The organism is Curtobacterium sp. VKM Ac-2852 (assembly GCF_013205045.1).
Lineage (GTDB): Bacteria > Actinomycetota > Actinomycetes > Actinomycetales > Microbacteriaceae > Curtobacterium > Curtobacterium flaccumfaciens.
In genome coordinates, this window is sequence record NZ_JABMLI010000004.1 from 1 (window position 1) to 55,771 (window position 55,771).

A 55,771-nucleotide genomic window follows, 5' to 3' on the forward strand; every position below is an offset into this window, starting at 1 on the left:
GCCGGCCTGCTGAACAAGACCTTCGGCACCGACGCCGTCAAGCGCGGCCTGCTCGTCGGCACCGCCACCATCACCGCACAGATCAAGTAACACCCCGCACCACCCCAGTCGGCCCGGACCACGCAGCAGCGCGGTCCGGGCCGACTTGCGTTGCGCGCCGAGCGTCGTGCGCCTGGTGGAACCGGGCGTACCTGGCAGAACCGGGCGTACCTGGCAGAACCGGGCGTACCTGGTGAGTTCTTTCGACCAGGTACGCCCGTTCTTGCGAACCAACGCGCTTGCGATGGGAAAGAACGGGCGCACAAACGGACGGGAGGCCCGGTGCCAGCTGGCACCGGGCCTCCCGTCCGTCTCGTCGCGCGCCGGGCCGGCGGCCGCCGTCGTCACGGGCTGGGCGACACCCCACGCGCTCACGTTCGCGAGAACTGTCGCTCACCGCGAAACACAGCCCAGCCCGCAGGCGGGGGCACGGGCCGCTGCCGAGACTCGGTCCCGCGGACACGTTGCGGGTACAGGGAGCCGCCGTCTGTCCGGCAGGGCGAGACTCGGTCGGCCGCGGCCACTCGCGCAACGAGCAACGCCCCGACCGGACCGGTCGGGGCGTTGCTCGTGGTGTGGTGCCGATCAGCGGATGATCGAGATGTTGTCCGCCTGCGGGCCCTTCTTGCCGGGTCCGATCTCGTACTGCACGTGGTCGTCCTGGGCGAGCGGCGGGGAGCCGGTCGCCGCGACGATGCTGGAGAAGTGCGCGAACAGGTCCTGGGACCCGTCGTCGGGGTGGATGAAGCCGAACCCCTTGCTGTGGTCGAACCACTTGACGGTGCCCGTCGGCATGGCGGTCAGCACGGCGTCAGTGGATGCGCAGCTGCGCGACCATGGGGCACGCGAAGGGGTCGCGGGCGGCGAGGCCGACGCGGTTGAGGTACCGGACGACGATGCCGTACGAACGCAGCAGCGTCGTCTCGGTGTACGGCACGTCGAGGGTGTCGCAGTGGTCCCGCACCAGCAGGCGGGCCTGCTTCAGCGCCGGACGCGGCATCGACGGGAACAGGTGGTGCTCGACCTGGTAGTTCAGCCCGCCCATCAGGAACGACACCCACCAGCCGCCACGGATGTTGCGCGAGGTGCGCACCTGGCGGGAGAAGAAGTCGACCTTCGCGTCGTGCGCGATGGTCGGCATGCCCTTGTGGTTCGGGGCGAACGAGGCGCCCATCATCACGCCGAACACGGCCAGCTGCACCCCGAGGAACGCACACGCCATCCCGAACGGCAGGAACCAGAACACGACCGTCAGGTAGATCGCGAACCGCGCCACGAGCAGGGCGCCCTCGATGAGGCGGTGCTTCTTGTCGGCCTTGGTGCCGTTGCCGGTGACGATCGACATCACGGCGTAGCGGTGCAGGTTCAGGCCCTCGAGTGTGAGGAGGGGGAAGAAGAGCCACCCCTGGAAGCGCATGAAGGTCTTCATCGCGCCGCCCTTGACGGCGGCGGCGTCCTCGGGCAGGAACCGGATGCCGTCGGGGGCGATGTCCGGGTCCTTGCCGACGGTGTTGGGGTTGCCGTGGTGACGGGTGTGCTTGTTCATCCACCACGAGTAGCTGAGGCCCACGAGGAACGTGCCGAGCCAGCGGCCCGCGCGGTCGTTCCACTTCTGGGACTCGAACACCTGACGGTGCGCAGCCTCGTGCGACAGGAACGCGAACTGTGTGAACAGCACACCCAGCGCACCGGCCACGATGAGCTGGAACCACGAGTCGCCGAGGAACGCGAACGCGACCCAGGTGAGGGCGAGGCTGCCGACGAGTGCGCCGAACAGTGCCCAGTAGAAACCGGTACGACGGCGCAGGAGGCCGTTCTCCTTCACCTGCGCCAGGAGCGCGGAGTAGGTCGAGGTGCCCTTGCGGGCACCCGTAGCGGGACGAGTGCGGGTGTAACCCGGAGCGAGCGGAGTGGTGGTCATGTGGACCGCCTTCCGGTACGGATCGGTCCTTCAACCGGTTCGAGGGAGTTCACGCGATTGCGCTTGCGGCGACCCTAGGGGCCGAACTTGCGTGTTCACCGTGGTGTCCGGAACACGTTGCGCAGTGCACGAACTCAGCCCGCGTGACGCTCCGGACCGTCTGCGCACCGGCCGGACGATGCACGCAACGTCTGCCCCGGGTACTCCCCGAACCGGCGGAAGTACGTGCCCGAGAACCGCCCCAGGTGCCGGAAGCCCCAGGCCATCGCGGCTTCGCTCACGCTCGTCTCGTGACGGCCGCTGGATTCGAGGGCCGCGTGCACCCGGTCGAGCCGCATCTGCAGCAGGAACGTCATCGGCGAGACACCGTGCTCCCGCATGAACGCCGTCTGCAGGGTCCGCGGACTCACACCCACGGCGTCGCAGATGTCGGCCAGGCACAACGTCCGCTCGCAGTGTCCTTCGAGGTAGGCCTCGGCGAGCTCGACCGTCGACGGCGTCACCGCACGGCGGAGGACCGCGGGCGTCCGCACCCCGAAGGCTCCGAGCACGGCTTCGACCAGCGCGACCTGCGCGGCGTTCCGGGTGCCCGAGGTGAACCCGTCGCGCGTCGCCGTGACCGCCACCTGCTCGACGCACCGGCGCAGGTGTTCGAGGGCCGCGACGGCGGGCTCGGCACCCCGCGTCGGCAGTTCGGACGCTGCTCCCAGCGACGAGCGCACCTGGTCGAGGAGCGACCGGTCGATGCTCACGAGCTGCAGCGTGCCCTTCGGGGCGCGCACCGAGAACTCCCCGGACGTCGGCATCAGGACGGGCGTGCCCGGGCGGGTCTCGAGGACGACGCCGCCCTCGACGGCGATGCGGACACCGCCGGTGCTCGACCACCCGACGACGATGCGGTCGATGGGCTCGAAGACCCCGGAGAAGCCGGAGGTCGCCGATGCCGTGACGAGGCTCACGCAACCGTCGCGGCGGGTCCGGTAGCGGAACCGGAACGGCAGCCGGAAGGCGTCGTCCTCGACGTCGAAGCGCACGTCACGACCGTGCCCGGCCTGGGCGAGCACGCGTGCGGCGAAGGCACGGTCGGTACCGGATCGTTCGGTGCGGCGTCGCTGCGCGTCGATCCTCGCGGTGACGGTCCGGGCGCCGTCGGTCCCGTGGACCGCGGTCAGCACGGTGCCTCGTCGACGTGCTGTCCGCAGCGGCGCTCGAACCAGGCGCGGGCGTCCTGCAGGCTCGCACGCCGGTCGTGCTCGTGCAGCGCCGCCATGAGCGTGCAGTCGAAACCCTCCACCGTGCGCTCGATGAAGCCGAGGAGCATGTCCGGGTCCCCCCAGGCGGCCGCGGCGTCGACGACCCGCCAGCAGCCGGAGTCGACCGGCTGGACGCGGATGTCCGTCGGGTCCGTCGCGGCGAGCGCACGGATCCGGTCTGTGTGGACGACCTGCTGCCAGACGGCCGAGTCGGTCACCGTGGTCGAGGTTCCCTGTGCGTGTCCCATCGCGCCTCCCTGTCGGTTCGATGTGGCGCATCGCTTCGACCGCGATGCACGAGACACTTTCAGTATCGACAGGACGATTCCGGTCATGTCAGGGGTTGACTTCGTACCGCGCAAGGTGGATCATCCGCGGCCTCGATCGGAGCCCTGGGAGCGCGCCATCGGCGGGTCCCGTACGGTCGGCACATGAGCGACGGGAGCAGCGCGACCCAGGACGGCCCGCCCCGACTCTCGCGTGCGGTCCGGGATGCGATGCGGTTCGTCCACGAGCAGGCGGCGACCCACATCACCGTCGCCGACGTCGCCGCGGCCGTGCAGCTGTCGCCGCGGAGCCTGCAGAAGCGGTTCCAGGCCGAGATCGGGCAGTCCCCGGGAACCTTCCTGCGCGCCGTGCGCCTCGAGGGGGTCCGTCGCGACCTGCAGGCAGCGTCCGGTGCGCCGGACCGCCGGACCATCGCGGAGATCGCCGAGCGCTGGCAGTTCAGCAACGCGGGCCGGATGGCTGCGGCGTTCCGCGCGGCGTACGGCATCGCACCGTCGTCGGCGCTGCGCTCCTTCGTGCCCGAGGACGACGAGGACGGCGCACCGAGCCTGTCGGACCGGAGCCAGCGACGCTTCCGCCTGGTGCTCGACTGCGAGGTCGACGTCGACGACGCGAAGGCGGTGCTCGCCGGTGCCCTGCAACGCGCAGGGGCCGGTCCGTGGCGTGACTACCGACCGGACGGGGGCAGCGAGGACCTGATGGCGTTCCTGCTCGGCAACGCGGTGCGGACGGTGGTGCGTGAGACCCCGGGTGTGAGCCTCGTCGCCCTCGATGCGATGCTCCGGGTGCAGGACGAGCAGGGGTCGTACCCGCCCGCAGAGCTGCCGGCCTGGCGCGCCGGCCCACCGCCGAATGTGCCTGCGCCGTCCGGATCGTCCGACACCGACCAGCGCGTAAGATCGAGAGACGGCAGGGAAGGCGCCCATGGATGACGCATTCGAGCGTGCACTCCGTGCGCTCCGGTCGGCGGAGATCGCCGACGACGAACTCAGTCGGCCGTTCGCGCTCGCGCTGCCGATGGGCGGTGTCTCGATCTCGACGTTCGGTGAACTGTGCCCGAGCGAGACCGTGTCCGCGACCGACGAGGTCGCCACGCGGATCGACGAGATCCAGCTCGACCTGTCCGAGGGACCGTGCTGGACCGCGCTCGCGACCGATGCCCCGGTGCTGGAGACGGATCTCGTGCAGCGCCCGAACGCCGCGTGGCCCGCCTTCAACGATGCCGTTCGGAGCGAACCCGTCGGCGCGGTCTTCGCGTTCCCGGTCGCCTTCGGGCCGTTCCCGCTCGGCGCGATCGACGTGTACGTGCCGGAGCCCGCGACGATCGAGGACGACACCGTACGGCAGGCCATGACCCTCGCCTCGGCCGTCAGCCGCCGGGTCCTGCGCCGGGCGCTCCGCTCCATCGCGGACGAGGACGACGCCCTGCTCGATCGGAGCCCGTCGTCGCGGCGCGTGGTGCACCAGGCCACCGGCGTCGTGCTCGCGCAGCTCGACATCAGCCCCGAGGACGCCTACCTGCTGCTGCAGGGCCATGCCTTCGCCCGTCGGACGACGATGCGGCGGGTGGCGGAGGAGATCCTCGACGGCACGGTCCGGTTCGAGAAGCGCGGCGACCTGATCGAGGAGGTCCAGTGACGACGGCAGGCCGAGAAGCCCGGATCCTCGAGACGTTCACGTCGCTCACCGACACCCTGGTGGACGCCTACGACGTCGTGGAACTGCTGCAGACCCTGGTCGAGACCTGCGCCGACGTGCTCGGCATCGACGCCGCGGGCATCCTGCTGGCGAACGATGACCAGGAGCTCGAGGTCGTGGCCTCCACCTCCGAGGCGACCCGTCTCGTCGAGGTACTGCAACTCGATGCCGAGGCCGGCCCCTGCATGACCTCGTTCGCGACCGGACGGGTCGTGACGTGCCCGGACATCGAGATGGCTCCGGCGGAGTGGGCGATGTTCCGCACGGGAGCACTCGAACTCGGGTTCCGGTCGGTGCACGCCGTCCCGCTCCGGCTGGGGAGCAACGTCATCGGCACGCTCAACCTGTTCGGTGCAAGCGTCGGTGTGCTCGCGGAGTCGGACCTGCGCGTCGCCCGGGCCCTGGCGGACGTGGCGACGATCGGTATCCTGCACGAACGCTCCCTGCGCGAGCACGAGATCGTCCGCGCGCAGCTGCAGCGGACCATCGGGTCGCGCGAGGTGATCGAGCAGGCCAAGGGCGTCGTGTCGTACCTGCGCGGCGTCTCGATCGACGACGCCTTCGCGGTGATCCGCGGGTACGCGCTCGAGCACCACGAGCCGCTCTCCGAGGTCGCCCGCGCGATCGTGCAGCGCCGACTCGTCCCCTGACGACCACGAGCGAGCACGGCCCGGCCGGTCCGACGCGTCCGGCGAGTCCCGCCCGCTACGGTGAGCGGATGGGCAAGGTCACACTGCAGGACGTCGCCGCACACGCCGGCGTCTCGATGAAGACCGTGTCCAACGTCGTCCGCGGCTACCAGCACGTCAGCGACCCGATGCGCAGCCGGGTGCAGGCCGCGATCGACGAGTTGGGCTACCGCCCCAACGTCTCGGGCCGGTCCCTGGCGACCGGACGCTCGAACATGCTCGCCTTCGCGTTCCCCGACCTGCGGCGTCCGTACTTCGCCGAACTCGCCCACGTGTTCTCGCGGGTGTGCGCCGACCGCGGCTACCAGCTCCTGCTCGAGGAGACCGGCGGCGACCCCGACGGTGAACGCTCAGCGGTGCTGGGACGCGAGGCCGGTGTGGTCGACGGGGTCGTGATCCACCCGCAGGTACTCACGCCCGAGGCCATCGACCGGATCCGCGGGGACACCGCCGTGGTGTTCCTCGGCGAGGACGTCCGGCCCCCGCACGCCGACCAGGTCGTGATCGACAACGCCGGGGCCGCCACCGAGGCCGTCGCGCACCTCGTTGCGCTCGGCTGCCGCCGCATCGGGTTCTTCGGGCACGAGACCGGCCCGTCGTCGCGCACGTCCGGACTGCGTCTGGACGGCTACCGCGCCGGACTCGTCGCCGCGGGCCTGCCGCTCGACGACGCGTTGCTGGTCCCCCGCGAGGTCGGTGACGCCGCCGGTGCCGAGGTCGCCTTCGGCGCCGCGCTCGACGCCGGACTCCGCGTGGACGGTCTGCTCTGCCGCGACGACCTGGCCGCGCTCGGGGCGCTCCGGGCGATGCACCTGCGCGGCCTGGACGCCCCCGGCGACGTCGCCGTCGTCGGGTGGGACGCGGTCGGACTCGGGTCGAGCCTGGTGCCGAGCCTGACCTCTGTCGCACCCGACACGGTCGCCCTCGCCGACACCGCGCTCGACCTGCTGGTCGAGCGGATGGACGGCTCCGACGTGCCCGGCCGGCTGGTCACGGTCGGCCACCGCCTGCTCGTCGGCGAGAGCGCGCCGTACGCGGACGGCACGTCCGACCGGGCGGCGCACCAGCGCGCGTGAACGGCGGACGGGAGGCCCGTGGCGGCGCCGCCACGGGCCTCCCGTCCGCCTTTTCCCCCGTCGATTGCCGTCAGCGGCCTGCGGGAGCCGACTCCCCCGGGTGCACGCTGCCGAGCAGCTCGACGACGACGTCCCGCAGGGCGTCGGGCAGGCCGACGGTGCCGAGCTCGACGATGCGGTCCGCACGCGGCAGGTCCTTCGCCACGACCTCCCACGCCTCGAGCTTCTCCGGGTTGCCGGCCTGCGCGCCCTCGAGGACCCGCCGCACGGCCTCCCGCGCGTCGACACCGACGACCGGAGCGCCGACCAGCGTGACCGACCCGCCCGACGCCGAGTCGACGGACAGGTCGACCGAGAACCGGTCGGCCGAGCGTGCCGACGTCGGTTGCCCGTCGGCCGGCGCGGCGAGGAACGTGACCCGCCAGTCGCGGTGGGCGGGGACGACGTCCAGGGCCCCGGTGGCGGCGTGCACCCGGAACTCGGCGTGTGCTGGGTCCCAGGTCAGGCGGGTCCGGGCGGTGCGGCTGCCCTCGCCCTCGTGGTCCTCGACCATGGTGAAGTCACCCGGTGCGCCTGGGGCGACGAGCACCTCGAAGGCCGTCGGGTTGACGGTGGCGTCGAGCTGGTCGGCCGCCGCGAGCGGCAGGATCCCACCGGCGCGCAGCAGGACCGGCACCGTGTCGAGCGTGCGGTGCAGGTCGACGAACCGGTCGCCCGCGTACACCGTGCCGGTGAAGACGTCGGTCCAGGTGCCCGGCGGCAGCCAGGCCCGGGCGACCCCGTGTCGGCTGACCGGGTCGCGCGGCGCCACGATCGGGGCGACGAGCAGCTCCGAGCCGAACGCGTAGGTGTTCGGCACCCGGTACGCCTCGTCGCGGCGCGGCTCCAGGTGGTAGAGCGGCCGGACCAGTGCGGTGCCCTCGGCGGTGCCGTGGTTCATCGTGTGCAGGTACGGCACCAGGCGGTGGCGGAAGCGCAGTGCCTCGCCCATCGCGGCGCGGGCCTCGGCGGGGAACACCCACGGCTCCTTGCGGATGAACGGGTTGTTCGCGGAGTGCAGGCGCATGATCGGTGAGAACACCCCGAACTGCACCCAGCGGGTGGCGAGCTCGTCGTCGCGGACGCCGCGGGTGTGGCCGCCGATGTCGTGGCTCCACCAGGGGTAGCCGATGTTCGCGGCGGTGGCGGTGAACTCGGGCTGGAACGCCAGGGATGCCCACGACACGACGGCATCACCGGAGAACCCGACGGCGTACCGGTGGCTGCCGGGGCCGGCGTAGCGCGAGAAGGTCATGCCGTCGACGGGGACTGCTGTTGCGTCGTCGTCGGTGGCCGTGTCCGCGCCGCTGTCAGGCCTTGCGTCGGCGTCACCCGATGCCGCGTGCCGCGCCGAGTCGAGCAGGTGGAAGTGGTTGAGCAGCCACAGCGGGTCGACCCCGGGCAGTCCGGTCTCACGACCCTGCTGCCAGTCGATCCACCAGAAGTCGACCCCCTGCTCCTCGAGCGGGCGGTGCAGCTGTTCGAAGTAGGCCTGCAGGAACCGCCGGTCCGTCGGGTCGAACGCGATCGGCCGCTCGGTCTCCGGGTCGACGCCCATCGCCCGGGCCACCGCGGGGTAGGCGTCCTCGAACGCCCGGACGCCGTCGGCCGGGTGCAGGTTCAGCGTCGTGCGCATCCCCCGGCGGTGGAGCTCTGCGAGGAAGGCCCGCGGGTCCGGGAACAACGACGGCTCCCACGAGTACCCCGTCCAGCCGTTGCCGAAGCGCGGCGGGACGGAGTCCACCCGGTGCCAGTCCATGTCGATGACGGCGACCGAGAACGGCAGGTGTTCGTCGGCGAAGCGGTCCAGCAGCTCGAGGTACGAGGTGTCGCTGTACGGGTGGTACCGGCTCCACCAGTTGCCGAGTGCCCACCGCGGCATCCGCGACGGCGGCCCGGAGACGGCATGGTAGGTGCGGAGCGCAGCGTCGTAGTCGCGGCCGTACGCGAAGACCGTGACGTCACGGCGCCCGGGGACCCGCGTGCCGATCCAGCCGTCGTCGGCGAACAGGAACGACTCGCTGTCGTCGAGCGCGGTGATGCCGTCGCGGGCCAGGATCCCCGGTTCGAGCGGCATCCGGCCGTCGACGTCGTCGAGGGTGCGGCCGGTGCCGCCGAGGTCCCGCGGCTCCTGCCCCCAGCGCCAGCGGTTGGCGTCCGGGCCGGTGGTCTCGACGACCAGGCCGCTCGGGCTGAAGGGGCGGCCGTCGTAGCGCAGGCGGGCGCGATCGGTGGTGACGACGACGCCGGCGGCGGTGCCGGTGCCGGTGCCGTCGGCCGCGGCCGTCCGCTCCACGGTGAACGTCGGCACGGGCAGGCGGCGGCGCATCGCGAAGGTCGATGCCCGGTCCTCGAACCCGCCGTCGTCGCTCCACTCGATGCGGAACGCCCCGGCGTCCAGCACCGTGATGCGCCAGTGGTCGCCGGTGACGACGGCTGCGGGGTCGGCGACCGGGTCCGAACCCGGGAACGGACGGATGGTGGGGAGGACGGTGCCGGTGGTGCCGGTCGTGCTGGTGCCGGTGGTGCTGCTGCTCACGTGGTGCCTCTCAGCTCTTGACCGCGCCCTGCGTCACGCCGCTGATGACCCAGCGCTGCGCGAACAGGTAGACGATGATCGTGGGCGCCATCGCCATCAGGTACGAGGCGAAGGCGACGTTGTAGTTGGTGCCGAACTGACTCTGGAAGATGTTCTGCACCACGGGCAGGGTCTGCAACCCCGGATCCGCCGTGATGAGCGACGGCATCATGAAGTCGTTCCACGATGCCAGGAACGCGAAGATGCCGACCGTCGCGTTCATCGGACCGAGGAGCGGCAGGATGATCCGCCAGAAGATCTGCCACGTGGACGCCCCGTCGATGCGGGCGCTCTCCTCGAGTTCGACCGGGATCGACCGCAGGTACGCCGAGTAGAGCAGCACGCTGAACGACAGTTGGAACATGGCGTGCAGGATCCCGACGCCGATCGGGTTGTCGAGGCCGATCTCGGCGGTCAGCTTGATCTGCGGCAGCGCCACCACCGGGAACGGCAGGAACATCGCCGCGAGCAGGTAGACGAACGAGTACCGGAAGAACCGCTTGTGCCAGTTCCGGACGATCGCGTACGAGGCGAACGAGCTGAGCAGCAGCGTCGCGACGACGGTGAGCGCCGCGACGCCCAGGGACACCGAGAAGGACACCGGGAACCGGGTCAGCTGCCAGGCCTCGGCGAAGGAGCCCGGGTTGAACGGGAACGGCAGCGAGAGCGCGTTACCGTCGACGGACTGCTCGGTCGTCTTGAACGCCATCGAGAGCGTCACGTACAGCGGGATGAGCACGGTCAGCGACGCGAGGCCGAGGACCACGGTCAGCGTCCAGTTCGTGCCGCCCAGTCGTCGGCGGTGGCCGCGGCCGGAACGTCCGCCGCCGGCGGTGGTCACGGCGCGGGTGTCGGTCGGGGGTCGTGTGTCGATGGCGGTCATGCGAGTCGCAGGTTCCTTCCGCGGGTCGCCGCGAGCTGCAGCACGGAGATGAGGACGGTGATGATGAAGAACACGGTCGCGTTCGCCATCTGGTAGGCGTAGTCGCCGCCGGTGAAGCCGCCGAAGATGGTCATCGCGACACTGCTCGTCGCGCTGCCGGGGCCACCGTTGGTCAGACCGACGATCACGTCGTAGGCGCCGAGGTAGCCCTTCACGCCGAGGACGGTGTTGATGACGATGAAGCCGCCGAGCAGCGGGAGCGTGATCGAGCGGAGCTGCTTCCAGCCGGTCGCGCCGTCGAGCGCACTGGCCTCGTACAGCTCCTCGGGGATCGACGTCAGGCCCGCCGTGTAGATGAGGAGCGCGCCGGGCACGGTCTGCCAGGCGGACACGATCACGATCGCGAGCCAGGCGAGGTTGGGGTCGCCGAGGATGCTCTGCTCGAGCGGGCCGAAACCGACGCTCGTGGCCAGGGCTGGCACGGTGTTCGAGAACAGGAAGTTGAACACGTAGGCGACGATGATCCCCGAGATCACCATCGGGATGACGAACACCGACCGCAACCCGGCGGCGAACCGGATCTTCTTCGCCAGCGCGATCGCCAGGGACAGCGCGACGACCTGCGTGACGACGACGGTGACGGCCGCGAAGCCGAGCGTGAACCCGTACGACGCCAGGATCGCCGGGTCGGAGACGAGCGCCCTGTAGTTCTCGACGCCGATGAAGTCCCACTGCCCGAACCCCAGGTAGTCGGTGAAGCTGTAGAAGACGCCGACGCAGGCGGGGGCGACGACGAACGCCGTGAAGAGCACGAGGGCCGGCACGAGGAACAGGTAGTACATGCCCTCCGTCCGGTGGAGGGAACCCACACGACGGTGCGTACGGGACGCCGCGGTCGCCGGTCCGGACGTTGCCGGGTCGGTGTCGCGGGAGAGCGGGGTCTGCATGGTCATGGTGGCTCCTGTGTCCTGATCCGGCTCAGACCGTCGCGGAACGGCCGGCGAGCCGCCGCCAGTCCGAGTCGAGCCGCTGCAGCATCGAGGTGAAGTCGCCGCTCCGGATCGCCGACTGCAGGTAGTTGCCGAGCGGGATCGACGTGGGGATGAAGGTGCCGGCGCCCTGGTAGAACGCGGCATCGTCGACGTACTGCTGCAGGCCGGCGAGGCGCTCGTCCTGCTGCGGCGGTGCGTCGATGCGGGGCGAGTACGCCAGGTTGTCGCGGTTGTAGGCGTCGATGACCTCGGGCTGCATGAGGAACTCGACGAGCTCCTTCGCCTGCTCCGGGTGCTCGGACGCCGTGGGGATCCAGAGCCCGAGGTCGATGTTGACCCGGGCCTTGCGGTCGGCCGGGTCGTTCGACACCGGCAGGGCGAAGGTGCCGACGGGCAGCTCCTCGTCGATCAGCGCGATCTGCCCGAGCGCCCACGGGCCCTGCAGGTACATCGCGGCCTCGCCCTTGCCGAACGCCAGGTTGCCGTCGGCGTAGGCCCGGGTGGCGTGGTCGCGGTTGAAGAACGACGAGATGGTCTTCGCGCGCTCCATCGGCACCGCGAAGTCCTTCTCGAACGACACCTCGGAGTCGGGGCCGACGTCGGCGCCGAGAGCCTTCATCTTGCGGAAGAACGAGCCGGTGTCGACGAGGCTGCCCACGGAGTAGTCGAACAGGCCCTGCCAGAGCGTCCAGGTGTCCCGGTCGGTGGCGTAGATCGGCGTGATGCCGGCCTTCTGCAGCGTCCGGCAGACCTCGACGAACTCGTCCCACGTCGTCGGGACCGGCAGGTCGTGCTCGGCGAAGATCCGCTTGTTGTAGATCACCCCGGCCGCCGCGAGCGAGTACGGCAGCACGCTCGTGCGGTCCTCGAACTTCGCGTACTGGTTCGTCAGGGTGTCGATGTCCGGTCGGACCCGCGCTGCCGACGGCAGGTCGCTGAGGTCGCTGAGCACGCCGCGCGAGATGTACCGGGCGAGCTCGAGGTTGTCGTTGAAGCACCCGACGTCCGCCGGTTCACCGCGCACGAACTGCGGGGCGATGGCCGCCGTGCTGTCGTGCACGACCGACATGCCGGCGTGCTCCCCCTCGAACCTCCGCAGCAGCTTGTCGAAGTACGCGATGACCTCCTGCTTCTGCTCGTAGAAGCGGAGCGTCGTGGCACCGCCGGCGGCACGCTCCGGGGTCGCGCACCCGGCGAGCGCCATCGTGCCGAGTGCGATGCCACCGGCCGCGCCCGCGAGGAACCCGCGCCGGCTCACCGCCGCCTGGAGTGTTGCGGTCCTGCTTCCCACCATCGGGTCTCTCCCTCGTTGCGCATCGTCGCGCAGGCTCCTGTTTACAGCGCTGTAAAGCGTACGTCAACGTTGTAATCGCATGTGGCAGTGGGCGGTGCGCCCCACGGACGGGAGGCACGGTGCCAGCCCGCCCCGCGCCTCCCGGCCGCCGCGCCGCGCGACCACGGCCGCGAGCCGCCGCCTGGTGCGAGGTTGCGCACTCCGTGCGGCGCCCGGAGCGCCGCACGGAATGTGGAACCTCGCACGGAGCGCGCCGTGCCCTCGGGACGAGCACGACCGCTGGGACGGACACGCCACGGAGCTGGCAGGATCGTCTGATGGCTGAGGACGAACGGGACATCGCACTCCGGGTGGGGCACGAGGAGCTCCGCATCCGCGGGGTCTACGAGACGATCAGCATCATCAACGACGTGATGGTCGCGCTCTGGTTCATCGTCGGCAGCGTCCTCTTCTTCTCCGAGAGCACCACGACGGCCGGCACGTGGCTGTTCCTGATCGGGAGCATCCAGCTGCTCATCCGTCCCGTCATCCGGCTGTCGCGGAGACTCCACCTCGGACGGGTCGGCCGGGGGAACCCCACGGAGTCTGCGCGCGATTTCTGAACCACGACACGCCTGGGCGAACACACAGGATCGCGAGCAGGCACCATGGACTGCATGGCAAGCACCACTCCTCCCCTGCCCGGACCCGTGACCACGACGCCGCAGTTGCGGCGGTGGGTGTTCTGGCCCGCCGCCGTCATCGTGCTGGGGTTCGTGGCCTTCACCCTGATCTCCCCCTCCACCGCCGAGGCGCTGTTCCTCGGTCTGCAGGACGGCATCGTCAAGAACTTCAGCTGGTACTACGTGCTGATCGCCGCGTTCTTCGTCGGCTTCTCACTGTTCGTCGGCTTCAGCCGCTTCGGTGACATCAAGCTCGGCAAGGACCAGGACGAGCCCGAGTTCTCGACCGGTTCGTGGTTCGCACTGCTCTTCGCCGCCGGCATGGGCATCGGCCTCGTCTTCTACGGCGTCTCCGAGCCCCTCAGCCACTTCGCCTCCCCGCGCCCCGGCGTCACCGGCACCGAGAAGGAGCTCGCGCAGCAGGCACTGACCCAGACGTTCCTGCACTGGGGCCTGCACGCGTGGGCGATCTACGTCGTCCTCGGCCTGGCCCTGGCGTACGCGATCCACCGCCGGGGTCGCCCGGTGTCGATCCGCTGGGCCCTCGAACCGCTGCTCGGCAACCGCGTGCGCGGCGGCTGGGGCAACCTGATCGACGTGATCGCCCTGGTCGGCACGCTGTTCGGCGTCGCGACCTCGCTCGGCCTCGGGGTCATCCAGATCGGCGCGGGGCTCGAGAGCGCCGGCATCGCCGACAGCAGCATCGTCAGCCAGATCGCGATCATCGCGGTGATCACCGCCGTCACGATCGTCTCGCTCGTCACCGGCGTGACCAAGGGCATGAAGATCCTGTCGAACTTCAACCTGCTGCTCGCCGCCGCACTGCTGCTGTTCGTGCTCATCGTCGGCCCGACGCAGTTCCTGCTCCGTGACTTCGTGCAGTCGATCGGCTCCTACCTGCAGAACATCGTCGGCCTGTCGTTCAACGTCACCGCCCAGCAGGGTGCCGAGGGCGAGGCCTGGCAGGGTGCCTGGACCACCTTCTACTGGGGCTGGTGGATGTCGTGGGCGCCGTTCGTCGGTGTCTTCATCGCCCGCATCTCCAAGGGCCGCACCGTCCGCCAGTTCGTGTTCGGTGTCCTGCTCGTGCCGACCGCGCTCACCTTCCTGTGGTTCGCCGTCCTGGGCGGCACCGCGATCCACCGCCAGACCGACGGTTCGGGCGGCCTGATCGGCTCGGACGGCTCGGTCGACATCGAGGGGTCGCTGTTCGCGGTCCTCGGCGACCTGCCCGCCGGCATGGTCCTGACGTACGGCGCGATCCTGCTCATCGGCGTGTTCTTCGTGACCTCGTCGGACTCCGGGTCGCTCGTGATGGCGATGATCGCGTCGGGCGGTGACATCGAGCCGAAGAACTGGCTGCGAGTCTTCTTCGCCGGTGTCGCTGCGCTGCTCGCCGTCGCCCTGCTGCTCAGCGGTGGACTGAACGCGCTGAAGACGGCGGCGATCACGACCGCGTTGCCGTTCAGCATCGTCCTGTTGCTCACCTGTTGGTCGACGATCATCGCCTTCACCCGCGAGCGCCGTGCCTACGACAAGGCTGAGCGCGAGGTCCTGCTCGAGCACGTCGGCGCCTACTACGGCCTCGAGGTCGAGGCACCGACCGAGCGTCCGGCACGGTCCGGCCTCGGCCGTCCGTGGGCCGCGGTGAAGAACCGCGTGCGCGGCGGCCGCGGAACCACGTCCCCGACGGTGGAGGCCGGTGCGCTCGACGACTTCCCGGTGCGGCCGTCGTCGATCTCGGCCGACCCGGCGGTCGACCCGAGCCTCGACGCACGTCCGGCGTCGGACGACGGGCCCGCGACGGAGCAGCCCGAGCGCTGACACGGCGCGCGGCGCGGCGCCACGCGCCGCGCGCGCCGTGTGGTGCGAGGTTCCGTTCTCGGTGCGACGAACGTGCCCTCGCACCGGAGACGGAACCGCGCACGGGCCGTCGACGCGACCACCTGACGGACGGGAGGCGCGGTGCCAGCTGGCACCGTGCCTCCTGTCCGTCAGTCCGTCAGGTGTCGGTCCGTGCGGACGCGACCTCGAGGGTCACGACGACCGCCACCACGGCGAGCGCCGTGACCGGCAGCGACACCGCCGGCACCGCGATCGACGCGAGGACCACGAGCACCAGGGCCACCACGACGGCGTTGGCCCGTGCCGACAGCGACGGCCGGATCGCGAGCGCCCAGATCGACAGCACGAACACGGCGACCGGCACCGCGACGGTCGCGGCGACCGAGGCGGACGACAGCTCGACGTGGCCGGCGTCGGCGCTGACCGCGACCTCGATGCCGGCCGGCAGGGCACCGGCGGCGGCGAAGACGAAGTAGTGGCCGTAGCCGAACACGAGCGCGGTGGGCAGCGAGCGGATGTGCGCGTGCTGCTCGCGGGAGAAGTAGATCCACCACATGCCGACGGTGATCACGAGCCCGCAACCCGCGAGCGCCAGCAGGGCTCCGAGGTGCTCGGTGTGCGCGACGGCGTCGATCACCGCGCCGGCCGAGGCCACCAGCCCCTCGCCGAGGACGATGAGGGTGAACAGGGAGAACCGCTCGGCCAGGTGCCGGGTGTGCCACGGGGCTGTCCCCGTCGAGGTCTGCGCCCAGATCGGCACGGACAGTTCGGCGAGCACGAGGAACGGCGCCGCGTAGGACCAGACGTCGTCGGGCAGGGCCAGGGAGACCACCCAGAGCACCTGCACGACCGTGATGCCGACGGCGTGCAGGGTGGCGGTGCGGCGGTAGCGGGTGGAGGACGCGGCGGCGCGGATCCACTGCCCGACCAGGGCCAGCCGCATGACGACGTAGCCGATGATGCCGATCGTGAAGTCGTTCTCGACCATGGCCGCGTGCACCCCGGCGGCGAGGACGAGCACCCCGGCCATCTGCACGAAGGTCATCACGCGGTAGAGCCAGTCGTCGGTGTCGAACGACGTGGCGAACCACGTGAAGTTCATCCAGGCCCACCAGATCGAGAAGAACACCAGCCCGTAGGCCAGGACGGCGGAGGTGACGTGTCCCTCGAGCTCGATCTCGTGCAGGTTCGTGGCGGCGAAGCCCACCGCGACGACGAACACCAGGTCGAACAGGAGCTCCAGGGGGCTCGCCGCCCGGTGTCGCTGGTCGGGGTCGCGCGGCACCATCCGGCGGAGTCCGATGGTCGTCATGGGGCCAACGGTAGGGCCCGGCCCGACGCCGTGCCAACGCGCGTGTCGCGGGTCGGTCGAATCCCGTCGGGTCGGGCCGGGTCTGGCCGACGATCCGTCGCAGCGAACCCGTGTTTGCCGCACACTTGACCGAACAGCCGACAACCGACGGAGCCACGATGTCGCAACCGCTCGAATCGCTCATGCACGCCAACCTGTTCGAGGTGTTCGGGGAACGGGACCCGGAGCGCCGCCGCGCCGCGATCGAGCGGACCTACGCCCCGGACGTCGTCTTCCTGGACCCTGACGAGGTCGTCACCGGCCACGAGGCCCTGCACGCCAAGGCGCAGCGCCTGCTCGACGAGGCCCCCGGGTTCGTGTTCTCGCCTGCCGGCCGGGTCTACGAGAACCACGGGATGGGGTACCTCGCCTGGCACTTCGGCCCCGAGGGAGCACCGCCCGTCGTGTCCGGCATGGACATCTGCTTCATCGAGGGCGATGTCATCGCGAAGGTCTACACGCTGCTGACCGACTGACCGCCACCTCCCGCAGGTCACTGACGGACTGGAGGCCCGGTGCCAGCTGGCACCGGGCCTCCAGTCCGGCGTGCGGCATGGTCGAGCCACTGGCGCCGTCGTGCCCGCGGTCTGCGTGTGGCGGATCGTCCAGGCGGTCCGGTTTGGCCGCGTGCCGAGGGACTGATGCCGCTCCGGGAATGTGCGGTGGAACGGCCGTGCGAGGATTCGTCAACCGCAATCCCGAGGGGAACGACCACCATGGCCACAGCTCGCACGCTCCACTGGATCAGCACCGTGCTCCTCGCCGTGGGGTTCCTCGGCGTCGGCGCCCTGATGTACGACGCGTTCTACGGCCCGGAGGGCGGCGGCGCGAACATCGGCCTCGGCCTCGTCCTCATCCCGTGTCTCGGATCAGGCGTCGTCGGGCTCGCGTTGGGGGCAGCGGCCTTGGTCGCGACGTGGTGGGGCGCCCGGGCCGAGCGCTCGCGTGCCGCGGTCCGGTGACACAGGTGTCCGCCCCGTCCGCTCCGCGGCCGTGGACGCTGATCGCCGTCGTGGTGCTGGTGGGCTGGACGATCGTGACGGCGCTGCTGTTCCCGGTCGCCGGGGCCGACGAGCACGAGGGGCCCGGCAACCAGGTCTGGCGGACCTCGTCGAGCACGCTCGGCGTGCCGCTCTCACCCGAGTGGGACGTCCTCGTCTGGCTCGCCGCGCTCGCGCTGGTGCCGGCCGTCGTCGTCGGTCTCGCGTTCCTGTTCCGCCGCCGACGACCGCACACCGCGCCCGTCAGTCCGTCGCCGGGTGGCCCTGCCCACTGAGGTGTGCGCGGAGCACATCACGGACACTCGTCCACGAGTGCACGCCGTAGCGGTCGTTGTCGACGTGGTGCAGCTGGGCCTGCCCGCTGAACATGCTCACGAAGTACTGCATCCCCTGCCATGCCGGGAACGTCTCGTCGGGGTCCTTCGACAGGCGCCGGCCGACGGCGCTCATCGCGGACAGGGTGCCGGTGGTGCCGGCCCACTGCAGCCGGAAGCGCTCCCCCGTCAGCTCGCTCATGGTGCGTGCGACGTCGCGGGCGGTGACCTGGTCGCCCGCCATCTCGATCACCCGCGGAGCATCGTCGTCCAGGGCGGCGAGGGCCGTGACCCGGGCGACGTCGTCCTTCGTGGTGAAGTCGAGCACCTGGTCCGCCGACGACCAGAACAGCACGAGCCGACGGCCGGACAGGATCATCGGGGCCTCGCCGGTCAGCAGGTCGGTGAACATGCCGGTCAGGATCGAGGTCGCCTGCACCGGGGCCGCGTCGAGGTCGGCGGCGAACTCGCGCCGCAGCTCGAAGTTGCGGTTGGTGCCGGGTGCGATCCGCCGGTAGTCGGCCGAGTAGTCGGACGGGATGAACCGCCGGACGCCCGCCGCCACGGTCGCGGCGAGCAGCGCGCGCTGGGCGTCGACGATCACCGGACGTGTCCCGCTCACGGCGGAGACCACGACGTCGGCCCCGCTGACGGCCCGGGTCAGGGCGTCGTGGTCGCCGTACTCGGCGGCGACGACGTCGACACAAGCGTCGTCGCCGAAGCGTTCTGCGGCGGTCCTGCTGCCGGGCCGGGTGAGGACCCGGACCCGCACGTCGTGCTGGGTGAGCTCGCGGACGATGCGGTGCCCGAGGTCGCCGGTGGCGCCGGCGACGAGGATGGTGGTGGTCATGGGCGGGGCCTCACTGCAGTGGTGGTCGACGTGGTCGTCGCGGTGCGCCGTCGGGATCGCTCCGGGACGGCGAGGGGGTGTTGGAACGTGGGGTCTGCCTGGTCCGGTCCGGCGGTGCCGAGCCCGGCGGTGAGCGCGACGCGGGCCAGCAGCCGGCGCAGGGTCGTCTGTTCGTCGTCGTCGAGGTGCCGCATGAGCACGCCCTCGGCGCCGCGCAGGGCGGACCGTGTCCGGGCGAGCAGGGCACGGCCGGCGTCGGTGGGGTGGACCTGCCGCACCCGCCGGTCCGTCGGGGCGGGGCGACGCTCGACGAACCCGCCCGCCTCGAGCGCGTCGACGATGTAGGTCATCTGGGTCTTGTCGATCCCGAGGCGCTGCGCGAGTCCGAGTTGCGACGACGGTTCCTCGGTGGTGGTCGCGACGAGCACCTGGTAGCCACGAGGACCACCCGGCACGTCAGCGACCGCCTCACTACCCAGCCGCGTGAAGCCCTGGAGCGCCAGCGGCAGCGCCCACCCGAGTTCGGATTCGATGCCCTCGGCACCCCAGTCGATCTCGGGGAGTGCATCGGTCGGCGTCGGACTGTCCATACTGGAGACCGTACCGGAACAAGATCGTCTTGTGCAAAGATCATCTGCGATCAAGACGGACAGCCGCCGAGACGCCGAGCACCGAGGACCCCATGTCGGACACCGCAGCCATCACCCCGTTCACCCTCGACGTCCCCCAGGCGGAGCTCGACGACCTACGCCGCCGTCTGCTGGCGACCCGCTGGCCCGATGCCGAAACCGTCGAGGACACCTCGCAGGGACCCCGACTCGAGAAGGTCCGCGCCCTCGTCGAGCACTGGAGGACGGAGTACGACTGGCGCCGGACCGAGGCGCTGCTGAACGGCTGGGGTCAGCACACGACCCGGATCGACGGGCTCGAGGTCCACTTCCTGCACGTCCGGTCCGCCGTCCCCGGTGCCCGCCCGCTCCTGCTCACCCACGGCTGGCCCGGTTCCGTCCTGGAGTTCCGCCACGCGATCGGCCCGCTCACCGACCCGGTGGCGCACGGCGGCGACGCGGCGGACGCGTTCCACGTCGTGATCCCGAGCCTGCCCGGGTTCGGCTTCTCCGGGAAGCCGACGACCACCGGGTGGAACACCGCCCGGACCGCGAGGGCCTGGTCGGTGCTGATGTCCCGGCTCGGGTACACGGACTGGTTCGCCCAGGGCGGTGACCTCGGCGCCACCGTCACCGCGGAGCTCGCAGCCCTGCAGGCCGCCCGGGACATCGGACTCGCCGGGATCCACCTCAACATGGCGCTGTTCATGCCGACGGACGACGAGGCCCGGAACGCGTCCCCCGACGAACAGGTCATGCTGCAGGAGAGCGGCCACTACTGGCAGGAGCTGTCGGCCTACTCGCAGCAGATGTCGACCCGCCCGCAGACCATCGGGTACTCGTTGGCGGACTCCCCCGTCGGGCTGGCGTCGTGGATCTACGCGATGTTCCAGGACGTCGGCGGCTCGCACGACGAACACGGCGATGCCGAGCGGCTCTTCCCGCTCGACGAGATCCTCGACGACGTCATGCTGTACTGGCTGCCGAACACCGCCGCGTCCGCGGCGCGCATCTACTGGGAGGCGACCCGCACCGGCTGGGCCACCCCGGGCACCGTCGAGGATCCACTGACCCTGCCCGTCGGCCTGAGCATCATGCCGGGCGAGTACGTCCGCCGGTCGCGCCGCTGGGCAGCGCGCCGGTACACCGACCTGGTGTTCTTCAACGAGGTCGCGCGCGGCGGGCACTTCGCGATGCTCGAACAGCCGGAGCTGCTCGTCGACGACGTCCGTGCGACGTTCCGGAACCTGCACTGATGCCTTGTGGACCGAGAGTAGATACCACTAGTCTCCGATAGTGCGAATATCTGAACTTGCCCGAGCGGCGTCCACGCCGGTCACCGCCGTCAAGTACTACCAACGCGAAGGCCTCCTGCCCCCCGGCGAGAAGTCTGCGCCGAACCAGACCGCCTACGACGACCGGCACGTCGAACGGGTCCGGCTCGTCCGGGCACTCCTGGAGACCGGCGGGCTCTCGGTCGCCGTGACGAAGCAGGTCCTGGCCGTGCTCGACGCCGAGACCGCACCGCTGGCCGAGGTCTTCGCCGTCGCCCAGTACGCCATGACCACCCCGCGCTCCCCCGAGTCCGAGGCAACCCCGGAGGCCCGCGCCCGGATCGAGGAACGGGTGTCGGCCGCCGGCTGGTGCGCGACGTCGGACAACCCGGGACTCGAGACCGCGGCCCGGGCGCTCGACGGGCTGCGCACCATCGGGTTCGACGCTCCGGACGACTACCTCGACGCCTACGTGTCGGCAGCGGCGAGCGCGGCACGGGCCGACGTCGCAGCACTGCAGCACCGCGACGGCCGGACCGCGATGGCGGAGCTGATGGTGATCGGCACCGTCCTCGGCGATCCGCTCTTCGCGGGACTCCGGCGCCTGGCGCAGCAGGACGCCACCCACGACCTGTTCCCCGTTGCCGACACGGACGAGGCCGGCGCATGACCGCTCCGCTGCACGTCGTCCTGGGCGGCAACGGTGTCGTCGGGCGCGAGACACTCCGCGCACTGCGTGAGCACGACGTCGCCGCCGTGTCCGTCGGCCGGCGCCCGTCGACAACAGCAACGGCAGGCAACAACGAGAGCGAGAGCGGCAACGCCCGCACCGACCACGTCATCGCCGACCTGCTCGACCCCACCGCCGTCCGCCGCGCACTGCACGGTGCCGACGTCGCGTACCTCGTCGTCGGCCTGCCGTACTCGTCGGGGGTCTGGGCGGACCAGTGGCCGCGGATCGTCGACAACACCGTCGGAGCAGCCCTGGCCGAGGGCACCCACCTGGTGTACCTCGACAACGTCTACGCCTACGGTCGCGTGTCCGGGCCGATGACCGAGGCGACCCCGATCAACCCCGCCGGCCGGAAGGGTGCGGTGCGCGCGGCCGCCCTCGAGCAGCTGCGGACCGCGGCTGACCGAGGACTGGCCGTCACCGTCGGGCGGAGCGCCGACTTCACCGGCCCCGGCGCGACGACGAGCGTGTTCAACGGTTTCGTCGTCGACCGGATCGCCGCCGGCAAGCGCCCGACCTGGCTGCTCGACGCCGACCAGCCGCACTCCCTCACCGCCACGACCGACATCGGCGACGCGCTCGTGACCCTCGGTACCGACGACCGTGCGACGGGCCGGACCTGGCACCTGCCGACCGCTCCAGCGCTGACCGGTCGGCAGTACGTCGAGCTCGCCGGGGTCCCCGCCGCCGACACCGCGGTGATGTCGTCGGCCACGCTGCGCGTCGGTGCGCTCTTCACCACGTCCGCCCGGGAGACGCTCGAGCTGCGCTACCAGTACACCGACCCCTACGTCTTCGACTCGTCGGCGTTCGAGCAGACGTTCGGCGTGCAACCGACCCCCACCGCCGCCGTCGTGGCCGCCGCCCTGCTGCACGCCCGGAGCGTGGCCCGGTGATCGCCGCCGTCCGTCGAGCGGTCGCGTGGCACCCGGCACTCATGGCCGTCGCCGGCCTGATGGTCGTCTCCACCGCGGTCTGCCTCGTCGGACTCGTCGTGGATCCCCGGACCATCCTCGGGGCACCGGCGTGGATGAAGCCCCTGAAGTTCTCGCTGTCGATCCTGCTCTACGCCGTCACCTGGGCGTGGCTCATCGCCCACCTGCCGAAGTGGCGGACGCTCGCTCGCCGACTCGGCACAGTGGTGGCCGTGGCCCTGGTGGTCGAACAGGTGCTCATCGTGTGGGCCGCCGCGACCGGCACGACGAGTCACTTCAACGTGTCGAACAGCGTGCACGTGGTGGTGTGGGCGGTGATGGCGGTCGCGATCACGACGCTCTACCTCTGCACCTTCGTCACCTCGATCGCACTGTTCTTCCTGCGCCTGCCCACCCCGGCACTGACGGTCGCCGTCCGCGCCGGTGCCGTCATCGCGCTCCTCGGCATCGGGGTCGCGTTCCTGATGACCGGCCCGACCCCCACCCAGCTCACCGCCCCGGACGGCATCGTCGGCGCCCACACGGTGGGGATCGCGGACGGCGGACCCGGAGTGCCGCTGCTCGGGTGGAGCACCGTCGGCGGTGACTACCGGGTCGCCCACTTCGTCGGCATGCACGCCCTGCAGGTACTCCCGCTCGTGGCGCTCCTCGTCGCCGCCGCGGGTCGGCACCTGCCGTGGCTGGCACACCCGACCACGCAGGTCCGGATCGTGGTCGTCGTCGCGGTCACGTGGGCGGCGGGCACCGTGCTCCTCACCGTGCAGGCCGCGGTCGGACAGTCGGTCGCCCACCCCGCCGGCACGGTGGCCGCGGTGGCGTGGTCACTCGTCGTACTGGCTGCGGCCGCGAGTGTGGCCGTCCTGCTCCGCGCCCACACTGCTCCGGTGGTGCGACCGCGCTGACGGATCAGCGGGTCCGGAGCCCTCGGGAGACCAGGTCGGCGGCAGCACGGGCTTCCACCGCCCACCCTGGGCGATCGATCCCGGCCCCGATGCCGTGCAGCAGCATGAGCACCGTCCCGGGGGCGACGTCGGACCGGATCGTCCCGTCACCTGCCGCGCGCGCCATCAGCTCGGCGAGTGTCCGCTCCAGGTCGCCCCCACCCTCGGCCTGCGTGGTGGCGTCGACCACGGCGGCGAGGGTGCGGGCGAGCGCCGCGTGGTCGACCACGTACTCCACGAACCCGCGCAGGAAGTCGTCGAGGCTCTCAGCCGCTGGCCGCGTCGAGTCACGAGCACGCTGGCAGAGGACATCGACCTCGCCCCGGTAGACCGCCGCCGCCAGCGCTTCACGCGTCGGGAAGTGTCGGTAGAGCGTGCCGACACCGACGCCGGCGCGTCCGGCGAAGTCGTCGAAGCGCAGCTGCTCGTCACGCTCGAACGCCGTCCGGGCAGCGGCCACGATCGCGTCGCGGTTCCGACGGGCGTCGGCGCGCATCGGCTTCGCGGCAGGCAGGGGTTCCTCGACCGGCACGGAGCCTCCTTGACAAGTGGAAACAATCTCCATATCTTCCAAGTGGAGATCGTCTCCAGACTAGCGGACAGGAGCCTGATGCGGATCCTCATGCTCGGACGGGGCGTCATCGCCACGATCTACGGCCAGGCCTTCCAGCACTCCGGGCACCAGGTCGACCACCTGGTGCGGCCCGGGCGCGCTGCCGAGTACGGCGACAGCGTGCAGACCGACGTCATCGACGGCCGCCGCGGACCCCTGGGTCGGCGGATCCGATCGACGTCGCCGACGCGACTGGTCGAGTCGATCGACACGGACGAAGCGTACGACCTCGTCGTCCTCAGCGTCGGCCACCACCGACTGCAGGAGGCCGTGGCCACCCTGGCACCCCACATCGGCAACGCCACGGTGCTGGTCCTCGGCAACGTGTGGGACGAACCCCTCGCCGCGGTCGCACCGCTCGCCGCGGACCGGGTGCTGTTCGGGTTCCCGGGCGCCGGCGGCGGGTTCGACGCCGACGGGGTCCTGCACGGTGCCGTCCTCCGTTCGGTCCGGCTCGGGACGACGGGTGCGGCTCCGGATCGGCGGGAGCTGGTGCGGTCGGTGTTCCAGCGGGCGGGGTTCACCGTGCAGGACGAGGACGACATCCGGGGGTGGCTGTGGCTGCACTTCGTGCTCGACGCCGGCATGTTCGCGCGGGGCCTGCAGAGCGGTGGCCTGGCGACGATGGTCGGGGATCGGCAGGCGCTCCGCGAGGCGTTCCTGATCGGTCGGGAACTCCTGCCGGTCCTGGAGGCACGGGGCGTCGACCTCGCTCGGCACCGCTCCACGACGCTGCCCGTCCGACGCCCGGGGGTGACGGCCGCCGTGGTGGCCGCGGCCACGGCGCTCGTCCCGATCGCGCGTGCGAGCCTCGCCGCACACGACGACCCGGCCGCCGCCGAACCCCTGGCGGTCCTCGCGGACGTCCGGCGCACCGCCGAGACCCTGGGCATCCCGACCCCGCGCCTCGACCGCGCGGCGCGACGCGCCTGACGGCGGCAGCGGCCCCCGGACGCGACCACCCACGGCCTGGAGGCGCGGCGCCAGCTGGCACCGCGCCTCCAGGCCGTCACGGCGAGCGTTCCGGACCCGCCCGTTACGCTGTCCCCGTGTCAGAGCCGCGCCGCAGTCCGGGGAACCAAGCTTCACTGCGTGAAGCCAACCGGGGCCGGGTCGTCAGCGCGGTGAAGCGGCACGGCGGGCTGACGCAGGTCGAGCTCGCCGGGGTGACCGGACTCTCCCCCGCGACCGTCTCGAACATCGTCAAGGAACTCGTCGCGACCGGAGCCCTGCACGCGACGCCGAGCACCTCGAGCGGCCGTCGGGCGCTCCGCGTGACCCTGCCGCACGGCCTCGGGCTGGTCGCCGGGGTGCACGTCTCGCCGCGGCACCTGCGGCTGGCGCTGTCGGACCTGAACGGCGCCGTCCTGGCCGAGCGGCACATGCCCCTGGCCCGTGACCACCGCGCCGACGCCGAGCTCGACAAGACCGCGCTGCTCGTGCTGGACATGGTGGAGTCCATCGAGTCGTCGATGGACGAGGTGCTCGCCGTCGGCCTCGCCGTGGCCGCCCCGATCGACGCCCGCACCGGGATGACGGCGCGCGGCGGGATCCTGCGGGGTTGGGACGGCATCGCGCTCGGCCAGTCGCTCGCCCGGCGGATGGACAAGCCCGTGCAGGTCGACAACTCGGCCAACCTCGCCGCCCTGGCGGAACACCGGAGCGGGGCGGCCCGCGGCCGCGACACCGTGGTGACGCTCGACGTCGGCAACGGCATCGGCGCCGGACTCGTGCTGGGCGGGCACCTGTTCCGTGGGCACCACGGCATCGCCGGCGAGTTCGGGCACACCCCCGTCCTGCCGAACGGACCCCTGTGCCGGTGCGGCAACCGCGGGTGCCTCGAGGCGATCGCCGGCGCACCCGCCGTGCTCGAGGGCGTCCGCGACGAGGCCGGCACCCTCAAGCTGGCGGACCTGATCCTGCGCGCGATGGGCGGCGACCAGGTCTGCATGCGCGCCGTGGCCGACGCCGGGCGGGCGATCGGTTCGGCGGCGGTGGGGCTCTGCAACGTCCTCGACCCGGAGCGGGTGGTGGTCACGGGCGAGTTCGCACGGGCCGGGGAACTCCTGCTCGGCCCGATGCGGCACGCCCTCGAGTCGTCGTTGATCGTCGACGTGGACGGCACGCCGGACGTGGTGCAGGGGCAGCTCGGCGAGAAGGCCTCGGTGACCGGCGCGCTGGCCCTGGCGATCGAAGCCGTGGACGTGACGCGCGCACGATAGGCGCGGGCGAGCCGGCGCCCCGCGCCCTCCGGATAACGTTTTCGTCACGGCGCGCGGTCCTTGCGTTCAACTCTTGCAGCCAAGAACGCTCGCTGTCACACTCAGGGCACCGCCGATGGGGGCGGTCCACTGTTGGAGGACGTTTCAATGAAGAAATCCACCACACGAGCGATGCTGGGCGTCAGCGCCCTGCTGCTCGCGATCACCACCCTGGCGGGCTGTTCCAACGGCGCGGACGCCGGGACCGGTTCCGGCGGAGGCGGCGGGGACGCGTCGAAGGCCAAGATCGGCCTGCTCCTGCCCGACTCCGTCACCGCCCGCTACGCCAGCGCCGACCGGCCGCTCTTCACCGCCGAGGTGAAGAAGCAGTGCAGCGGCTGCTCGGTCATCTACGCGAACGCCGACGGCGACGCGTCGAAGCAGCTGCAGCAGGCCCAGTCGATGCTCACGCAGGGCGTCAAGGTCCTGGTCCTCGACCCGTTCGACGGCGAGGCCGCAGCGTCCATCGTCCAGCAGGCGAAGGCCAAGAAGGTGCCGGTGATCTCCTACGACCGGCTCATCAACAGCCCCGACCTGAGCTACTACATCTCGTTCGACAACGAGAAGGTCGGTGAGCTGCAGGGCCAGGCCCTGGTCGACGCCCTCAAGGCGAAGAAGGTCCCGGAGGGCTCGGGCATCATCATGGTGAACGGCTCCCCCACCGACAACAACGCCTCGCAGTTCAAGAAGGGCGCGCACTCGGTCATCGACGACAGCGGCTACAAGGTGCTCGCCGAGTACGACACCCCCGGATGGGACCCGGCCAAGGCGCAGGACTGGGCAGCCGGTCAGATCAGCAAGCTCGGCAAGGACAAGATCACCGGCGTCTACGCGGCGAACGACGACACCGGCGGCGGCGTCATCGCGGCCCTGAAGTCGGCCGGTGTCACCGAGCTCCCGCCCGTCACCGGGCAGGACGCGTCGCTCGCGGGCATCCAGCGGATCCTCGCCGGTGAGCAGTACATGACCGTCTACAAGGCCTTCAAGCCCGAGGCGTCGAAGGCCGCCGACCTGGCGATCCAGTTCGCGAAGGGTGAGACCCCGAAGGGCGACACCACCGTCGACACCGCCGGGGGCGCCAGCGTCCAGTCGACGCTGCTCGACCCGGTCGCCGTCACCACGGACAACGTCCAGTCGACGGTCGTCAAGGACGGCCTGTACGAGGTGTCGAAGATCTGCACCGCGCAGTACAAGGCAGCCTGCGACAGCGCCGGCATCAAGTAGGTCCGACCCCCTCTGCCCGCCCGGTCCGACTGCGGACCGGGCGGGCCTCACCGATCGAGGACGACACCCGTGAGCACGACACCCGTGAGCAACGCGTCACCAGCAGCACACCCCTCCGCCGACCCGGTGATGTCCCTGCGCGGGATCACCAAGCGGTTCGGCGCCGTCCAGGCCCTCAGCGACATCGACTTCGACGTCTACCCGGGCGAGGTGGTCGCCATCGTCGGCGACAACGGCGCCGGCAAGTCGACGTTCGTGAAGATCCTCGCCGGGGTCTACACGCCCGACGGCGGCACGATCACCTTCGGCGGCGACGAGGTCACCGTCCCGAACCCCGCGGCGGCCCAGACCCTCGGCATCGCCACGGTGTTCCAGGACCTCGCCCTCGCCGACAACCTCGACGTGGTCTCGAACCTGTTCCTCGGGCGCGAGATCGCCCACCCGTTCCTGGACGAAGAGGAGATGGAGCGCCGCTCGTGGGAGCTCCTCCAGCAGCTCGCCGCCCGGATCCCGTCGGTGCGGATCCCGATCGCGTCGCTGTCCGGTGGGCAGCGGCAGACCGTGGCGATCGCCCGCTCGCTGATCGGGGACCCGCAGGTGGTCGTCCTCGACGAGCCCACCGCCGCACTCGGTGTCGCACAGACCGCCGAGGTCCTGAACCTCGTCGAACGCCTGCGCGAGCGCGGACTCGGCGTCGTCCTCATCAGCCACAACCTCGCGGACGTGCAGGCGGTCGCCGACCGGGTCGCGGTCCTGCGACTCGGCCGCAACAACGGCACGTTCCGAATCGACGACGTCTCCTACGAGGAGATCATCGCGGCCATCACCGGTGCCACCGACAACGCCGTCACCCGTCGCGCCGCCGCCCGCACCGAGCAGGAGACCTCCGCATGAGCAAGACCGACGAGACCCTCACCGCAGCGACCCCGACTCCTTCGGCCGCGGACCTGCAGGACGAGCGGCTCCTGCGTGACGCCGGGCTCGGCGGCGCGGCGAAGGCGTTCGTCCGACGGGTCCGCGGCGGTGACATCGGCTCGCTGCCGGTGGTCGTCGGGCTCATCGTCATCTGGGCGGTGTTCCAGGCGCTCTCCCCCGACTTCCTGTCCCCGGGCAACCTGGTCAACCTCGCCCTGCAGTGCGCCGCGGTCGGCACCATCGCGATCGGCATCGTCCTCGTGCTGCTGCTCGGCGAGATCGACCTGTCCGTCGGCAGCGTCAGCGGGCTCTCCGCCGCGATCCTCGGCCAGGGCCTCACGACGCTCGGTTGGCCGCTGTGGCTCGTGCTCACCGTCGCCCTGGCCGTCGGTGCCGCGGCCGGCCTGCTCTACGGCCTGCTGTTCACCCGCTTCGGGGTGCCGAGCTTCGTCATCACGCTCGCCGGTCTGCTCGGGTTCCTCGGGCTGCAGCTGCTCATCCTCGGGCCGAACGGCTCGATCAACCTGCCGTACGACTCACCGATCGTGCAGTTCGCCTCGGCCTCGTACCTGCCGCCGTGGCTCGCGTACCTGCTGGCCGTCCTGGCCGCCGGAGGACTCTTCTTCACCGAGGTCCGTCGTGCTGCCCGCCGCCGCCGTGCCGGGCTGTCGACCGGAGCGATGTCGCTGACCATCGTGAAGGCAGTCGCCCTGTTCCTCGGCCTCGCGCTGATGGTCTGGTACCTGTCGCGCGACTTCGGCACCGGCACCTCGTTCGTGTTCTTCGTCGTGCTGGTCGTGCTGATGAACTTCGTACTCAAGCGCACCCGCTGGGGCCGCTCGGTCTTCGCGGTCGGCGGCAACGTCGAGGCCGCACGGCGCTCCGGCATCCGGGTGAACCGCATCTACATCTCGGTGTTCATGCTGACCTCGCTCTTCGCCACCGTCGGCGGCATCCTCGCCGCGGCCCGCCTCAACTCGGCGAGCCTGTCGTCCGGCGCCGGAGACACGAACCTCAACGCGATCGCCGCAGCCGTCATCGGCGGGACCAGCCTGTTCGGTGGCCGTGGCAGCGCCTGGTCGGCGCTGCTCGGCATCATCGTGATCCAGTCGATCTCGAACGGGCTCACCCTGCTGAGCCTCGACTCGTCGATCCGCTACATGATCACCGGCGCGGTCCTGCTTCTGGCCGTCATCATCGACTCGCTCTCGCGGCGCAGCCGCGCCAGTCACGGCGCGGCCTGAGCGGGGCCCTGGACGCCGCCACACCGACGGACGGGAGGCCCGTTGCCAGCTGGCACCGTGCCTCCCGTCCGTCGCGGTGCGCGTCCCGGATCCGGAAGACGCCGTCGTGTTCTCCCGACGCCGCCCCGTGCGCGAGACGCCTCCGAAAACGGAGGCGTCTCGGCGACTGGGCGGCGTCTCGGTGCGCGCTACTTGCTCTTCGAACCCGAGGTGCCCGGCAGGCTGAGGATGTTGTCGGTGCCCTGCGGCACGACGATGAGCGAGCCGTTGTCGCCGGCGCTCTTGAGCGCCTCGATCTCGCGCTGCTTGAGGGCGGCGTCGGAGAGCGGGTGCTCGTTGAGGACCTCGTTGGCGTCGGCCTGACCCTGTGCCTCGGCGACCTGCTGCTGCGCCTGCACCTTCTTGGCGTCCAGGAGCGCGCGCTCCTTCGTGACCTGGATCTGCGCCTGCTGCGCGGTGGCGTAGGCGTCGATGACCGACTTCGGCGGCGTGATCTCCTGCAGGGCGAAGTTGTCGACGTGCACGCCCGAGCCCTTCCACCGCTTCTCGAGCGCCTGGATCATCGCCTTCTCGACGGTGCCGCGCTTGGTGATCAGCTCGATGGTGGTGAAGTCGTTCGGCACCTGGCGCACGACACTGCGCACCGAGTTGCCGATGAACTGCGTCTTGAAGTTCTCCTCGGTCTTGTACGACCGGTAGATGTCGGTGACCGACTTCGCGTCGATGCTGTACTGCAGGTTGAGGCTGACGTTCGACGAGACGCCGTCCTGGTCCTGCACCGTGACGTACGGGCCGGAGCGGACGTTGCCGTTGTTGTCCGAGTCGGAGCCGTTGACCGCGTTGATGTAGGTGACGGTCTGGTTGCGGATGTTGAACGTGTGCAGCGTGGCCCACGGCGCCTTGAAGTGGAACCCGGAGTCCGTGCTCTGCCCGACGATGTTGCCGGAGATGTCCACCTGCACCTTCGACTCACCCGTGTCCTGCGCGTACAGGGTGCTGCCGAGCGTGAGCCCGACGAACAGGACGCCGGCGGCGGCCGCGGTCCACGTCGCGATGAGGTTCGGGCGGCGGGTCGGGACGGCGGGGCGTGCTTCGCGACCGGGCGTGGCCGGGCGTGCGGGGGTGGAGTAGGTGCGTGTTCGGAAGAAGAGCGCGACGAGCGCGATGACGAGGAAGACGATGGCGGCGACGAACATGACGATCACTCCTGGATGCTTGTCCGTGCAGTCTGCCGTACCCGGAGGGGTGCGGGTGACGCGGGTGCGCGGGGTCCGTGTCGTCTGGTGCGCGTGTCGTCTGGCGTCCGTGTCGTCTGGTGTCCGTGTCGTCTGGTGCGAGGTTGCGCACCTGGTGCGACCCTCGATGGCTCGCACCAGGAGTGCAACCTCGCACCGAGCGGCAGCGGGCGGCCCCCGGGTCAGCTTGAGGGACTGATGCAGTCGTGGGCCAAGGCGGCCCGGATCGCCTCGAGTGCCATCGCCCCGAGCGCAGCGTCGGCGGCCGCGGTACCGCCGCGCACCATCGGGGTCCCTCCGGCCACGACCGTCTCGGTCGGCAGGACCGCCCGGTGCCCTGCGTCCCGATCGATGACCACGGTCGTGGTGTGCCCGGCCGCGGCCCGCCGAGCTGCGACGCGGCGAGCGCTCTGGGCGCTCGGCCAGACCTGGTCGTCCTCACCGGCGATCAGGACGAGCTGCTGTATCCGCTCGACGGGTACCGCCGCTGCCCGAACCCGGTCCGGGGCGGCCTCGTACGAACGCTCGTAGAGCGATCGGAAGCGCGGTGGTTCTCCCCGCCGCCAGGTGTCCCACGCCAACGGCACGTGCGGCAGTGGCGATCCGTCGAGGGTCCAGTGCGATCGTTCCACGCCCCCGCCGTCCGGCCAGGGCCACACCACGTCGGTGGGTGCGAACGCGATGACGCCCGCGACCGAGGGGCGGTGCGCGCCGAGGACCAGCGCGGCCTCGGCGCCGAGGGAGGTCCCGACGAGCCAGACACGGTCGCAGCTCCGCTCGAGTTCGTCGATGCGGGCGAGGAAGAGCTCGAGCGGGACGGCCCACGGTCCCGGTTGCTGGCCGGCTCCTCCGAACCACCGGATCGACTCAGCGATGTGCCCGAGTCCGGCGAAGACCCGCGCGCGGTCCTCGTCGACCCGCCCGCTCGACCCGGCGAGCACCAGGACGCCGGTCCCAGATCCGACGGGCGGGACGAACCGAACGCCTTCAGGGTCCTTCAGACCGATTCGCTGCACGAGACCAGCATGACCCCTCCGATCACCCGTCGCGAGGAACGCTGTTCGCAGCGCGTGACGCCGACACCGCACCGGCGACGAGCGCGGCCAGCGTGCTCACCAGTGACAGGCCGAGCAGCACAACGTAGAGGACCGGGGTGAGCGGCGCCGGGACGGAGACGATCGCCACGATCGCGGACGTGATCAGCAACGGCCGCATGACCCGGTGCGCGGCGAGGTGCCCAGCGCGCCAGGCCACGTCGCTCCGCATGAGTGACGGCAGCCGGATGCCCGCTGCGCGGTTCCGCCCCAGGCCGTCTGCAGCGATCGACACGATGCCCCAGATCGCCGCGTCGACGATGAGCACGAGCACGGCGCACCCGATCGCCGCCCACCAACCCGGACTGTCCATCTCGGCCTCCCCTCACCACGCTAACGCGGTGGAGGCAGCGCGCACGAGGTCAGGAGACGGGCGCCCCGACCCGATCTAGCACGGCCAGGACTCGGCGGCTTCGACGCACGCCGATCACCGTCGCGACAGTGACGAACACCGCGACGACGGCGATGAACACCAGGAACGCCCAACCCCAACCGAGCGTCGTGGCCGAGGCGCCGCCGAGTCCCAACAGGCTCAGCCCGGTGCCGATCAGGGTCGGGGCCGAGATTCGGGTGGAGCGTCGCTGCCACGCGAGCATCGCCCGCACGAGCGGCACGGCCTCGGGCGCCACCGGTGCCCGCCCGCTGACCTGTCGGGTCACGGACTTGCGCTCCGCCGGGGTGAGCGCGCCGAGCGGCTGTTCCGGCGTCTCGACGAGGTAGGGCAGCAGCCTGCGGTGGCGTCGAGCACGGACCCATGCGGTCACCGCAACGACCGTTCCGGCGACGGCGAGGAGGAACCAGATCAGCGTTGTGAGCCGGAAGGCGGCGGGGGCAGTGGCGGCCACCCAGAGAACCGACATTGCGGCGAGTCCCGCCTGCTGCGACATGACGCCCACGGTCGGCCCGTGCTCGACGAGGTACTCCGCACGACGCGTCGCCTCGGCGAGGTCGCTCGGGTTCACCACCCCGGCACCTCGACCCGGACCGAACTGATCCGGCCGGCACGCGTCTGCGCCGTCACGGCCGGGTCGTAGCTGTCGGCGGTCGCCAGGTAGAGGGTGCGACCGTCCTCGCCACCGAGCGCACAGTCGATCGCGCAGTCCCCGGGTGCGTCGATGCGGTCCGTCACCTCGCCGCCCTCGACGACCCGCAGGAACTCCCCCGTGTCGACCGAGCAGACCCAGATCGCGCCGTCACGGTCGACGGTGCTGCCGTCCGGGGTCACGCCGCCGGGCAGGGCTGCCCACTCGCGACGTCCGGTCAGCGAGCCGTCGTCCTCGATGTCGAAGGCGGTGAGGCGGCCACCCCACGTCTCGCTGACCACCAGTGTCCGGGTGCCGGGCAGGATGTTGGCGCTGTTCGGGAACACCAGGCCCTCGGCGGCGAGGCGGACCGAGCCGTCAGGGTCGATCACGTAGAGCGAGCCGGGGCGCAGTTCCTCGCCCGCGTACAGGTCGTAGCCGAAGGCACCGATGTAGGTCCGGCCGGTCTGGGCGTCGACGACCAGGTCGTTCACGAGCGACGACTCGATCGTGGACAGGTCGGCGAACACCGAGGTGCTGCCGTCCGGGTCGACGGCGACGACCGTGCGGGACTCCATCGAGCTGACGATCAACCGCCCGTCGGCGAGCCACCCGAGCCCCGACGACTGCCCGTCGACGGTGGCCTCGAGCCGGGGGCCGTCGGTCGAGGACGGGTCGACCGAGAACACCTCGCCGGTGTGCATGTCCGAGTACCAGAGCCGCCCGTCGTGCCAGCGGTTCCCCTCCGGGAACCGGATGCCGGAGATGACGATGTCGGTCGCGGAGCCCAGGGTGATGTGCACCGGTCCAGCCTGCCAGCGGGACCGGGAAGCTGCCCGGACGGATGCCGTGACGGCGGCCTAGGGTCGTCCCATGCCGGGTCGTCACCTCATCCACCACCTGGGCGTCTTCGCCAGCGACTTCGCCGCGAGCGACGCGTTCTACACCGCCGCCCTCGCGCCCCTCGGCATCGGAGCGGGCTACCGCACGGACGCCGTCGCCGAGTTCTGGCAGCACGGGGACGACACCCCGAGCGTCTCGCTCGAGACCGCCCGATCCCCCGAGGCGACGACGCGCGGACTCCACCTGGCGTTCGAGGCCGGGTCACGGAGCGAGGTGGACGCCTTCCACCGCGAAGCCGTCGCCGCCGGCGGCGTGTCACGGCACGAGCCGCGCTACTGGCCGGAGTACCACGCGTACACCGCGTTCGTGTCCGACCCGGACGGCAACAACGTCGAGGCCCTGGTCAAGGAGACCGGTGACTGAGCCGGCGGCTGCACAACGGTCATCAACGGACGAACGGCACGACGCATCTGGCACGATCGACCCATGCCCCTCGACGGAACTCCCCTGCACCGGCTCGGCTTCCTGACGATCGGGTCGTTCGACCCCGCACGACCGTCCGAGGGCCACGAGGACACCCTGCGCGTGATCGAGCGCGCCGAGGCCCTGGGCTTCGACAGCGCCTGGCTGCGCCACCGGCACCTGCAGCACGGCATCTCCTCCCCTGTCGCGCTGCTGGCCGCCGCCTCGCAGCGCACCTCGCGCATCGACCTCGGCACCGCCGTCACCCCGATCGGCGCGGAGAACCCGTTCCGCCTGGCGGAGGACCTCAGCACGGTCGACGTCCTGCTCGGCGGACGCCTGAACCCGGGGTTCTCGGTCGGCATGCCGATGAACTTCGACCTGTACCGCGAAGCGATCTACCCCGACACCCTGGAGCACGAGGACCTCGGCAACGACCGGCTCCTGCGCTTCCGTGCCCTGGTGCGCGGTGACCCGGTGACGGCCACCGAGACCGTCGAACGCCGCGGCATCGAGGAGTTCGCGAGCACCGTCCAGCCGCACAGCGACGGCCTGGCCGAACGGATCTGGTACGGCACCGGCAGCACGAAGTCGGCCGTGTGGGCGGGTGAGAACGGCTTCCACCTGCTCACCTCGAGCGTCACCCGCAGCGAGAACGGCACCGACTTCGCCACGAACCAGCGCGCTCAGATCGACGCCTACCTCGACGTCCACCCCGACCCCGCTGCAGCCCGCGTCTCGCAGGGCCTGGTCGTCATCCCGACCGACACCGCGACCGCCGAGCAAGAGGCCCGCTACCGCGCCTACGTCGACAGCCGCTCGGGTCGCGTCGGCGTGCCGATGGGCCCCGCCGGGATGCTCTTCGCCGCCGACCTGGTGGCCACCTCGGCCGAGATCGCGGACCGGCTGCGTGCCGACGTCGGCTACCAGGCGGTCACCGAGGTCGCCTTCGCGCTCCCGTTCTCGTTCGAGCCGGACGACTACGCGCAGATCATCACGGACATCGCCGAGCGGCTGGGTCCGGAACTCGGCTGGGCGCCGAGATCCGACGGGTGGGACCCGCAGCACGGATGACGAGTCGGCAGATTGCACCGGTGGTGGTCACGACACTCGATGTCGGGCAAGATCAACGCGAGGGTCATCAGCACCCGTCGACTCTGGGGGGTCACATGCACGACCAGCGTCCCGAAGAACCGGTCCGACAGCACTCGACCGACTTCCTCCCCGGGGTCAGCGGCAACCCGGTCGCCCCGTTCCAGCGAAGCCATCGACCGGGTAGCGCGCCGATCCGGAACGACTGGATCTTCTTCGTCCCCATCGGCGGTGTGGTCGTCCTCGGGGTCGTCGCGTACGTCATCTGGGGCTCGTGATGCGGCTCCGGGTGGGGTTCGCAGAGTCAGAGCCCGGCAGCACGCCGACGATCGAACACGATGAACGGCTCCTCCGGACCTTCCGGCACACCGCGAGCCGACTGTTGTTCTGGGGGTGCGTGCTGTGTGCGCTCGGCGGCGTCTCGATCGGCTGGTCAGTAGTCGGCCCGATCCGCCTGACGGGGCTGGCTCTGGCGGGCTTCTTCGTCCTCGTGGGCTCGGGCTTCCTCGTCCTGCGGGGCCGAGTGATCCGACGGGCTCGGCCTGCCGTGGCGGCCGCGCAGGGTCGCATCGACCGTTTCCGATCATGGCAACGCTCGCAGCCAGGGTGGGTCCCCCTCGACGCCCTGCGCCGGTCCGGTCGTTGACGGCATCCTCGATGCCGCCACCGGGTCGAGTGACCCCGTCAGTCCTGCTGGTCCGCCTCCACCGCGTCCCGCAGCCGGTCGAGCACGTCCGGCACCGCTGAGCGCACCCGGCTCCAGCTCGGGATGAACGGCTTGTCGTTCGGCCGCGCCGTGAAGGCGCCGCCGGCGTCGAGGATCGCCTTGGTGAAGAGCTCCACCGCGGCTTCCTCGGCGTGCTGGTCGAACGCGAGCCCGCTCATCTCGGCTTCGTGCCGGTACACCTCGACGATGTCGAGCGCGTTCCGGTAGTACGTCGCCTTGAGCACGCGGAACGAGTCGGACGTGAGCGGGACGCCCATGGTCGCGAGCTTCCGGAGCAGCGACTGCACGATGTCGTTGCCCATCCGGGCGAGGCCGCCGGTGCCGTCGGCCTCGGCGAGGGGCTGGTGCTTGTGGTCGTACGCGTCGGCGATCTCCACCTGGCACACCTGCCGGGTCGCGTAGTCGCGGTACACCTCGGACAGCATGCCGATCTCGAGTCCCCAGTCGCCGGGGATCTTCAGGCCGTTCAGCACGTGGGCACGCATCGCGAACTCGCCGGACAGCGGGTACCGGAAGCTGCTCAGGTACTCCAGGTACTCGGACTCCCCGTAGACCTGGCGGAGCGAGCGGAGCAGCGGCCCGACGAGCAGCCGCGCGGCGCGGCCGTTGATCCGACCGTCGGCGACGCGGGCGTAGTAGCCCTTCGAGAACTCGTAGTCGAACGCGGGGTTCGCGACCGGGTAGAACAGCCGGGCGAGCATGCCCCGCTCGTAGGTGGTGATGTCGCAGTCGTGCAGGGCGATGCAGTCCGCCCGCTCCGACGCCAGGGCGTACCCGGTGCAGTACCAGACGTTGCGGCCCTTGCCCGGCTCCCCCGGTGCCAGCCCCGCGCGCTCCAGTTCGGCGTCGAGCTCGCGCAGCCGCGGCCCGTCGTTCCACAGGATCCGGTGCCGCTGCGGCAGCCGCGAGAAGAACTCGCGGGCGTGCTCGAACTGGGAGCGGTCAGCCCGGTCGAGCCCGATCACGATCTCGCTGAGCCAGTCGGCCTCGGCCAGCTCGTCGACGATCCGCGACAGGGCCGGACGCTCGAGCTCGGAGTACAGCGCCGGCAGGATCAGGCTCATCGGGCGTTTCTCGGCGAAGCCCCGCAGGTCCTCCTCGAGGCTCGCGGTGCTGCGGCGACCGAGGTCGTGGAACGTCGTGATGACGCCGTTCTGGTGGAAGTCGCTCATCGATGGCTCCTGACGGACGGGGTGGTGAACCGGGTGAGGCCCTCGGTCCAGCCCTGCGGGCCGGGGGCGATCGTGCGGTGGACGCGCTCGGGGCGGTCGTCCGCGAGTGGTCCGGGTGCCGGGCCGTGCCCGCGGACCACGACGGCGAAGTCGACCGCGTCGAGCAACGCGGTGTCGTTCGGGCCGTCACCGAGTCCGATCGTGCGCGGGATGGTCCCCGTCCGACGCTCGCGGTCGGCGATCAGCGTCCGGACCGCCGCGCCCTTGTCGCGGCCCGCCGGCAGCACGTGCCAGAACCGGCCTCCCCGCACCAGGTCGAGGCCGACCGCGGCGAGCGCCGCGCGGAACGCGTCCGCCCGGTCGTCGTCCTCGGCGTGCCAGAGCAGCACCTCGGACGCCTCGCGCTGCTGCGCGCGTCCGGCCGCTTCGAGGTCGAGGCCGGTCCACGCGGCGACGACCGCGTCGGTCACGCCACCGAAGGTCTCGAACCGCAGATGCAGTGCCCGGCGGACGCGGGCGAGTTCGGCGTGCAGCCGCTCGAGGTCGCCGTCGACCGGTCCGACCAGCACGTCGCCCGCCGGTCCGACCACGACCGCGCCGTTCTCCGCCACGAACGCGCGCCCGTCGAGCCCGGTGCGCGCCTGCAGCGCCGTGACCTCGGCACGCGTCTTGCTGCTGCAGAACACCACGGGGACGTCGTCCGCCCGCAGCTGTTCCAACATCGGCAGGGCCGCGTCGAACGAGTAGTCGTGGTGGTCGAGGAACGTCCCGTCGAGGTCCGTGACGATCATCAGGTCGGGTGTTGGCATCGTGCTCCGCTGGCGGCTGGCTGGGCTGCGGGCGACGATGCCCCGGACCACCCTGCCACGCGCATGCGTCGGTTGGGTGAACAAGCCGGCGCCGGTCGCGCGACGCGACCAGCGGACGGACTGGAGGCACGGTGCCAGCTGGCACCGCGCCTCCAGTCCGTCATCACGCACGCTCAGAGCCAGTGCCGCCGCTTGAACACCGCCCACAGCACGACCGCCAGCAGGACCATCGCGACGATCGCCGCCGGGTACCCCCACGCCCACCGCAGCTCGGGCATGTGCTCGAAGTTCATGCCGTAGATCGACGCCACCAACGTGGGAGCGAACAGGATGGCTGCCCACGACGAGATCTTCTTCACCTCTTCGCCCTGCTCCATCGACGCCCGAGCCAGCCGCCGGCTCTCCTCCCCCTGCGCCAGGCTCGCGCTGGTCATCCGGCGCATCGCGTCGTTCTGCTCCTGCGTCACCAGGGTCGAGTGCAGCGTGAGGGCGTTCTCGAGCAGCGTCCGGAACGTGTCCACCCGCTCGGTGACGCGGATCGCGTGGTCGAGGACGTTCCGGAGCTGGTTCTGCACCTCGGTGTCCGTGCCGTACTTCTCGGCACCGCGCAGCAACGCGTTGAGCATCCCGGGCAGCGGCCCGATCGCGCGCTGGAACCCGATGACCTCACTGAGCAGCTGGTAGATCCGCCGCGAGGACGCCGGGTCGACGTCACCGTCGAACAGGTCGTCCTCGATGTCGTCGATGTCGTCCTGCAGCCCGGCGACGACCGGGGCGTAGCTGTCGATGACCTCGTCGAGGACCGCGCAGAGCACCGCCTCGGACCCGCGCCCCAGGGCGTCCGGGTCGGCTTCGAGTCGCTTCCGCACGTCGGCGAGGTTCGGCCGTTCCGCCTGCCGGACGGTGACGACGAAGTCGCGCCCGGTGAACAGGTGCACCTCACCGAACTCGACCGTCTCCTCGTCCTCGTCGTACCAGGCGGGTCGCAGCACCACGAACAGGGTGTCGCCGTACCGCTCGAGCTTCGCCCGCTGGTGCCCCTTGTGCGCGTCCTCGACGGCGAGCGGGTGCAACCCGAACTCGTCCGCGACGGAGGCCAGTTCGTTGGCGGTCGGTCGGAACAGCCCGATCCAGGCCATCGCGCCCCACCCGGCGGCGGCGAGCGCTTCGTACGTGCGCCCGAGGTCCGCGGGCGAGTCCGTCCTCGTTCCGTTGACGTAGATGCCGTTGTCGATGAGGGCCACCGGTGTCCTCCTGGTTCTGTGGTGCATGCGGGCAACCTGCCGAGCATGCCGGACCGCCGACGGCGCGAGCGCTTCCCTGACGGACCCCTCACGCTGCGCGCCGGATTCCTGTCGGAGTCCTGACACGCCCTGGGCGCGACCCCGGGACGGACTGGAGGCACGGTGCCAGCTGGCACCGTGCCTCCAGTCCGTCAGCCGTTGCGTTCAGAACCGCCGGCAGCCGGATCCGCTCGTTGCGTTCAGGGGACGTCCTCGCCGAAGGCGAGCAGCGTCCACGGCTCCAGGTCGTGCATCCCGACGCTGGTCTCCCGCTCGGTACGATCCGGCCGGAACTCTCGCTTGACGTAGTCGACGAGATCATCGCCGTAGATGACCACGTCCGTCTGGTACACCGAGAAGACCGGCGCCCCGCTGCCGACCGGCGCGGCAGGCAGGTAGCGGTGCGAGTACAACGGCACCAGCTGCGGCCACCGCAGCAGGTGCCGCTCGGCCACCTCGAGACGCTGCGACTCATCGCTGGGTCGCTCGCCCCACGACCCGGGCCAGAAGGCGTCGTGACGGACGTCGAACAGGACGCCCTCGACCGGCCACCGGATCGCCCGTCGCAGCCGTTCGTCGTTCCGAGCGCGCCAATCGAACCAGCCGTCCCCGCTCGGCACTGCGAGGGAGAGCAGGGCACGATGGTCCGCGCCGAACCGGACGCCGTACCGACGCTCGGCCCGGGCCAGTTCCCGTTCGGACAACCCGCGTTCGAGCGCAACGCCGAACGTCCGGAGGAGTTCGACGGTCAGGGCTGCAGACACCCCCGCAGCCTAGGCGGACGGATGCGAACCCCACGAGCACGTGGCAGACGAGACGGCGTGGATCTGACGGAACATCGGCACGACAGCGAAGATGGCCAGGTGAATCGCACCGATCGGCTCTACGGCCTCGTGGAGGAGTTGCGCGCCGTCTCCCCGCAACCGCGGAGCGCGCGTCGTCTCGCGGAGCGGTTCGAGGTGTCGGTCCGGACCATCGAACGGGACATCTCCGCGTTGCAGCAATCGGGTGTGCCCATCTGGGCGGAGCCCGGCCGGACGGGTGGGTACGTCATCGACGCGTCCGCGACGCTCGGTCCGGCGGGCTTCACGCCGGATGAAGCCCTCGCGGTGCTGATCGGGCTCGGCTCGCTGGGGCGGAGTCCATTCCGGCACGCGGCACACACCGCGGCCAGGAAGACGCTCGCGGTGATGCCCGCCGGGGATGCAGCACGAGCCAGCGCGCTGGCCTCCCGGGTGCACTTCCTGGAGGACGACGAGGACACGGTCGTCCCGGCCGAGTTCGCGGCGGCCCTGCGTGCCGATCGAGTCGTGCGACTCCGGTACCGGGACGCCGACGGAGCGGAGTCCGTCCGGGACGTCGAACCGCTGGGGTCGATCGGGAAGGACGGTCAGTGGTACCTGATCGCCTGGTGCCGGATGCGCGACGGGGTGCGGGCGTTCCGGGGCGACCGGATGCTGTCGGTCGAGGTCACCGACGAGCGGCCCGCGCAGCGCGTCCTGCGATCCGAGGACCTCGCGATCCAGTACGGACGACTCCGGCCGGTCCTCGACGAGTAGCTGCGCCGTCGGTTTCCGGAAACACCGACAGGACGGTGTCGCGACGGCCGGTGAAGCTGGTGCCTCCGAGTCAGCAGCACCACCGTGAGGAACCCCATGTCGTTCGCATCCGTCCGCATCATCACCGACGACCTCGAAGGCATGGTCGCCTTCTACGAGCGGATCACCCGCCAGCCGGCCGAGCGCCCCGCACCGGTCTTCGCGCAGTTCAGCGGCCCGGGTGGGACCCTCGCGATCGCCAGCACCGCCACGGTCGCCATGCTCGGCGGCGCGCTGACGCCGGCCACGAACCGTTCCGTGCTCATCGAGTTCGAGGTCGCCGACGTCGACGGCGAGTTCGCCGGACTGCAGCTCGGCAGCGACGACGTCGTCCTGGAGCCGACCACGATGCCGTGGGGCAACCGCTCCGCACTGGTCCGCGACCCGGACGGCAACGTCGTCAACCTGTTCAGCAGGCCCGCCGCCAGCTAGTCGGGGGTGCTCAGGCGGCGGCGGCGTTCGCCGACGAGCGGCACTCCTCCGGCGGCCGCCCCGCGATGGACTCCGCCGCGATGTCGCGGAGCCGCGCGAGGCGGTCGTGGGTGGCACCGAGGGCCTCGATCTGGCGTCGGATGCGATCGCTCTCCTCGTCGAAGTGGTCGAGCATCGTCCGCGTCGCGACCCCGGTGTCGAGGAAGGGCAGGATCTCGACGATCCGACGACTCGGCATGCCCGCCGCGTAGAGCATCTGCATGAAGCGCACCCGCGCGACATCGGGCTCGCGGTACTCCCGGTGTCCGCCCGTGGTCCGCTCGGACTCGAGGAGGCCCTGTTCCTCGTAGTACCGCAGCGACCGGACGCTGACGCCGGCCCGTTCTGCGAGTTCACCGATCCGCATCGTTCTGTCCCTCGGGCTTGATTCTCACGTTGACGTCAGGTTCTACCGTAGCGGCATGAACCTCTCTGGAGCCACTGCCCTCGTCACCGGCACGAACCGCGGTATCGGACGCCACCTCGCCGCACAGCTGATCGCACGCGGGGCGAAGGTCTACGCCACGGCCCGACGCCCCGAACTGATCGACCTCGAGGGAGTCGAGCGCCTCGCCCTCGACATCACCTCCCCCGCGTCGGTCGCAGCGGCCGCCGCGGTCGCCACCGACGTCGATCTCCTGGTCAACAACGCCGGGATCGCGACCACGGCGACCCTGCTGGGCGATCTGGACGCAGCGCACGCCGACATGGACACGAACGTCTGGGGCACCCTGTCCGTGATCCGCGCGTTCGCGCCGGTCCTGGCGGCGAACGGCGGTGGGGGCATCGTGAACATCGCCTCGGGTGCCTCCTGGCTCGCCATGCCCGGAGCCTCCGCCTACGCGGTGTCGAAGGCCGCCCTGTGGAACATGGGCAACGCGTTGCGTCACGAGCTGGCCGGCCAAGGAACCACGGTGATGTCCGTGCACCTCGGAGTGGCCGACACCGACATGACCGCGGGGATCTCGATGGCCAAGACCGACCCGGCGGACGTGGCGCGCGCGACCCTGGACGGGGTCGAGCGCGGCGACTACGAGGTCGTCGTCGACGAGCAGACCGCGTTGATCAAGCAGATGCTCGCCGGCCGCCCCGAGGAGCTGTACGCCGTGGTGACGCAGATGCTCGCGTCGTAGGAGCCGGGCTTCACGCAGCCTTCGGCACGGCCGCCAGCGTGCGGCCGTGTCGTGCTGCCTGCTCTTCAGCACCGACCCGCAGCTCGTCGGCCAGCTCCGTGAACTGGTCGAGGGCGGGGTTCACCCCGACGAGCGTGAACTCACGCGTCACCACGTCGAGGTCGGGCTGCGACTACTGAGACGGCCCGGTCGTGAGTTCGGCCACCTCGACGACCGCATCGTCCGGCATCTCGGGGTAGTAGTTCTCACGAAGCTGCTGACCGAAGAGCCGCATGTCCGTCTCCGGCGGCTGATGCGCCTGTTCTGCCGTGAGGGTGTCGAGCCGGTACCGGTGCACGGCGGTGATCGTGCCGGCCACCGGTTCGGCGGTCGGGTGATCGTCGAACACGAACGTCGCCGCGCCGACCTGCACGGACTCGTTCCACCGCACGGTGGTGACCTTCTCGCCGCGGATGATCGCTTCGTGGTGCTTCTGGTGGAAGTGGACGGTCCCTGGGGCTGTGTCGACCATGCTCCCAGCTTGCCGCACGTCACGCGCAGTGAGCGCGCCCGATCCCGCGCTGAGGACTCAGCGATCGAGGAGGACCGGCAACTCGCGATCGGTCTCGGCGACCTGGGTGAGCTTCATGGCGACAGGTCGGAGCGGCCGTGACATCAGCACCTTGTTCAGGAGCCCGCGGAGCGCGAGCGCGAGTCGGGACTGCGGGTACGCCAGGGCCTTGAGTCCGCGAGGGAGGTCCTGCACATCATCGACCAGCGGGCGCATCCATGTCTCGTACGCGGTCAGCGCTGCCTCCTGGTCCTTCGTCGCGTCTGCGAGCTCTGCGGCCAGGACGTACCCGGCGGTGAGCGCGAGTGAGGCACCGCCGCCACCCATCGGCGTGACGCACCATCCGGCGTCACCGGCCATCACGACGTGGCCGCGGTGCCAGGTCCGCATCCGGATCTGCTGGAGCTGGTCGATGTAGACGTCCGGGGACGTGTCGAGCGCGTCCAGGACCCGCGGCGCCTCCCACCCGACTCCGTCGTACCTGCGCCGCACCGCCGCCAGTGTCTGCTCACGAGTCAGACCGATGACGTCGTCCCCGGGAGAGTAGGCGAGGATCGCGCGCGTGGTGCCGTACGGGTCGGGTCGCAGGTGGACCTGGCGTCCGCGGACGGCGTTGTGCCACCGCCACCGGTCGTCATCGCCGTCGGTCCGCGGGATGGTCCCGAAGACCATGGTGACGTCGAGGTCGCGCTGGTCGACGTCGTCCTCGTCGAAGACCATCGCACGGGTCCGGGACCGCACACCCTCGGCGATGACGAACAGGTCCGCGCGGAGGCGCTGTCCCTTCGCGGTCGTCACGGTGACTCCCGCAGCGTCGTCGTCGACGTCCGACACGGTGTCCCCGTAGACGAAGGAGACGCCGGGCGGCAGGTTGTCGAGGATCGTCCGAGCCAGGTCGCCGCGCAGGATCTCGAGTTCCGCCGTCGCACCGCCGGCTCCGTCAGAGGGCAGTTCGGCGGTGACGGCCCCTCGCCCGTCGACGAGGACGGTGCCCGTCTCGGTGGTGTTCCGTGCCTTCACGGCGTCGAACAAGCCCATCTTGCGAAGCACGTCGCGCGCGACGCCTCGAACATCAACGTTCTGTCCGCCGTCACGGAACGCAGCGGCGCGTTCGATGACGGTCACGTCCCATCCGGTCCGGCGGAGCCAGTAGGCGGTCGACAGGCCAGCGATACTGGCTCCTGAGATGACAGCGGTGCGGTTTGCCATGGTGTTCCTCCGTTGCGAGCTTTACAGTAAAGATACTACACAGTAAAGGAATCTGATGGACGACGTGTTCGAGATGGAGTGGGACGCACCCCAGGTCGAGGTGATGGAAGCGCTCCAGACGTGGGCCGTGGCGTTCGCCGAGCTCAACCAGCTGATGTCCTCGTGGCTCGACCTGCCGACCACGGACGCGAACGCCCTCGGACAGGTGCTCTGGGCCGACTCATCCGGGGACCCGCTGTCACCCGCACGGCTCGGGCAGCGGATCGGTATGACCTCCGGCTCCGTGACGGTGCTGCTGAACCGCTTGGAGGCGGCCGGTCTGCTCGCACGCAGCCGCGAGCACACCGACCGGCGCCGGGTGACGCTCCGTCCGACACCGGCTGCGCGGGAACGTGCGCGGGCGTTCACGGAGCGATCGACCGCCGAGATCGCTGCCGCCCTGCAAGAGGTGCCTGCAGCAGAGCTCGAGCACCACGCCGCGTTCATCCGCCGCATGGTCGGTGCCGCGTCGGACGCCGCGGACCGGCTCCGCGGGTAGACGCCGTCGAGGTTGCCCGGTCGACCACCGCACGGCATGGATGCGGCGGCCGGCAGCACCGTCCGGTCACCCCCAGGTCAAGGGCTGTTCACCCGCTGCCGCTACCTCTGCTTGTCGGACCGCCGCCCGAGGGTCCCGATACCGGAGGCCCCATGAACACCCGCACCGCGCTGTCCTGCATCGCCGTCGCTGCCCTCGCCTCGCTGATGCTCGGAGCACCGGCACACGCCGGCGAGGCCAGCTTCTACAGCAGCAAGCAGCCCTACATCGCCCCCACCCAGTCGGACATCGACGCCTACTCGCCGGCACCGACGGGCTACGCACCCGTCGCCACGGAGTCGGTCGCCCGCCACGGATCCCGGGGGCTCTCCGCGTACAAGTACGACGCGCTGCTGCACCGTCTCGCCGCGACCGCGCAGGCCGAGAACGGGTTCCTGACGCCGGAGATCGGGAAGGAGTTCTCCGCGAACCTCGATGCCATCACCGCGGCGAACGTCGCGAACGGCTACGGCATGCTCACCGGTCAGGGCGCCGCCCAGCACCAGGGCATCGGAGCACGAGCCGCGCAGCGCAACAAGCAGCTGTTCGCAGCTGCGGCGAAGACGGGCGGGCGAGTGGTCGCCGAGACCTCGGGTGAGTCTCGCGCCACGGAGTCGGGCGAGAACTTCTTGCGGGGCTTCGGGGCCGCGGGCGTGAAGCTCGAACCGCGGCCTGATCTGCTCTACTTCCACGACGTCGAGAACCCGGACGGCACCGACAAGGCCGAGGGGTCGCCCGAGCGCGAGCGCGCCCAGGCGTACGAGGACTACGTCGCCGCGCAGACCGGTGACGGCGGCACGATCGCGGCGGCCTTGCAGTACATCGAGGCGAAGCCGCGATCCGTCGAAGCGGCGAACGATCTGCTCTCCGGCATCTTCACGCCCGGGTTCATCGCTGCGATCGGCACGGACAAGGCACACACCTGGTACAACACTGCCGACGGCTCGAAGGGCGGCGCGGTGGCGTGCGCGCCCGGCGCCGACACCAAGGCCGATCCCGATGCCTGCGGCGATCCGAAGAAGTCGATCAAGAGCACCGTCGACGCGGCGATGTCGCTGTACAACCTGTACATCATCGCGGCCGACATGCAACAGGAGAACATCGCTCCGCACGCGTTCGACTTCGCCCAGTACTTCGCTGGCCGGCCGGCGGATGCCGAGTGGTTCGCGTACCTGCTCGACGCCGAGGACTTCTACGAGAAAGGCCCGAGTCTCGCCGGGCACGATGAGACCTACTCGATCGCCGAGCCCCTGCTCGACGACTTCTTCGCCACGATCGACGCCCGCGTCGCTGGTGGTGACGTGGTCGCGACCTTCCGCTTCGCGCACGCCGAGACGATCATCCCGTTCGCAGCGCTGCTGCGTCTGCCGGGTTCCACCGTTGCCGCGCCCGACAACGCTGCTCCGACCTCGGACGCCGACGTCTACGACGACGCCACCAACCCGTGGCGAGGCTCCCAGGTGACGCCGATGGCGGCGAACGTGCAGTGGGACGTCGTGGCACGAGCAGGCATCGACCCGGCTACGGGAGCGGCCTACACGCCGCTCGTGCGCATGCTCTACAACGAGCGGGAGATCGCGTTCGCCTCCGGTTGCCGTGCAGTCGCCGCAGGTTCGCACTGGGTGAAGGAGACCGAGCTCAAGCACTGCCTGACCGGCACGGCGATGACCGAGAGCCCGCTGATCGCTGCAGCCACGCCAGGACCGACCGCGACGCCCACCGCGGAGCCCGCGCCGACCCCGACCGTGACACCGGCGACCCAGGGTGCCGGCACACCGACGACCCCGGCGACGGCGACGGGCACGCTGGCCGCGACCGGAGCGGAGTCACCTGTCGGACCGGCGTTGCTCGCGACGCTGCTCCTGCTGGCCGGTGCCGGGACCCTGGCGCTGCGTCGCCGGCGCCGTCACACCGAGTGACACGGACGCGGATCCGCGGCTTCTCGACATGACCAGCCGGTACCGGCGCCCCGCGCCAGCGGGGTGACTGCCGGACTGGAGGCACGGCGCCACCTGGCACCGCGCCTCCAGTCCGTCAGCGTCTCGAGTCCACGGCCGCGGACGACGCGACCACGCCGCTCACCAAGGCGGCGCAAGCCGCGAAACGAGCCGACCCCCGGCTGCCCCTTCCTCGGAAGCCGTCCTGGTCGTATGGTTTACAGCGTTGTAAACGGGCCGCCGCAGGGACGGCCCGCTGGTCACGGCCGTTGCACGGCCCGATGGACGACGACGTCCACGAGGAGCACCCACTTGCGCCCCATCTCCTTCCGATCCCGAAGGCTGCGCCGTGCGCTGTCGTCGGGCATCGTCGCTGCGACCGCCCTCGGCACGCTCGGGATCGCCGCGATCCCTGCCGCCGCGGACCCCGCAGCCGACCGCACCGTCGTCTCGGGCCAGGCCCGGTTCGAGGTGCTCTCCCCCACCCTGATCCGCACCGAGTACGCGGGTGACTCGCAGTTCACCGACGGCAGCACCTTCAACGTCATCGGCCGCGACGACTTCGCACCCACGACGTTCACGAAGACCGAGCGGGACGGCTGGCTGACCCTCGACACGGGCGCGATGACCGTCCGGTACATGGAGGGCTCGGGGGCCTTCACGCAGGACACCCTGCGGACCACCGTGACCACGGCGTCCGGGCAGCGGGTCACCGGCACGCCGTGGGTGTCGACGCCGACCCCCTCGTGCACGATCGGGTCGCTCTGCGAGGCCGAGGCGCTCGGACTCACCGGCCTGTCCCTCGCGACGGACCACGCGGGCTTCACCGGAGCCGGGTTCGCCGCGGGCTTCGAGTCCGTCGGCAACGCGATGACCTTCACGACCACGGCGGCACGTGCCGGCTCGTACGACCTGGCCCTGCGCTACGCGAACTCGCAGGGCGGCGACGGCCAGGTCGCCACCCGCACCCTCAGCGTGAGGGTCGACGGCGGTGCCGCGAAGACGATCCGGCTCGCACCCGGCGCGAACTGGGACGACTGGAAGACCACCGCTGCCACGACGCTCGACCTGACGGCGGGCGAACACAGCGTGCGCATCGAACGCACCGCGGACGACTCCGGCCGGGTGAACGTCGACAGTCTGGCCCTGGTCAGCACCGGCGCCGCCTACCCGGCACCGTCGACCACGGTCACCGGCGAGGACTGCGCGTTCGAGACCGTGTGCCAGGCCGAGGACTCGGCACGCACCGCTCCGGCGACGACCGCCACGAACCACAACGGCTTCGCCGGGGACGGCTTCGTCGCCGGGTTCGAGCGTGCCGGGGCGCAGCTGACGACCCACGTCACCGGGGTGCCGGCCGCGGGCGACTACGCCCTGCAGGTCCGCTACGCCAACGGCTCCGCCGCGACGCCGACGCTCACCGCGGCCCCGACCGGTCAGCAGGCCACCACTGCACCGCTCCCGAAGACGAGCGGCTGGGACTACTGGAACACCGCCACCGTGCCGGTGCACCTGGCCGCCGGCACGAACGACGTCGTGATCGGGTGCCCGACCGTGGCGAACAACTGCAACGTGAACTTCGACACCGTCGCCGTGGTCGACACCGCGTCGCCGGTCCTCGCCGCACATGCACCGCTCGGCGGGTACCGACGCGACCTCGACACCGCCAACGGATCGGTGAAGACGAACCCGGGTCTGCTCTACCAGGACGGCTGGTCGCTCCTCGACGACAGCGCCTCGGCGCTGTACGACCAGGCGACCGACACCGTCACCCCCGCCGACGACCACGGCGGCGAGCGCTACCAGGACGGCTACGTCTTCGGGTACGGCAGCGACTACCGCCACGCCCTGCAGGAGCTCGCCGTCCTGACCGGTCCGACGAAGATGCTCCCCCGCTGGGCGTACGGCGTCTGGTACTCCGAGTACTACGACCGATCACAGGCCGACTACCTGGCGATCGCGAAGCAGTTCGACGACGAGGACGTCCCCGTCGACGTCATGGCGATCGACACCGACTACAAGATCGGCAGCCCCACCAACCAGGGCGACAGCAAGTGGAACGGCTGGTCGGTCGACCCGTCCCGGATCCCGGACATGACCGGCCTGCTGGCCGACTGGCATGCCGAGGGCATCCACAACACCCTCAACATCCACCCGTCGATCTCGAGCCAGGACCCGCGGTTCGCGAAGGCCCAGGCCACCGCGAAGGGCAAGCTCACCAAGGGCGACGGTGACCGGTACCTGTTCGACTGGTCCGACCCCGACCAGCTCAAGGCCTACTTCGACCTGCACACCTCGCTGCAGCCGAAGGGCGTCGACATGTGGTGGCTCGACTGGTGCTGCAGCGAGAACTCGAAGTACTCCGCGAACGGCGTCACCCCCGACGCGTTCATCAACCAGCAGTACGCGGAGTACACGGACCAGGCGCTCGGCGGCCGCGGGCTCGCGTTCTCGCGGGCGTACGGCTCGCTGACGGCCGGTGGCTACGGCAACCCGCAGGCGGTCCCGACCGGCCCCTGGGCGGACAAGCGCACGACCGTGCACTTCACCGGCGACACCACGTCGTCGTGGGACATGCTGCTCGCCGAGGTCGGCTACACCCCCGGTGAGTCCGCCGCGACCGGTCTGGCCTCGGTCAGCCACGACATCGGTGGCCACAACGGTGCGCAGTACGGCATCGAGGGCGCCGAGGAGGGCACGACCCAGCTGCCCGAGGACCTCTACGCCCGCTGGGTGCAACTCGGCACCTTCCAGCCGATCGACCGCCTGCACAGCAACCACAGCGACCGACTGCCGTGGCAGTACCCGGCCGCTGCCGAGGCGTCGGCGAAGCGGTTCCTGAACCTCCGCGAGGCCCTGGTCCCCCTGACCTACACGCTCGCCGCCCAGGCCACCGAGACGGGCACCCCGATCCTGCAGCCGCTCTACCTGCAGTACCCCGAGGCGCAGGAGTCCTACGCCCAGGCCGGCTCGGAGTACCTGTACGGCCCGGACGTGCTCGTCGCCCCGGTCACCACCGCGAACGACGACTCCGGCAAGGCGACCCGCTCGGTCTGGTTCCCGGCCGGCAGCTCGTGGACCGACTGGTTCACCGGTGAGACGTACGCCGGAGGCACCACCGCCGACGTGACGACCGACCTGAACAGCATGCCGGTGTTCGTGAAGAGCGGCGGCATCGTCCCCACCCGCTCGGAGCAGGTCGGGAACGACGCCGCACCGCTCGACGCCGTCACCCTGACGGTGGCGACCGGAGCGAACGGTTCGTTCGACCTGCACGAAGACGCCGGTGAGGACAGCGCCGAGGACAGCGCCGCTGACGGCGCCGCGAAGTCGAGCGCGATGACCACGGCCGCCGCGTCCGCGAAGGCCACGGCGGGCAGCGCCTCCACCGCCGTCCGCTACACGCAGCAGGCGACCGGCGGCTCGCTCGCCATCGCCCCCGCCGACGGCTCCTTCGCCGGCCAGGTGCAGGGCCGCTCGTGGACGGCGACGTTCACGAACGCGGACCGCCCCCGCACCGTCACCATCGACGGACGCGTGATCGCGGACACCGCCTGGACCTACGACGCCGACACACGCACCATCAGCGTGCCGGTCGACGAACGGTCCGTGACGAAGCGCACGGTCGTCGCCTTCAGCAGCAAGGCGGCGGCGACCCCGGTCCTGCGGGTCGAGTCGCCTCGGGTGGACGCGGGCGACACGCAGACCGTGACCGGCACCGGGTTCCCGGCCGACACCGACGTGGCGCTGGCGACCGCGCCACGCATCGGTGGTGCCACCGCGCACACCGACGCGAGTGGTGCGTTCTCGGCCGACCTGCGGGTGCCGGGCACGGCGTCCGGTCGGGTGACGGTCACCGCGTCGGTCGACGGTGTGGCCCTGGCTCGGGCCGCCTTCACCGTGGTGGCTGCGGCTGCTCCGGCGCCGACCACCTCGCCGGGTGCTGGCACGCCGGGCAGCGGCGCTCCGGCGCCGGGTGACAACGGATCCGGTGCACCGGGCGCGGCAGCGCCGGGCAACGGCGGCGCGGACGCCGGCAGCGACCCGGGCGGCGCACTGGCCTGGACGGGCGCGAACCTGCTCCCCCTCGGGCTGCTGGCGGCGGCACTGCTCGCGGCCGGTGGACTCGTGTGGACGCTGCGGAGCCGGCGACGCCGCGCGCGTGCCTGAGCCCGCTTGAGCGGTCACCCGTCACGGACGGATGACGGACGGGAGGTGGGCCCCACCAGCCGGTACCGGCGCACCGCGCCAGCGGGGTGACGGCCGTGCCTGGAGGGACGTGGCCAGCTGGCATCGGGCCTCCCGTCCGTCCGTGGTCGCGCTGCAGATCCCCGATCGCCGGACCGCGATGCGGCGGCTGCGGCTGCGGGCATCGCCCGCTCGTTCGCGTGCGCCGCGTCCGCTCTGCCGCTGATCGACGTCAGGATGGCGACGGAGGAGCCACCTGCGTCTGTGCCTGGAGGAACGCGACCGCTGCAACACTCTCGGGCGAGGAGGGGAACAGTGGCGTGATCGTCAGTCCGTCCGTCCCCGGGACGACGAGGAGCTCCCACTCGAAGTCGAGCCGCCCGAACGGCGGCACGTCCTGGACGAACGTGCCGTTGGTCAGGATCGCCACGTCGTGCCGTTCCCAGAGGTCCGCGAACTCGGCAGAGCGCGTCATCAGCCCCCTGAGCACCTCGCGCATCCGGTCGTCGCCGGGGTCGGCGCTGAGCCGGAAGACAGCGACGATCTGCGCGGCCCGTGCACGCCATTCCTCGACCGGGTACTTCGCGCGGCAGGCCTCGGAGAACACGTACTCGATCCGGTTCTGCCCACGGCTGAGGACGCCGCCGCCGATCGCTTCGCACAGTGCGTTCGACGCGACGATGTCGAGGTTCCGATCGGCGACGAAGACCGGGGTGCCGTCCCAACGGCGCACGAGCCGTCGGAGTTCGTCGCCGCTCAGCTGCCGGCCGCGCACCGTGGCAGCGGGTGCCGGAGCAGGTTCCGCCACGCTCCTGAGGTACGCCGCGCCGTCGGCGTCCAGTCGCAGGGCGCGCGCCAGGGCCGCGATCACCTGGGCCGAGGGCACGTGCTCCCGGCCCTGCTCCAGCCGCACGTAGTACTCCGTGCTGATGCCAGCGAGCTGCGCGACCTCGGTCCGCCGGAGGCCCTGGACGCGGCGTCGGTCGTCCGCGGGAAGGCCGACGTCGGACGGGCTGGGCACGGGCAATCGCGCTCCGGTCCGAGCGCTAGGGCAACGCTCCAGGACCGGAGCATCGATGCTCACCAACGAGCCTTGGTCGAAAGACCAATCGGGTGTGTAAACACCCCACCCCATCGCCGCAGCAACAATCGTGACGTACAGCCTGAGGCCATGTTCCTAACTGTTGGGGGTGATGGCGATCTTGCCGTGAACGTGGCGGGTTCGTTGATGGGCGACGGCGTCGCGGAACTGCTCGAGGCTGTACACGGCTGCGATGGGGATTCGCAGCTCACGCTTGCCGATCAAGGCCAGGAGACGGTCGAGTGCGTCCACGCGAGCGTCGGAGCCATTGACCGGAACGACGCCGGCGGGTGGATCCTCGGCTTCGATGGTGACGACGCGGCCGGATGGCACGCCCAATCGGATCGCTGTCTCGGCGGTGTCGGTTGCGTGCAGATCGGCGGCAGCCGCGACGCACACATCTGACGCAGCGATTGCGGCAGCGAGACCAGTGCCGTAGGTCGCGGGTGCTGCGCCGAGGGAACGTATGAAGTCGTGGGACGCCGCCGAGCCGGTCCCGATCACATGGGCACCATCGCGGACGAGCAGTTGCGTCAGGATCGAACCGACGCCGCCGCCGGCACCGCCGACGAGGACCGTCTCGCCGGGCTGCGCGGCCAGGACGTCGGAAACAGCCGACGCGGTTCGTCCGGCGATGTCGAGAACTCCGGCCTCGAGGTCGGAGACGCCGTGCGGTGTGGGGTGCAAGCTCGGATGGTTCTGATCGAGGGTGATCGAGGTTGCGACGGCAAGGCCACGCGCTCCGCCGAAGACTCGGTCTCCAACACGCCATCGCGTCACGGCCGGGCCGATCTCGGATATCGTGCCCGCGAAGTCGTTACCGAACCCCATAGGCACGTCCAACCCGCGCTCGGCGGCGAGCGTTCTCGATTCAACGATCTGCCAGTCCACTGGGTTCAGACCGGCCACGGTGACGCTGATGCGAACCGCGGATGCTGCAAGCGGGCGAACCCTTGCGGGCCGGAGTGCAAGGTCGGCGACGTCACCAAATCGGTCGAGTACAACAGCTGAGTCCATGCCAGCTCAAGCAGCCCGGGGTCCGAGCACTATTCCCGTGTGTCGCTGTGTGTCAGGGCCTCATCGGCTCCAGGCCGTAGGTCACGAGGCGCCAGTCCTCGACTCGACGAGGCGTGCGTCGGTCGACCCGCGGACAATGAGCTGCACAGGGTTCCTGACTCGTCCACGTCGCACTTTGCCATCGATCGTGTCCACGAGAGCCTCCGCTGCGAGCCGGCCGAGTTCTTGCAGGTTCATGTCAATGCTGGTCAGCTGTGGTCGCGCCCCCTCGACGAGGACGTCCCAGTTGTCGAACCCGATCACGGCGACGTCATCAGGAATTCGGCGTCCGGACTCGCGGACGGCGTCCATGACTCCGCGCCCGATGTGGTCGCTTCCAGCTATGACAGCATCGATGTCAGGGTGTCGTTCAAGCAGACGGCGTGATGCCTGTCGTCCCCATGCCTCGTTCCACGCCCCGAACACCATGCCAGGGCTCCCGACGAGTTCGAGGCCGTGTTCTTCCATCGCCGCGGCGACGCCCCGCAGCCGGTCTCGTGCAGCCGAGTAGGTGTCTTCGCCGTTCACGATGCCGATCCGGGTACGACCTGTAGCGACGAGGTGCTCCACGGCCAGGCGGCCAGCGAGCTCATTGTTCGGTTCGAACGACAAGTCTTCCTCGTCGGATGACGGTGCGTAGACGTAGACGACCGGAACGTTCGGCTTGGACTGCATCGGTGAGCGCGGGTTCGTGGTGCGGCCGACGACGAGGACGCCGTCGACGCGCCTGGTCAGGAGTGACTGCAGCTGCAGCTGCTCGCGGAGCAGGCTGTCGCGCGCGTCAGCGAGCAGCACGGAGAGCGAGCCGGCACCGAAGGCGTCCTCCGCGCCGAGCAGGATCGGCAGGACGAATCGATTGTCGAGGTCGCTGGTCAACATGCCGATGGTGTTCGTCGAAGCCCTGTTCAGTGCACGGGCAAACGGGTTCGGGCGGAACGAGAGCTCGGACGCTGCGGCCAGCACCGCCTCCCGTGCTCGTGCACTGACGTGCGCCCTCCCGTTGAGGGCCTTCGATGCCGTCGCAACGGACACTCCCGCAGCGCGCGCCACGTCCGCCAGCGTGGCTGGGTCGTTGTCCATGCTCCACCCTTCTTCGAAACCAGTTTACGAGATGTGTTGACAGTCGCGCAGAATCCGTCCTACATTGCTCCCGAAACCGGTTTCGGTTCTGCTCGATGGCGAGAACGTGTTCCTCTGTCGACGGCGCGGACCGGTCACCCGACCACTGCGATCACGTCGCATTCAGAGAGGAACCCGTGATCATGCGCACCAAGACCTTCTTGCGGATCACCGCCATCGCCGCAGCCGCGGCGTGCACCGTTGCCGGCTTGAGCGGTTGCTCCGCCTCGTCGACCGGCTCGAGCTCGAACGCCGCGAAGGGCACGTACACGTTCTGGGACCCGTACCCCCAGTACGACGCGTCGTCCGCCTGGGGCAAGCTCGTTGCCAAGTGCGGTACCGACGCTGGCGTCACCGTCAAGCGGACGGGCTACGACACGTCCGACCTCACGAACAAGGCACTGCTCGCCGGCCAGCAGGGCAAGTCGCCCGACGTCCTCCTGGTCGACAACCCGGTCGTGTCCACCCTCGCGAAGTCCGGCATCCTGACCGACACCGGCACGAACGGCTTGTCCACCGGATCGATCGCGAAGAACATCCTCGGCGCGGGTGTCATCGACGGCAAGACCTACGGCGTCCCGATCGGCGCGAACACACTGGCGCTCTACTACAACCCCAAGGTGCTGCAGAAGGCCGGCGTCGACGTCTCCTCCGTGAAGGACTGGGCGTCGCTGACGGCCGCGCTCGCCAAGGTGAAGGCATCCGGCGGCAAGGGCATCACGTTCTCCGGCATCAACACCGAAGAAGGCTCGTTCCAGTTCCTGCCCTGGTTCTGGGGCTCCGGCGCTGACCTGACGAAGCTCGACTCGTCGAAGGCCGAGGCTGCACTGGCCCTCTGGAAGGGATGGATCGACAAGGGGTACGCCCCGAACTCCGTGATCCAGAACACCCAGACCACCTCGTGGCAGGAGTTCCAGTCCGGCGACTTCGCGTTCGGCGAGAACGGGACCTGGCAGAAGGACTCGGCGAAGCAGATGAACGCCGGGGTGATCACGATCCCGGCCGAGGACGGCGGCGCCGCTCCGGTGCCGACGGGCGGTGAGTTCTTCACCATCCCGGTGCAGAAGGTCACCGCTCGCTACGCGGTCACGAAGAAGATCGTGTCCTGCCTGTCCTCGGGCGACAACGTCGTCACGACCGACAACACACTGAACTACATCACCGCGTCCACGAGCCTGCAGGACAAGCAGCTCGCCGCGGACCCGTCGCTGAAGACCTGGGTCGAAGCGGTGCAGGCAGCCAGGGCGCGCACGGGTGACAACCTCGGCGTGCGGTACCCGGTCATCTCGGAGCAGCTGTGGACCGCGGTCCAGAAGGCGGAAAGCGGCTCAGCCTCTCCGAGCGCAGCGCTCCAGGCAGCACAGCAGACCGTCGCCTCGAAGACCTCGAACTGACCCGCACGACAACGATCACGGAAGCCGACTGAACCATGACGACCGACACGACGTCACTGCGACCGTCGGCTGCGCGCGCCGGCGCCGGGGCGGAGACCACCTCCGCCCCGGCCCGCGCTCGACGCCCCCGCGCGCAGCGACGTGCACAACTCACGGCATGGGCGTTCCTCGCCCCCGTCGCCATCTACCTGGTGCTCT

Annotated in this window: 57 protein-coding genes (1 of these 57 cut by a window edge); 29 read left to right on the top strand and 28 right to left on the bottom strand. The window is 70.6% G+C overall.

Annotated elements, in window-relative coordinates; translation table 11 throughout:
* Positions 1-624: 624 nt before the first annotated feature.
* The 4 genes from HQQ79_RS15050 to HQQ79_RS15065 form a co-directional block, all read right to left on the bottom strand.
* Positions 625-846 carry a cold-shock protein gene (locus HQQ79_RS15050; RefSeq protein WP_307858961.1) on the bottom strand — a complete coding sequence of 74 codons (222 nt, stop codon included), beginning with the start codon at positions 844-846 and terminating at the stop codon, positions 625-627.
* Between the two features lie 4 nt (positions 847-850).
* Positions 851-1,960, bottom strand: coding sequence for an acyl-CoA desaturase (locus HQQ79_RS15055; protein WP_110864824.1), 1,110 nt, complete (start codon positions 1,958-1,960; stop codon positions 851-853).
* A 134-nt stretch (positions 1,961-2,094) separates the two neighbouring features.
* Positions 2,095-3,135 (bottom strand): AraC family transcriptional regulator, encoded by a 1,041-nt coding sequence (locus HQQ79_RS15060; RefSeq protein ID WP_173035376.1) that lies wholly within the window; start codon positions 3,133-3,135, stop codon positions 2,095-2,097.
* Entirely contained in the window at positions 3,129-3,461 is a 333-nt protein-coding gene (locus HQQ79_RS15065; protein ID WP_173035378.1) for a hypothetical protein, read from the bottom strand. Before HQQ79_RS15065 ends, HQQ79_RS15060 begins: the two co-directional genes overlap by 7 nt.
* A gap of 183 nt (positions 3,462-3,644) precedes the next feature.
* On the opposite strand from HQQ79_RS15065, the gene HQQ79_RS15070 reads away from it, so the two are divergent.
* The 4 genes from HQQ79_RS15070 to HQQ79_RS15085 all read left to right on the top strand — a co-directional run bounded on the left by HQQ79_RS15070 (position 3,645) and on the right by HQQ79_RS15085 (position 6,964).
* The gene (locus HQQ79_RS15070) at positions 3,645-4,433 is read left to right on the top strand and encodes a helix-turn-helix transcriptional regulator (RefSeq protein ID WP_173035380.1); all 789 of its coding nucleotides are present in this window, start codon (positions 3,645-3,647) and stop codon (positions 4,431-4,433) included.
* Positions 4,426-5,139 (top strand): GAF and ANTAR domain-containing protein, encoded by a 714-nt coding sequence (locus HQQ79_RS15075; protein ID WP_173035382.1) that lies wholly within the window; start codon positions 4,426-4,428, stop codon positions 5,137-5,139. The genes HQQ79_RS15070 and HQQ79_RS15075 overlap by 8 nt, the downstream gene beginning before the upstream one ends.
* Positions 5,136-5,849 (top strand): GAF and ANTAR domain-containing protein, encoded by a 714-nt coding sequence (locus tag HQQ79_RS15080; RefSeq protein WP_173035384.1) that lies wholly within the window; start codon positions 5,136-5,138, stop codon positions 5,847-5,849. Before HQQ79_RS15075 ends, HQQ79_RS15080 begins: the two co-directional genes overlap by 4 nt.
* Positions 5,850-5,917: 68 nt before the next feature.
* Positions 5,918-6,964, top strand: coding sequence for a LacI family DNA-binding transcriptional regulator (locus HQQ79_RS15085; RefSeq protein ID WP_173035386.1), 1,047 nt, complete (start codon positions 5,918-5,920; stop codon positions 6,962-6,964).
* 70 nt (positions 6,965-7,034) lie between these two features.
* Here HQQ79_RS15085 and HQQ79_RS15090 read toward each other — a convergent pair whose 3' ends face one another.
* The 4 genes from HQQ79_RS15090 to HQQ79_RS15105 are packed head-to-tail and all read right to left on the bottom strand — an operon-like array spanning position 7,035 to position 12,714.
* Positions 7,035-9,542, bottom strand: a complete 2,508-nt coding sequence (locus HQQ79_RS15090; protein ID WP_173035388.1) for a TIM-barrel domain-containing protein — start codon at positions 9,540-9,542, stop codon at positions 7,035-7,037.
* A 10-nt stretch (positions 9,543-9,552) separates the two neighbouring features.
* Complete coding sequence (locus HQQ79_RS15095; RefSeq protein ID WP_250898895.1) at positions 9,553-10,464, bottom strand: carbohydrate ABC transporter permease; 912 nt, start codon at positions 10,462-10,464, stop codon at positions 9,553-9,555.
* Complete coding sequence (locus tag HQQ79_RS15100; RefSeq protein WP_071246778.1) at positions 10,461-11,417, bottom strand: carbohydrate ABC transporter permease; 957 nt, start codon at positions 11,415-11,417, stop codon at positions 10,461-10,463. The genes HQQ79_RS15095 and HQQ79_RS15100 overlap by 4 nt, the downstream gene beginning before the upstream one ends.
* A 25-nt stretch (positions 11,418-11,442) precedes the next feature.
* Complete coding sequence (locus HQQ79_RS15105) at positions 11,443-12,714, bottom strand: extracellular solute-binding protein (RefSeq protein WP_173035390.1); 1,272 nt, start codon at positions 12,712-12,714, stop codon at positions 11,443-11,445.
* Positions 12,715-13,067: 353 nt separating this feature from the next.
* On the opposite strand from HQQ79_RS15105, the gene HQQ79_RS15110 reads away from it, so the two are divergent.
* Together HQQ79_RS15110 and HQQ79_RS15115 are read left to right on the top strand one after the other, a co-directional pair.
* On the top strand, positions 13,068-13,352 hold the full coding sequence (locus HQQ79_RS15110) for a YrhK family protein (RefSeq protein WP_027464831.1): 285 nt from the start codon (positions 13,068-13,070) through the stop codon (positions 13,350-13,352).
* A 54-nt stretch (positions 13,353-13,406) separates the two neighbouring features.
* Complete coding sequence (locus HQQ79_RS15115) at positions 13,407-15,236, top strand: BCCT family transporter (protein WP_254066330.1); 1,830 nt, start codon at positions 13,407-13,409, stop codon at positions 15,234-15,236.
* A 178-nt stretch (positions 15,237-15,414) separates the two neighbouring features.
* Here the strand turns inward: HQQ79_RS15115 and HQQ79_RS15120 are convergent, their stop codons facing one another.
* Positions 15,415-16,569, bottom strand: coding sequence for a low temperature requirement protein A (locus HQQ79_RS15120; protein ID WP_173035392.1), 1,155 nt, complete (start codon positions 16,567-16,569; stop codon positions 15,415-15,417).
* 158 nt (positions 16,570-16,727) lie between these two features.
* Between HQQ79_RS15120 and HQQ79_RS15125 the strand changes: the two genes are divergently transcribed.
* The 3 genes from HQQ79_RS15125 (at position 16,728) to HQQ79_RS15135 (ending at position 17,884) form a co-directional block, all read left to right on the top strand.
* Complete coding sequence (locus HQQ79_RS15125) at positions 16,728-17,084, top strand: nuclear transport factor 2 family protein (protein ID WP_173035394.1); 357 nt, start codon at positions 16,728-16,730, stop codon at positions 17,082-17,084.
* Between the two features lie 240 nt (positions 17,085-17,324).
* A complete protein-coding gene (locus HQQ79_RS15130) occupies positions 17,325-17,570 on the top strand; it encodes a hypothetical protein (RefSeq protein ID WP_173035397.1) in 246 nt (81 codons plus the stop codon).
* 5 nt (positions 17,571-17,575) lie between these two features.
* On the top strand, positions 17,576-17,884 hold the full coding sequence (locus HQQ79_RS15135; protein ID WP_173035399.1) for a hypothetical protein: 309 nt from the start codon (positions 17,576-17,578) through the stop codon (positions 17,882-17,884).
* Here HQQ79_RS15135 and HQQ79_RS15140 read toward each other — a convergent pair.
* Complete coding sequence (locus HQQ79_RS15140; protein WP_173035401.1) at positions 17,853-18,773, bottom strand: NmrA family NAD(P)-binding protein; 921 nt, start codon at positions 18,771-18,773, stop codon at positions 17,853-17,855. The genes HQQ79_RS15135 and HQQ79_RS15140 overlap by 32 nt on opposite strands.
* Entirely contained in the window at positions 18,770-19,363 is a 594-nt protein-coding gene (locus tag HQQ79_RS15145) for a MarR family winged helix-turn-helix transcriptional regulator (RefSeq protein ID WP_071404274.1), read from the bottom strand. The genes HQQ79_RS15140 and HQQ79_RS15145 overlap by 4 nt, the downstream gene beginning before the upstream one ends.
* A gap of 92 nt (positions 19,364-19,455) precedes the next feature.
* On the opposite strand from HQQ79_RS15145, the gene HQQ79_RS15150 reads away from it, so the two are divergent.
* From HQQ79_RS15150 to HQQ79_RS15165, 4 genes are read left to right on the top strand one after another with little or no spacing between them, the layout of a single operon-like run.
* Positions 19,456-20,637, top strand: a complete 1,182-nt coding sequence (locus tag HQQ79_RS15150) for an epoxide hydrolase family protein (protein ID WP_173035403.1) — start codon at positions 19,456-19,458, stop codon at positions 20,635-20,637.
* Positions 20,638-20,677: 40 nt separating this feature from the next.
* Complete coding sequence (locus tag HQQ79_RS15155) at positions 20,678-21,325, top strand: MerR family transcriptional regulator (protein ID WP_111057399.1); 648 nt, start codon at positions 20,678-20,680, stop codon at positions 21,323-21,325.
* Positions 21,322-22,284, top strand: coding sequence for an NAD-dependent epimerase/dehydratase family protein (locus HQQ79_RS15160; protein ID WP_173035405.1), 963 nt, complete (start codon positions 21,322-21,324; stop codon positions 22,282-22,284). The genes HQQ79_RS15155 and HQQ79_RS15160 overlap by 4 nt, the downstream gene beginning before the upstream one ends.
* A complete protein-coding gene (locus HQQ79_RS15165) occupies positions 22,281-23,225 on the top strand; it encodes a hypothetical protein (protein WP_367948111.1) in 945 nt (314 codons plus the stop codon). Before HQQ79_RS15160 ends, HQQ79_RS15165 begins: the two co-directional genes overlap by 4 nt.
* A gap of 4 nt (positions 23,226-23,229) precedes the next feature.
* Here HQQ79_RS15165 and HQQ79_RS15170 read toward each other — a convergent pair whose 3' ends face one another.
* A complete protein-coding gene (locus HQQ79_RS15170) occupies positions 23,230-23,796 on the bottom strand; it encodes a TetR/AcrR family transcriptional regulator (protein WP_214526451.1) in 567 nt (188 codons plus the stop codon).
* Positions 23,797-23,874: 78 nt separating this feature from the next.
* Here HQQ79_RS15170 and HQQ79_RS15175 point away from each other — a divergent pair, with 78 nt between their 5' ends.
* The 5 genes from HQQ79_RS15175 (at position 23,875) to HQQ79_RS15195 (ending at position 29,521) form a co-directional block, all read left to right on the top strand.
* Positions 23,875-24,810, top strand: a complete 936-nt coding sequence (locus HQQ79_RS15175; RefSeq protein WP_173035409.1) for a ketopantoate reductase family protein — start codon at positions 23,875-23,877, stop codon at positions 24,808-24,810.
* Positions 24,811-24,926: 116 nt separating this feature from the next.
* Positions 24,927-26,099 (top strand): ROK family transcriptional regulator, encoded by a 1,173-nt coding sequence (locus HQQ79_RS15180; protein ID WP_173035411.1) that lies wholly within the window; start codon positions 24,927-24,929, stop codon positions 26,097-26,099.
* Positions 26,100-26,246: 147 nt separating this feature from the next.
* The gene (locus tag HQQ79_RS15185; protein WP_111033134.1) at positions 26,247-27,362 is read left to right on the top strand and encodes a sugar ABC transporter substrate-binding protein; all 1,116 of its coding nucleotides are present in this window, start codon (positions 26,247-26,249) and stop codon (positions 27,360-27,362) included.
* Between the two features lie 129 nt (positions 27,363-27,491).
* Positions 27,492-28,256, top strand: a complete 765-nt coding sequence (locus tag HQQ79_RS15190; protein WP_111038920.1) for an ATP-binding cassette domain-containing protein — start codon at positions 27,492-27,494, stop codon at positions 28,254-28,256.
* Positions 28,253-29,521 carry a sugar ABC transporter permease gene (locus tag HQQ79_RS15195; RefSeq protein ID WP_138802952.1) on the top strand — a complete coding sequence of 423 codons (1,269 nt, stop codon included), beginning with the start codon at positions 28,253-28,255 and terminating at the stop codon, positions 29,519-29,521. The genes HQQ79_RS15190 and HQQ79_RS15195 overlap by 4 nt, the downstream gene beginning before the upstream one ends.
* A 188-nt stretch (positions 29,522-29,709) precedes the next feature.
* Here HQQ79_RS15195 and HQQ79_RS15200 read toward each other — a convergent pair whose 3' ends face one another.
* The 5 genes from HQQ79_RS15200 to HQQ79_RS15220 all read right to left on the bottom strand — a co-directional run bounded on the left by HQQ79_RS15200 (position 29,710) and on the right by HQQ79_RS15220 (position 33,675).
* Entirely contained in the window at positions 29,710-30,717 is a 1,008-nt protein-coding gene (locus HQQ79_RS15200; RefSeq protein ID WP_214523964.1) for an SPFH domain-containing protein, read from the bottom strand.
* A gap of 221 nt (positions 30,718-30,938) precedes the next feature.
* The gene (locus HQQ79_RS18750; RefSeq protein ID WP_173035413.1) at positions 30,939-31,772 is read right to left on the bottom strand and encodes an acyl-CoA thioester hydrolase/BAAT C-terminal domain-containing protein; all 834 of its coding nucleotides are present in this window, start codon (positions 31,770-31,772) and stop codon (positions 30,939-30,941) included.
* Positions 31,773-31,794: 22 nt separating this feature from the next.
* Positions 31,795-32,163, bottom strand: coding sequence for an SdpI family protein (locus HQQ79_RS15210; RefSeq protein WP_173035415.1), 369 nt, complete (start codon positions 32,161-32,163; stop codon positions 31,795-31,797).
* Positions 32,164-32,212: 49 nt separating this feature from the next.
* A complete protein-coding gene (locus tag HQQ79_RS15215) occupies positions 32,213-32,812 on the bottom strand; it encodes a hypothetical protein (protein WP_173035417.1) in 600 nt (199 codons plus the stop codon).
* Positions 32,809-33,675, bottom strand: a complete 867-nt coding sequence (locus HQQ79_RS15220) for an SMP-30/gluconolactonase/LRE family protein (protein ID WP_173035419.1) — start codon at positions 33,673-33,675, stop codon at positions 32,809-32,811. The genes HQQ79_RS15215 and HQQ79_RS15220 overlap by 4 nt, the downstream gene beginning before the upstream one ends.
* Positions 33,676-33,745: 70 nt before the next feature.
* On the opposite strand from HQQ79_RS15220, the gene HQQ79_RS15225 reads away from it, so the two are divergent.
* The 3 genes from HQQ79_RS15225 (at position 33,746) to HQQ79_RS15235 (ending at position 35,547) form a co-directional block, all read left to right on the top strand.
* Positions 33,746-34,138, top strand: a complete 393-nt coding sequence (locus HQQ79_RS15225) for a VOC family protein (RefSeq protein ID WP_173035421.1) — start codon at positions 33,746-33,748, stop codon at positions 34,136-34,138.
* Positions 34,139-34,201: 63 nt separating this feature from the next.
* Entirely contained in the window at positions 34,202-35,251 is a 1,050-nt protein-coding gene (locus HQQ79_RS15230) for an LLM class flavin-dependent oxidoreductase (RefSeq protein ID WP_173035423.1), read from the top strand.
* A gap of 95 nt (positions 35,252-35,346) precedes the next feature.
* A complete protein-coding gene (locus HQQ79_RS15235) occupies positions 35,347-35,547 on the top strand; it encodes a hypothetical protein (protein ID WP_173035425.1) in 201 nt (66 codons plus the stop codon).
* A gap of 406 nt (positions 35,548-35,953) precedes the next feature.
* Here HQQ79_RS15235 and HQQ79_RS15240 read toward each other — a convergent pair whose 3' ends face one another.
* The 4 genes from HQQ79_RS15240 to HQQ79_RS15255 all read right to left on the bottom strand — a co-directional run bounded on the left by HQQ79_RS15240 (position 35,954) and on the right by HQQ79_RS15255 (position 40,024).
* Positions 35,954-37,168: a glycosyl transferase gene (locus HQQ79_RS15240; RefSeq protein WP_027464806.1), complete on the bottom strand. Its 1,215-nt coding sequence runs from the start codon at positions 37,166-37,168 to the stop codon at positions 35,954-35,956.
* On the bottom strand, positions 37,165-37,977 hold the full coding sequence (locus tag HQQ79_RS15245; protein ID WP_173035427.1) for an HAD-IIB family hydrolase: 813 nt from the start codon (positions 37,975-37,977) through the stop codon (positions 37,165-37,167). The genes HQQ79_RS15240 and HQQ79_RS15245 overlap by 4 nt, the downstream gene beginning before the upstream one ends.
* A 173-nt stretch (positions 37,978-38,150) precedes the next feature.
* On the bottom strand, positions 38,151-39,221 hold the full coding sequence (locus HQQ79_RS15250) for a magnesium and cobalt transport protein CorA (protein WP_173035980.1): 1,071 nt from the start codon (positions 39,219-39,221) through the stop codon (positions 38,151-38,153).
* Between the two features lie 239 nt (positions 39,222-39,460).
* Positions 39,461-40,024 carry a hypothetical protein gene (locus HQQ79_RS15255; RefSeq protein WP_173035431.1) on the bottom strand — a complete coding sequence of 188 codons (564 nt, stop codon included), beginning with the start codon at positions 40,022-40,024 and terminating at the stop codon, positions 39,461-39,463.
* A 99-nt stretch (positions 40,025-40,123) separates the two neighbouring features.
* Here HQQ79_RS15255 and HQQ79_RS15260 point away from each other — a divergent pair, with 99 nt between their 5' ends.
* Positions 40,124-40,819, top strand: a complete 696-nt coding sequence (locus HQQ79_RS15260; protein WP_110859310.1) for a YafY family protein — start codon at positions 40,124-40,126, stop codon at positions 40,817-40,819.
* Positions 40,820-40,915: 96 nt separating this feature from the next.
* On the top strand, positions 40,916-41,290 hold the full coding sequence (locus HQQ79_RS15265; RefSeq protein ID WP_173035432.1) for a VOC family protein: 375 nt from the start codon (positions 40,916-40,918) through the stop codon (positions 41,288-41,290).
* Positions 41,291-41,300: 10 nt separating this feature from the next.
* On the opposite strand, the gene HQQ79_RS15270 is transcribed toward HQQ79_RS15265, so the two are convergent.
* Complete coding sequence (locus HQQ79_RS15270; RefSeq protein ID WP_173035433.1) at positions 41,301-41,696, bottom strand: MerR family transcriptional regulator; 396 nt, start codon at positions 41,694-41,696, stop codon at positions 41,301-41,303.
* 55 nt (positions 41,697-41,751) lie between these two features.
* Between HQQ79_RS15270 and HQQ79_RS15275 the strand changes: the two genes are divergently transcribed.
* On the top strand, positions 41,752-42,462 hold the full coding sequence (locus HQQ79_RS15275) for an SDR family oxidoreductase (RefSeq protein ID WP_173035435.1): 711 nt from the start codon (positions 41,752-41,754) through the stop codon (positions 42,460-42,462).
* Between the two features lie 10 nt (positions 42,463-42,472).
* On the opposite strand, the gene HQQ79_RS15280 is transcribed toward HQQ79_RS15275, so the two are convergent.
* The 3 genes from HQQ79_RS15280 to HQQ79_RS15290 are packed head-to-tail and all read right to left on the bottom strand — an operon-like array spanning position 42,473 to position 44,221.
* On the bottom strand, positions 42,473-42,613 hold the full coding sequence (locus HQQ79_RS15280; RefSeq protein WP_173035437.1) for a hypothetical protein: 141 nt from the start codon (positions 42,611-42,613) through the stop codon (positions 42,473-42,475).
* A gap of 21 nt (positions 42,614-42,634) precedes the next feature.
* Positions 42,635-42,973: an ASCH domain-containing protein gene (locus HQQ79_RS15285; RefSeq protein WP_173035439.1), complete on the bottom strand. Its 339-nt coding sequence runs from the start codon at positions 42,971-42,973 to the stop codon at positions 42,635-42,637.
* Between the two features lie 57 nt (positions 42,974-43,030).
* Positions 43,031-44,221 (bottom strand): FAD-dependent monooxygenase, encoded by a 1,191-nt coding sequence (locus HQQ79_RS15290; protein ID WP_173035441.1) that lies wholly within the window; start codon positions 44,219-44,221, stop codon positions 43,031-43,033.
* Positions 44,222-44,276: 55 nt separating this feature from the next.
* Between HQQ79_RS15290 and HQQ79_RS15295 the strand changes: the two genes are divergently transcribed.
* The 3 genes from HQQ79_RS15295 to HQQ79_RS15305 all read left to right on the top strand — a co-directional run bounded on the left by HQQ79_RS15295 (position 44,277) and on the right by HQQ79_RS15305 (position 50,905).
* Positions 44,277-44,759: a MarR family winged helix-turn-helix transcriptional regulator gene (locus HQQ79_RS15295; protein ID WP_027464797.1), complete on the top strand. Its 483-nt coding sequence runs from the start codon at positions 44,277-44,279 to the stop codon at positions 44,757-44,759.
* A gap of 152 nt (positions 44,760-44,911) precedes the next feature.
* Positions 44,912-46,717 carry a histidine-type phosphatase gene (locus tag HQQ79_RS15300; protein WP_173035450.1) on the top strand — a complete coding sequence of 602 codons (1,806 nt, stop codon included), beginning with the start codon at positions 44,912-44,914 and terminating at the stop codon, positions 46,715-46,717.
* 330 nt (positions 46,718-47,047) lie between these two features.
* Complete coding sequence (locus HQQ79_RS15305) at positions 47,048-50,905, top strand: TIM-barrel domain-containing protein (protein ID WP_216852631.1); 3,858 nt, start codon at positions 47,048-47,050, stop codon at positions 50,903-50,905.
* 250 nt (positions 50,906-51,155) lie between these two features.
* On the opposite strand, the gene HQQ79_RS15310 is transcribed toward HQQ79_RS15305, so the two are convergent.
* The 3 genes from HQQ79_RS15310 to HQQ79_RS15320 form a co-directional block, all read right to left on the bottom strand.
* Positions 51,156-51,944 (bottom strand): helix-turn-helix transcriptional regulator, encoded by a 789-nt coding sequence (locus HQQ79_RS15310; protein ID WP_173035453.1) that lies wholly within the window; start codon positions 51,942-51,944, stop codon positions 51,156-51,158.
* Positions 51,945-52,100: 156 nt separating this feature from the next.
* The gene (locus tag HQQ79_RS15315) at positions 52,101-53,021 is read right to left on the bottom strand and encodes a zinc-binding dehydrogenase (RefSeq protein ID WP_301952589.1); all 921 of its coding nucleotides are present in this window, start codon (positions 53,019-53,021) and stop codon (positions 52,101-52,103) included.
* 81 nt (positions 53,022-53,102) lie between these two features.
* Positions 53,103-54,140, bottom strand: a complete 1,038-nt coding sequence (locus tag HQQ79_RS15320; RefSeq protein WP_173035457.1) for a LacI family DNA-binding transcriptional regulator — start codon at positions 54,138-54,140, stop codon at positions 53,103-53,105.
* A gap of 182 nt (positions 54,141-54,322) precedes the next feature.
* Between HQQ79_RS15320 and HQQ79_RS15325 the strand changes: the two genes are divergently transcribed.
* Both HQQ79_RS15325 and HQQ79_RS15330 read left to right on the top strand, forming a co-directional pair.
* Positions 54,323-55,573, top strand: a complete 1,251-nt coding sequence (locus HQQ79_RS15325) for an extracellular solute-binding protein (RefSeq protein ID WP_173035460.1) — start codon at positions 54,323-54,325, stop codon at positions 55,571-55,573.
* Between the two features lie 35 nt (positions 55,574-55,608).
* Positions 55,609-55,771, top strand: partial view of a carbohydrate ABC transporter permease gene (locus tag HQQ79_RS15330; RefSeq protein ID WP_173035462.1) — the start only. 815 nt of this gene lie beyond the right edge of the window; only the first 163 of its 978 coding nucleotides appear in the window; it begins with the start codon at positions 55,609-55,611; the stop codon falls past the right edge of the window.

Excerpts from the sequence above, each read along its gene's own strand:
- HQQ79_RS15055 (WP_110864824.1), bottom strand. The coding sequence starts at position 1,960 with ATGACCACCACTCCGCTCGCTCCGGGTTACACCCGCACTCGTCCCGCT.
- HQQ79_RS15065 (WP_173035378.1), bottom strand. The coding sequence starts at position 3,461 with ATGGGACACGCACAGGGAACCTCGACCACGGTGACCGACTCGGCCGTC.
- HQQ79_RS15070 (WP_173035380.1), top strand. The coding sequence starts at position 3,645 with ATGAGCGACGGGAGCAGCGCGACCCAGGACGGCCCGCCCCGACTCTCG.
- HQQ79_RS15075 (WP_173035382.1), top strand. The coding sequence starts at position 4,426 with ATGGATGACGCATTCGAGCGTGCACTCCGTGCGCTCCGGTCGGCGGAG.
- HQQ79_RS15085 (WP_173035386.1), top strand. The coding sequence starts at position 5,918 with ATGGGCAAGGTCACACTGCAGGACGTCGCCGCACACGCCGGCGTCTCG.
- HQQ79_RS15095 (WP_250898895.1), bottom strand. The coding sequence starts at position 10,464 with ATGACCGCCATCGACACACGACCCCCGACCGACACCCGCGCCGTGACC.
- HQQ79_RS15100 (WP_071246778.1), bottom strand. The coding sequence starts at position 11,417 with ATGACCATGCAGACCCCGCTCTCCCGCGACACCGACCCGGCAACGTCC.
- HQQ79_RS15110 (WP_027464831.1), top strand. The coding sequence starts at position 13,068 with ATGGCTGAGGACGAACGGGACATCGCACTCCGGGTGGGGCACGAGGAG.
- HQQ79_RS15115 (WP_254066330.1), top strand. The coding sequence starts at position 13,407 with ATGGCAAGCACCACTCCTCCCCTGCCCGGACCCGTGACCACGACGCCG.
- HQQ79_RS15120 (WP_173035392.1), bottom strand. The coding sequence starts at position 16,569 with ATGACGACCATCGGACTCCGCCGGATGGTGCCGCGCGACCCCGACCAG.
- HQQ79_RS15125 (WP_173035394.1), top strand. The coding sequence starts at position 16,728 with ATGTCGCAACCGCTCGAATCGCTCATGCACGCCAACCTGTTCGAGGTG.
- HQQ79_RS15130 (WP_173035397.1), top strand. The coding sequence starts at position 17,325 with ATGGCCACAGCTCGCACGCTCCACTGGATCAGCACCGTGCTCCTCGCC.
- HQQ79_RS15140 (WP_173035401.1), bottom strand. The coding sequence starts at position 18,773 with ATGACCACCACCATCCTCGTCGCCGGCGCCACCGGCGACCTCGGGCAC.
- HQQ79_RS15145 (WP_071404274.1), bottom strand. The coding sequence starts at position 19,363 with ATGGACAGTCCGACGCCGACCGATGCACTCCCCGAGATCGACTGGGGT.
- HQQ79_RS15150 (WP_173035403.1), top strand. The coding sequence starts at position 19,456 with ATGTCGGACACCGCAGCCATCACCCCGTTCACCCTCGACGTCCCCCAG.
- HQQ79_RS15160 (WP_173035405.1), top strand. The coding sequence starts at position 21,322 with ATGACCGCTCCGCTGCACGTCGTCCTGGGCGGCAACGGTGTCGTCGGG.
- HQQ79_RS15175 (WP_173035409.1), top strand. The coding sequence starts at position 23,875 with ATGCGGATCCTCATGCTCGGACGGGGCGTCATCGCCACGATCTACGGC.
- HQQ79_RS15185 (WP_111033134.1), top strand. The coding sequence starts at position 26,247 with ATGAAGAAATCCACCACACGAGCGATGCTGGGCGTCAGCGCCCTGCTG.
- HQQ79_RS15190 (WP_111038920.1), top strand. The coding sequence starts at position 27,492 with ATGTCCCTGCGCGGGATCACCAAGCGGTTCGGCGCCGTCCAGGCCCTC.
- HQQ79_RS15195 (WP_138802952.1), top strand. The coding sequence starts at position 28,253 with ATGAGCAAGACCGACGAGACCCTCACCGCAGCGACCCCGACTCCTTCG.
- HQQ79_RS15200 (WP_214523964.1), bottom strand. The coding sequence starts at position 30,717 with ATGTTCGTCGCCGCCATCGTCTTCCTCGTCATCGCGCTCGTCGCGCTC.
- HQQ79_RS15210 (WP_173035415.1), bottom strand. The coding sequence starts at position 32,163 with ATGGACAGTCCGGGTTGGTGGGCGGCGATCGGGTGCGCCGTGCTCGTG.
- HQQ79_RS15225 (WP_173035421.1), top strand. The coding sequence starts at position 33,746 with ATGCCGGGTCGTCACCTCATCCACCACCTGGGCGTCTTCGCCAGCGAC.
- HQQ79_RS15230 (WP_173035423.1), top strand. The coding sequence starts at position 34,202 with ATGCCCCTCGACGGAACTCCCCTGCACCGGCTCGGCTTCCTGACGATC.
- HQQ79_RS15235 (WP_173035425.1), top strand. The coding sequence starts at position 35,347 with ATGCACGACCAGCGTCCCGAAGAACCGGTCCGACAGCACTCGACCGAC.
- HQQ79_RS15240 (WP_027464806.1), bottom strand. The coding sequence starts at position 37,168 with ATGAGCGACTTCCACCAGAACGGCGTCATCACGACGTTCCACGACCTC.
- HQQ79_RS15245 (WP_173035427.1), bottom strand. The coding sequence starts at position 37,977 with ATGCCAACACCCGACCTGATGATCGTCACGGACCTCGACGGGACGTTC.
- HQQ79_RS15265 (WP_173035432.1), top strand. The coding sequence starts at position 40,916 with ATGTCGTTCGCATCCGTCCGCATCATCACCGACGACCTCGAAGGCATG.
- HQQ79_RS15270 (WP_173035433.1), bottom strand. The coding sequence starts at position 41,696 with ATGCGGATCGGTGAACTCGCAGAACGGGCCGGCGTCAGCGTCCGGTCG.
- HQQ79_RS15275 (WP_173035435.1), top strand. The coding sequence starts at position 41,752 with ATGAACCTCTCTGGAGCCACTGCCCTCGTCACCGGCACGAACCGCGGT.
- HQQ79_RS15285 (WP_173035439.1), bottom strand. The coding sequence starts at position 42,973 with ATGGTCGACACAGCCCCAGGGACCGTCCACTTCCACCAGAAGCACCAC.
- HQQ79_RS15290 (WP_173035441.1), bottom strand. The coding sequence starts at position 44,221 with ATGGCAAACCGCACCGCTGTCATCTCAGGAGCCAGTATCGCTGGCCTG.
- HQQ79_RS15295 (WP_027464797.1), top strand. The coding sequence starts at position 44,277 with ATGGACGACGTGTTCGAGATGGAGTGGGACGCACCCCAGGTCGAGGTG.
- HQQ79_RS15300 (WP_173035450.1), top strand. The coding sequence starts at position 44,912 with ATGAACACCCGCACCGCGCTGTCCTGCATCGCCGTCGCTGCCCTCGCC.
- HQQ79_RS15315 (WP_301952589.1), bottom strand. The coding sequence starts at position 53,021 with ATGGACTCAGCTGTTGTACTCGACCGATTTGGTGACGTCGCCGACCTT.
- HQQ79_RS15320 (WP_173035457.1), bottom strand. The coding sequence starts at position 54,140 with ATGGACAACGACCCAGCCACGCTGGCGGACGTGGCGCGCGCTGCGGGA.
- HQQ79_RS15325 (WP_173035460.1), top strand. The coding sequence starts at position 54,323 with ATGCGCACCAAGACCTTCTTGCGGATCACCGCCATCGCCGCAGCCGCG.